This window comes from Burkholderia sp. SRS-W-2-2016 (assembly GCF_001931485.1).
GTDB lineage: Bacteria > Pseudomonadota > Gammaproteobacteria > Burkholderiales > Burkholderiaceae > Paraburkholderia.
Genome location: NZ_MSDV01000022.1, coordinates 1 through 56,797, shown reverse-complemented (window position 1 = coordinate 56,797; position 56,797 = coordinate 1). Strand labels below are relative to the sequence as shown.

General features: G+C 61.8%; 55 protein-coding genes (1 of these 55 cut by a window edge). 39 read left to right on the top strand and 16 right to left on the bottom strand.

The features are described 5' to 3' along the window. Positions 1 to 1,027: the 3' portion of an APC family permease gene (locus BTH42_RS10465; protein WP_256701941.1), read on the top strand. The gene continues 326 nt to the left of window position 1, outside the view; only the last 1,027 of its 1,353 coding nucleotides appear in the window; its start codon lies off the left edge, out of view; the stop codon is at positions 1,025 to 1,027. 101 nt (positions 1,028 to 1,128) lie between these two features. Here BTH42_RS10465 and BTH42_RS10460 read toward each other — a convergent pair whose 3' ends face one another. Next, the gene (locus BTH42_RS10460) at positions 1,129 to 1,764 is read right to left on the bottom strand and encodes a glutathione binding-like protein (RefSeq protein WP_075298821.1); all 636 of its coding nucleotides are present in this window, start codon (positions 1,762 to 1,764) and stop codon (positions 1,129 to 1,131) included. A 136-nt stretch (positions 1,765 to 1,900) separates the two neighbouring features. Here BTH42_RS10460 and BTH42_RS10455 point away from each other — a divergent pair, with 136 nt between their 5' ends. Continuing rightward, positions 1,901 to 2,239, top strand: coding sequence for a helix-turn-helix domain-containing protein (locus tag BTH42_RS10455; RefSeq protein ID WP_075298819.1), 339 nt, complete (start codon positions 1,901 to 1,903; stop codon positions 2,237 to 2,239). A gap of 87 nt (positions 2,240 to 2,326) precedes the next feature. Here the strand turns inward: BTH42_RS10455 and BTH42_RS10450 are convergent, their stop codons facing one another. After that, the gene (locus BTH42_RS10450; RefSeq protein ID WP_075298817.1) at positions 2,327 to 3,004 is read right to left on the bottom strand and encodes a FadR/GntR family transcriptional regulator; all 678 of its coding nucleotides are present in this window, start codon (positions 3,002 to 3,004) and stop codon (positions 2,327 to 2,329) included. A gap of 160 nt (positions 3,005 to 3,164) precedes the next feature. Here BTH42_RS10450 and BTH42_RS10445 point away from each other — a divergent pair, with 160 nt between their 5' ends. The 17 genes from BTH42_RS10445 (at position 3,165) to BTH42_RS10365 (ending at position 24,122) form a co-directional block, all read left to right on the top strand. Continuing rightward, positions 3,165 to 4,949 (top strand): gamma-glutamyltransferase family protein, encoded by a 1,785-nt coding sequence (locus BTH42_RS10445; RefSeq protein ID WP_075298814.1) that lies wholly within the window; start codon positions 3,165 to 3,167, stop codon positions 4,947 to 4,949. A 35-nt stretch (positions 4,950 to 4,984) separates the two neighbouring features. Next, positions 4,985 to 6,448: an MFS transporter gene (locus tag BTH42_RS10440; RefSeq protein ID WP_075298812.1), complete on the top strand. Its 1,464-nt coding sequence runs from the start codon at positions 4,985 to 4,987 to the stop codon at positions 6,446 to 6,448. Positions 6,449 to 6,475: 27 nt separating this feature from the next. After that, complete coding sequence (locus BTH42_RS10435) at positions 6,476 to 7,039, top strand: GAF domain-containing protein (protein ID WP_075298809.1); 564 nt, start codon at positions 6,476 to 6,478, stop codon at positions 7,037 to 7,039. Then, positions 7,036 to 8,307: an MFS transporter gene (locus tag BTH42_RS10430; protein ID WP_075298806.1), complete on the top strand. Its 1,272-nt coding sequence runs from the start codon at positions 7,036 to 7,038 to the stop codon at positions 8,305 to 8,307. The genes BTH42_RS10435 and BTH42_RS10430 overlap by 4 nt, the downstream gene beginning before the upstream one ends. A 366-nt stretch (positions 8,308 to 8,673) precedes the next feature. After that, positions 8,674 to 9,741 carry a TauD/TfdA family dioxygenase gene (locus BTH42_RS10425; RefSeq protein WP_075298804.1) on the top strand — a complete coding sequence of 356 codons (1,068 nt, stop codon included), beginning with the start codon at positions 8,674 to 8,676 and terminating at the stop codon, positions 9,739 to 9,741. 174 nt (positions 9,742 to 9,915) lie between these two features. After that, on the top strand, positions 9,916 to 10,719 hold the full coding sequence (locus BTH42_RS10420) for an ABC transporter substrate-binding protein (protein ID WP_256701938.1): 804 nt from the start codon (positions 9,916 to 9,918) through the stop codon (positions 10,717 to 10,719). A 37-nt stretch (positions 10,720 to 10,756) separates the two neighbouring features. Next, positions 10,757 to 11,896: an amino acid ABC transporter permease gene (locus BTH42_RS10415; RefSeq protein WP_075298799.1), complete on the top strand. Its 1,140-nt coding sequence runs from the start codon at positions 10,757 to 10,759 to the stop codon at positions 11,894 to 11,896. 10 nt (positions 11,897 to 11,906) lie between these two features. Further along, complete coding sequence (locus BTH42_RS10410) at positions 11,907 to 12,650, top strand: amino acid ABC transporter ATP-binding protein (protein WP_075298796.1); 744 nt, start codon at positions 11,907 to 11,909, stop codon at positions 12,648 to 12,650. A gap of 725 nt (positions 12,651 to 13,375) precedes the next feature. After that, positions 13,376 to 14,878: an amidase gene (locus BTH42_RS10405; RefSeq protein ID WP_075298793.1), complete on the top strand. Its 1,503-nt coding sequence runs from the start codon at positions 13,376 to 13,378 to the stop codon at positions 14,876 to 14,878. A 69-nt stretch (positions 14,879 to 14,947) separates the two neighbouring features. Then, complete coding sequence (locus BTH42_RS10400; RefSeq protein ID WP_075298790.1) at positions 14,948 to 16,270, top strand: MFS transporter; 1,323 nt, start codon at positions 14,948 to 14,950, stop codon at positions 16,268 to 16,270. 165 nt (positions 16,271 to 16,435) lie between these two features. Beyond that, a complete protein-coding gene (locus BTH42_RS10395) occupies positions 16,436 to 17,530 on the top strand; it encodes a porin (RefSeq protein WP_075298787.1) in 1,095 nt (364 codons plus the stop codon). A gap of 112 nt (positions 17,531 to 17,642) precedes the next feature. After that, positions 17,643 to 18,374, top strand: a complete 732-nt coding sequence (locus tag BTH42_RS10390) for a TenA family transcriptional regulator (RefSeq protein ID WP_075298784.1) — start codon at positions 17,643 to 17,645, stop codon at positions 18,372 to 18,374. A gap of 179 nt (positions 18,375 to 18,553) precedes the next feature. After that, entirely contained in the window at positions 18,554 to 20,008 is a 1,455-nt protein-coding gene (locus BTH42_RS10385; RefSeq protein ID WP_075298781.1) for an aldehyde dehydrogenase family protein, read from the top strand. Between the two features lie 18 nt (positions 20,009 to 20,026). Continuing rightward, positions 20,027 to 20,506, top strand: a complete 480-nt coding sequence (locus BTH42_RS10380) for a heme-binding protein (RefSeq protein WP_075298778.1) — start codon at positions 20,027 to 20,029, stop codon at positions 20,504 to 20,506. Positions 20,507 to 20,520: 14 nt separating this feature from the next. After that, a complete protein-coding gene (locus BTH42_RS10375; protein ID WP_075298927.1) occupies positions 20,521 to 21,546 on the top strand; it encodes a 2Fe-2S iron-sulfur cluster-binding protein in 1,026 nt (341 codons plus the stop codon). 179 nt (positions 21,547 to 21,725) lie between these two features. Next, positions 21,726 to 23,342, top strand: coding sequence for a hypothetical protein (locus tag BTH42_RS10370; RefSeq protein ID WP_075298776.1), 1,617 nt, complete (start codon positions 21,726 to 21,728; stop codon positions 23,340 to 23,342). Between the two features lie 12 nt (positions 23,343 to 23,354). Beyond that, positions 23,355 to 24,122 (top strand): YjbE family putative metal transport protein, encoded by a 768-nt coding sequence (locus BTH42_RS10365; RefSeq protein ID WP_075298773.1) that lies wholly within the window; start codon positions 23,355 to 23,357, stop codon positions 24,120 to 24,122. Between the two features lie 97 nt (positions 24,123 to 24,219). On the opposite strand, the gene BTH42_RS10360 is transcribed toward BTH42_RS10365, so the two are convergent. Beyond that, the gene (locus tag BTH42_RS10360) at positions 24,220 to 25,149 is read right to left on the bottom strand and encodes an ornithine cyclodeaminase family protein (RefSeq protein WP_075298770.1); all 930 of its coding nucleotides are present in this window, start codon (positions 25,147 to 25,149) and stop codon (positions 24,220 to 24,222) included. 234 nt (positions 25,150 to 25,383) lie between these two features. Here BTH42_RS10360 and BTH42_RS10355 point away from each other — a divergent pair, with 234 nt between their 5' ends. The 5 genes from BTH42_RS10355 to BTH42_RS10335 all read left to right on the top strand — a co-directional run bounded on the left by BTH42_RS10355 (position 25,384) and on the right by BTH42_RS10335 (position 28,085). Continuing rightward, positions 25,384 to 25,692, top strand: a complete 309-nt coding sequence (locus tag BTH42_RS10355; RefSeq protein WP_075298767.1) for a 2Fe-2S iron-sulfur cluster-binding protein — start codon at positions 25,384 to 25,386, stop codon at positions 25,690 to 25,692. 53 nt (positions 25,693 to 25,745) lie between these two features. After that, positions 25,746 to 26,045 (top strand): hypothetical protein, encoded by a 300-nt coding sequence (locus BTH42_RS10350; RefSeq protein ID WP_075298925.1) that lies wholly within the window; start codon positions 25,746 to 25,748, stop codon positions 26,043 to 26,045. A 16-nt stretch (positions 26,046 to 26,061) separates the two neighbouring features. Continuing rightward, the gene (locus tag BTH42_RS10345; RefSeq protein WP_075298764.1) at positions 26,062 to 26,340 is read left to right on the top strand and encodes a 2Fe-2S iron-sulfur cluster-binding protein; all 279 of its coding nucleotides are present in this window, start codon (positions 26,062 to 26,064) and stop codon (positions 26,338 to 26,340) included. Beyond that, complete coding sequence (locus BTH42_RS10340; protein WP_083654726.1) at positions 26,334 to 27,284, top strand: alpha/beta hydrolase; 951 nt, start codon at positions 26,334 to 26,336, stop codon at positions 27,282 to 27,284. The genes BTH42_RS10345 and BTH42_RS10340 overlap by 7 nt, the downstream gene beginning before the upstream one ends. A 126-nt stretch (positions 27,285 to 27,410) precedes the next feature. Further along, positions 27,411 to 28,085 carry a GntR family transcriptional regulator gene (locus BTH42_RS10335; protein ID WP_075298761.1) on the top strand — a complete coding sequence of 225 codons (675 nt, stop codon included), beginning with the start codon at positions 27,411 to 27,413 and terminating at the stop codon, positions 28,083 to 28,085. A 78-nt stretch (positions 28,086 to 28,163) separates the two neighbouring features. Here BTH42_RS10335 and BTH42_RS10330 read toward each other — a convergent pair whose 3' ends face one another. The 3 genes from BTH42_RS10330 to BTH42_RS10320 all read right to left on the bottom strand — a co-directional run bounded on the left by BTH42_RS10330 (position 28,164) and on the right by BTH42_RS10320 (position 30,232). Beyond that, positions 28,164 to 28,856, bottom strand: coding sequence for a CBS domain-containing protein (locus BTH42_RS10330; RefSeq protein WP_075298758.1), 693 nt, complete (start codon positions 28,854 to 28,856; stop codon positions 28,164 to 28,166). Positions 28,857 to 28,932: 76 nt separating this feature from the next. Further along, entirely contained in the window at positions 28,933 to 29,202 is a 270-nt protein-coding gene (locus BTH42_RS10325; RefSeq protein ID WP_075298756.1) for a hypothetical protein, read from the bottom strand. Positions 29,203 to 29,398: 196 nt separating this feature from the next. Beyond that, positions 29,399 to 30,232 (bottom strand): helix-turn-helix transcriptional regulator, encoded by an 834-nt coding sequence (locus BTH42_RS10320; RefSeq protein WP_256701933.1) that lies wholly within the window; start codon positions 30,230 to 30,232, stop codon positions 29,399 to 29,401. A gap of 514 nt (positions 30,233 to 30,746) precedes the next feature. Between BTH42_RS10320 and BTH42_RS10315 the strand changes: the two genes are divergently transcribed. The 8 genes from BTH42_RS10315 (at position 30,747) to BTH42_RS10280 (ending at position 39,437) form a co-directional block, all read left to right on the top strand. Continuing rightward, positions 30,747 to 31,055, top strand: coding sequence for an IS3 family transposase (locus tag BTH42_RS10315; protein ID WP_075298753.1), 309 nt, complete (start codon positions 30,747 to 30,749; stop codon positions 31,053 to 31,055). Next, a complete protein-coding gene (locus BTH42_RS10310; RefSeq protein ID WP_075298750.1) occupies positions 31,039 to 33,153 on the top strand; it encodes an acyltransferase family protein in 2,115 nt (704 codons plus the stop codon). Before BTH42_RS10315 ends, BTH42_RS10310 begins: the two co-directional genes overlap by 17 nt. 278 nt (positions 33,154 to 33,431) lie before the next feature. Then, positions 33,432 to 34,538, top strand: coding sequence for an ABC transporter ATP-binding protein (locus BTH42_RS10305; RefSeq protein ID WP_075298747.1), 1,107 nt, complete (start codon positions 33,432 to 33,434; stop codon positions 34,536 to 34,538). Continuing rightward, a complete protein-coding gene (locus tag BTH42_RS10300; RefSeq protein ID WP_075298744.1) occupies positions 34,525 to 35,613 on the top strand; it encodes an ABC transporter ATP-binding protein in 1,089 nt (362 codons plus the stop codon). Before BTH42_RS10305 ends, BTH42_RS10300 begins: the two co-directional genes overlap by 14 nt. Beyond that, positions 35,610 to 36,506: a carbohydrate ABC transporter permease gene (locus BTH42_RS10295; RefSeq protein WP_075298741.1), complete on the top strand. Its 897-nt coding sequence runs from the start codon at positions 35,610 to 35,612 to the stop codon at positions 36,504 to 36,506. Before BTH42_RS10300 ends, BTH42_RS10295 begins: the two co-directional genes overlap by 4 nt. After that, on the top strand, positions 36,496 to 37,305 hold the full coding sequence (locus BTH42_RS10290; RefSeq protein WP_075298738.1) for a carbohydrate ABC transporter permease: 810 nt from the start codon (positions 36,496 to 36,498) through the stop codon (positions 37,303 to 37,305). The genes BTH42_RS10295 and BTH42_RS10290 overlap by 11 nt, the downstream gene beginning before the upstream one ends. Then, positions 37,305 to 37,586: a DUF2160 domain-containing protein gene (locus BTH42_RS10285; protein ID WP_075298735.1), complete on the top strand. Its 282-nt coding sequence runs from the start codon at positions 37,305 to 37,307 to the stop codon at positions 37,584 to 37,586. Before BTH42_RS10290 ends, BTH42_RS10285 begins: the two co-directional genes overlap by 1 nt. Positions 37,587 to 37,694: 108 nt before the next feature. After that, entirely contained in the window at positions 37,695 to 39,437 is a 1,743-nt protein-coding gene (locus BTH42_RS10280; RefSeq protein ID WP_075298733.1) for an ABC transporter substrate-binding protein, read from the top strand. A 407-nt stretch (positions 39,438 to 39,844) separates the two neighbouring features. Here the strand turns inward: BTH42_RS10280 and BTH42_RS10270 are convergent, their stop codons facing one another. The 9 genes from BTH42_RS10270 to BTH42_RS10230 all read right to left on the bottom strand — a co-directional run bounded on the left by BTH42_RS10270 (position 39,845) and on the right by BTH42_RS10230 (position 49,194). After that, the gene (locus BTH42_RS10270; RefSeq protein WP_075298727.1) at positions 39,845 to 41,164 is read right to left on the bottom strand and encodes an MFS transporter; all 1,320 of its coding nucleotides are present in this window, start codon (positions 41,162 to 41,164) and stop codon (positions 39,845 to 39,847) included. A gap of 67 nt (positions 41,165 to 41,231) precedes the next feature. Continuing rightward, on the bottom strand, positions 41,232 to 42,188 hold the full coding sequence (locus tag BTH42_RS10265) for a PDR/VanB family oxidoreductase (protein ID WP_075298724.1): 957 nt from the start codon (positions 42,186 to 42,188) through the stop codon (positions 41,232 to 41,234). 1 nt (position 42,189) lies between these two features. Beyond that, entirely contained in the window at positions 42,190 to 42,963 is a 774-nt protein-coding gene (locus tag BTH42_RS10260; RefSeq protein WP_075298721.1) for an SDR family NAD(P)-dependent oxidoreductase, read from the bottom strand. A 141-nt stretch (positions 42,964 to 43,104) separates the two neighbouring features. Beyond that, positions 43,105 to 44,172: an aromatic ring-hydroxylating dioxygenase subunit alpha gene (locus tag BTH42_RS10255; RefSeq protein WP_075298718.1), complete on the bottom strand. Its 1,068-nt coding sequence runs from the start codon at positions 44,170 to 44,172 to the stop codon at positions 43,105 to 43,107. 29 nt (positions 44,173 to 44,201) lie between these two features. Continuing rightward, positions 44,202 to 45,002, bottom strand: coding sequence for an aspartate/glutamate racemase family protein (locus BTH42_RS10250; RefSeq protein WP_218642000.1), 801 nt, complete (start codon positions 45,000 to 45,002; stop codon positions 44,202 to 44,204). Between the two features lie 105 nt (positions 45,003 to 45,107). Beyond that, positions 45,108 to 46,040 carry a polysaccharide deacetylase family protein gene (locus BTH42_RS10245; RefSeq protein ID WP_075298712.1) on the bottom strand — a complete coding sequence of 311 codons (933 nt, stop codon included), beginning with the start codon at positions 46,038 to 46,040 and terminating at the stop codon, positions 45,108 to 45,110. Then, entirely contained in the window at positions 46,037 to 46,954 is a 918-nt protein-coding gene (locus BTH42_RS10240; protein ID WP_256701930.1) for a polysaccharide deacetylase family protein, read from the bottom strand. The genes BTH42_RS10245 and BTH42_RS10240 overlap by 4 nt, the downstream gene beginning before the upstream one ends. Further along, positions 46,951 to 47,544, bottom strand: a complete 594-nt coding sequence (locus BTH42_RS10235; RefSeq protein ID WP_256701929.1) for an isochorismatase family protein — start codon at positions 47,542 to 47,544, stop codon at positions 46,951 to 46,953. Before BTH42_RS10235 ends, BTH42_RS10240 begins: the two co-directional genes overlap by 4 nt. A gap of 288 nt (positions 47,545 to 47,832) precedes the next feature. Next, positions 47,833 to 49,194 (bottom strand): MmgE/PrpD family protein, encoded by a 1,362-nt coding sequence (locus tag BTH42_RS10230; protein ID WP_075298707.1) that lies wholly within the window; start codon positions 49,192 to 49,194, stop codon positions 47,833 to 47,835. Between the two features lie 232 nt (positions 49,195 to 49,426). On the opposite strand from BTH42_RS10230, the gene BTH42_RS10225 reads away from it, so the two are divergent. From BTH42_RS10225 to BTH42_RS34760, 7 genes are all read left to right on the top strand, one after another. Then, the gene (locus BTH42_RS10225) at positions 49,427 to 50,197 is read left to right on the top strand and encodes a GntR family transcriptional regulator (protein WP_075298704.1); all 771 of its coding nucleotides are present in this window, start codon (positions 49,427 to 49,429) and stop codon (positions 50,195 to 50,197) included. 84 nt (positions 50,198 to 50,281) lie between these two features. Further along, positions 50,282 to 51,547 carry a 3-isopropylmalate dehydratase large subunit gene (locus BTH42_RS10220; RefSeq protein WP_075298701.1) on the top strand — a complete coding sequence of 422 codons (1,266 nt, stop codon included), beginning with the start codon at positions 50,282 to 50,284 and terminating at the stop codon, positions 51,545 to 51,547. After that, positions 51,544 to 52,062 carry a 3-isopropylmalate dehydratase gene (locus BTH42_RS10215; protein ID WP_075298698.1) on the top strand — a complete coding sequence of 173 codons (519 nt, stop codon included), beginning with the start codon at positions 51,544 to 51,546 and terminating at the stop codon, positions 52,060 to 52,062. Before BTH42_RS10220 ends, BTH42_RS10215 begins: the two co-directional genes overlap by 4 nt. Before the next feature lies 1 nt (position 52,063). After that, positions 52,064 to 53,470 (top strand): FAD-dependent oxidoreductase, encoded by a 1,407-nt coding sequence (locus BTH42_RS10210; RefSeq protein ID WP_083654725.1) that lies wholly within the window; start codon positions 52,064 to 52,066, stop codon positions 53,468 to 53,470. A gap of 5 nt (positions 53,471 to 53,475) precedes the next feature. Next, the gene (locus BTH42_RS10205; RefSeq protein ID WP_075298692.1) at positions 53,476 to 54,348 is read left to right on the top strand and encodes an oxaloacetate decarboxylase; all 873 of its coding nucleotides are present in this window, start codon (positions 53,476 to 53,478) and stop codon (positions 54,346 to 54,348) included. 216 nt (positions 54,349 to 54,564) lie between these two features. Further along, positions 54,565 to 55,725, top strand: a complete 1,161-nt coding sequence (locus tag BTH42_RS10200; RefSeq protein ID WP_075298689.1) for a porin — start codon at positions 54,565 to 54,567, stop codon at positions 55,723 to 55,725. 276 nt (positions 55,726 to 56,001) lie between these two features. Further along, positions 56,002 to 56,331 carry a DUF4148 domain-containing protein gene (locus BTH42_RS34760; protein WP_143752005.1) on the top strand — a complete coding sequence of 110 codons (330 nt, stop codon included), beginning with the start codon at positions 56,002 to 56,004 and terminating at the stop codon, positions 56,329 to 56,331. A gap of 277 nt (positions 56,332 to 56,608) precedes the next feature. Here BTH42_RS34760 and BTH42_RS10195 read toward each other — a convergent pair. Beyond that, positions 56,609 to 56,797: electron transfer flavoprotein subunit alpha/FixB family protein (locus BTH42_RS10195; RefSeq protein ID WP_218641999.1), on the bottom strand; the 189-nt coding region annotated here is incomplete at its 5' end.

Sequence of the window (56,797 nt, the reverse complement as noted above, 5' to 3'; positions counted from 1 at the left end):
CTGGGGCTTTCTGATGGGATGGGTATTCTGGGGCTCGTACGTGTTCGTGAGCGGGTATGTGACGCTCGGGTTCGGCGGGTACCTGAATGCGCTGACGGGCGTGCCGCAAGTTTGGTCCGCGGTTGCGCTCGTGCTGGCGTGCATACTGATCAACGCACGCGGGGTCGAAATAGCGGGCAAGGTTCAGGTGCTGGTTATTGGCCTCGCGATAGTTGGCCTGCTTGGCTTTGCGATGGCCGGAGCGCATGCGATTGAACTCACCCGCTTCAGCCCGTGGGCGCCGCATGGCGTCACGGGGATCCTGTCGGGCGCTCTGATTGCTTTTCTCGCGTTTGGCGGCTTCGATATGGTTGCGGCTGCGGGAGAAGAAATCGAGCGGCCGGAGAAGAACCTGCCGCGCGCAATCCTGATCACGCTCGCGATCGTGCTCGGCATCTATCTGCTGGTTGCATTTACTGCTTTGGGAACCGTTGACTGGTACACGCTGGGCGCTTCCCCGGCGCCGCTCAGCGAGGCCGCGCAGCATTTCCTTGGGGATCGGGGCGGCCGTCTGGTTGCGGTGATTGCGGTGGTGACGACCGCCGCGACCGCAAACGCGGTGCTGGTCGTCACATCGCGGATCAGTTTCGCAATGGCGCGCGACGGTCTGTTGCCGTCTCCACTCGCGTACGTGCATCCGAAAACCGGCACGCCCCAGGTCGCCGTGCTGGTGAGCGGGGGCATGTTGATACTGATGGCGCTATTCGGCTCGTCGGCGAGTGCGACGTCGATCGGTGGCTTTCTTTATGTGCTGCATTTCGTGCCGCCGCTGCTCGTGCTGATGAAACTGCGGACAACTAAAAGCGCTTCGCCGGCATTCAGGACGCCGCTGCCCCATGTACTGTTGCCATTAGCGTTGGGTATGACAGTGTTGTTGCTGGTCGCAAGCGGTACAAAGGGAATTGTTGGGGGAGCGTTGTGGCTTGCTATTGGAGCGGCAGTTGCATGGGTCGGGCGGTGGACGGTTGAAGTTGGGGTTGGGAAATGAGGGGATGTTGATTTTGTTGGGCGGTGAACGTGTTCAATTTTCTTTGAGCATGGCTGGACGCACACGGCCGCGATACGCGCCCGAATTCGCTTCATAGTGCTTCAACTGCCTAAAGATCTTTCTTCACTCAGAACACGCTGCACCGCCGGTCTATTACAGACATGTTCGTACCATGCCTGAAGATGACGGTACGAACTGAAGTCAATATTCGCGTTGTAGACAGACTTCATCCATGCAGCCTTACCCCACCCCGTCAGCGCGAATAGATAGGCATCGGCGATGGTGAAAATGTCTCCCATCAGAAACTGCTTGCCGGATAGCTGTTGATTAATCCATTCGTATCTGCGTTCGAGCTTTGGTCTGGCAGTCTCGATCCACTTTCCGGCTGCGACGGCATAGAGAAGTGGAATGAAGCCTTTATGAATTTCAGACGTCAGAAAGTTAAGCCATTCGAGCAGTCGATAGCGTTCCATCGTGCCGTACGCGGGCGCCAATCCTGTTTCGGGGCGCTGGTCCGCAAGATATTGCGCGATGACCGGTCCTTCGCGCAGAACCGTGCCGTTCTCTAGTTGCAGGAGGGGCACGTAGCCCAACTCGGCAAGGTCGTAGTAGCTGGTTCCGTCCTCCAGCAAATGCTTGCGGGCATCGACTTTAATGATGTCCGCACTCAATCCGGCTTCCTGCAAGACGATGCAAATCGCCTGCGAGCAACTGCCGGGTGCGTGATATAGCTTCATGCATTTTTCCTCATGATCGAAACGGTATGTCGCCGCCGATATGGCGTGGCAGCTAATATCGCGCACCAAGGATAAAAAGAGAAGAAGGCAGAAGTTTGTGATATAGGTACAAAAAATATACTTACCCGGGAAAACGATGAAGAGAAGTGCAACTGGATGTTCGGTCGAAGAGGCAATGCGCTTGCTGGGTGGTCGCTGGCGCCTACTGCTCGTGTCGTACCTGCTTGACGGGCCGAAGCGGTTTAATGATCTGCGCAGGGACGTCCCGGGAATATCCCAGCGTATGTTGACGCTTGATTTGCGTGCCTTGGAGCAGGTGGGTCTGGTTCAGCGAACCGTGTTCGCCGAAGTCCCCGTCAAAGTGGAGTACCGGCTTACCGAGGATGGTCAGCGGTTGAAACCTGTCGTCGAGGTCATGCGCGATTTTGGCCTTTGGCTTAAGAGTCGCCCGGAACTGGAGCATTTCATGATTTGAGTCCGCCTCGATGAGCCGCAGTGCCGCGAAGTGTGATCGACCGCACACGATGCGGATCGAACGATCGATTTGGATGAGGTCGAAGCCTCAGATCTCGCGCACTGCCTTTTCATTCGGCTTTGCCGACGAATACCCCTGCACGCTCAGCAAATGCTCGCGTACACACCGCGCGGCAGCGTCCGCATCGCGCGCCTTGAGTGCATTGACGATGGCCTGATGCTGTTGCGCAAAAAACTGCCGCGTGTCTTGTGCGACGGTTTTTTCGCGCAGGTCGGGTTTGACACGCATGCCGTTGATCACCTCCATCAACGCGATGAGCGCCGGGTTACGCGTCGCCTGGCTGATCAACAGATGGAAACGATGATCCCATTGTTGCCATTCGTCGTCATTTTTCGCGGCTGCGTTTTTCCGCGCGCACTTCTCCAACTCCTGCAGATCGTCGCCGGTCGCCTTCGTCGCGGCAAGCGCCGCTAGCGCGGGCTCGAACAGAAGGCGCATTTCGGCGATGTCCGCCGGGCTGGTGCGCGCGCGCAAGCCCCGCAACGACGGCTCGAACTTCGTCGGCCGCGCGCCCAGATAGGTGCCGCGGCCGACGCCTCGCCACACCCGCCCAGATGCCTCGAGAGAAGCGAGCACCAGCCGCAACTCGCGGCGGCTGACGCTCAGCTCCTCGGCTAGCTTCCGTTCGGCCGGCAGCGTGTCGCCGTCCTTCAACTGATGCTCGTCAATGTAGCTGAGCAGCGCATTCAGTATCTGTGCGTTCATACCCGTCTCTGAACCATTAGAAATTGGTTCAAACAATAGCAGGTTATTTGTAATGCTGGAGCAACGGGTTAACCCCCGGTGTAATCCCATGACGTTGGCCATAGACTTTCGGTTTGAGTGAACCATTTATATATTGGTTCAATTGCAGAACGGAGTCGCAATGTCATTTACTACCCGCCCGGAACTGATCGGCACATTCGGCATGGTGGCCTCGACGCACTGGCTAGCGAGCGCGTCGGCGATGGCCGTCCTCGAAAAAGGCGGTAACGCGTTCGATGCCGCCGCTGCCGCCGGCTTCGTGCTGCAGATCGTCGAGCCGCATCTGAATGGTCCCGGCGGCGAGTTGCCTGTCGTGTTCTATAGCGCGCGCGAGGACCGGGTGCGGGTGCTGTGCGGACAAGGCGTGACGCCCGCCGCGATGACCATCGAGCGGATGCGCAAGATGGGGCTCGATGTCGTCCCGGGCACCGGTCTGCTGCCCGCGGTCGTGCCGGGCGCCTTCGGCGGCTGGATGACCTTGCTGCGCGACTACGGCCAGTTGCAACTGGAAGACGTGCTCAGCTACGCGATCGGCTACGCGGAAAACGGCTATCCGGTGCTGCCGCGCATGGCGTCGTCGATCCTCGCGATTCAGGACTTTTTCCGCACCGAATGGACGACCTCCGCTGAACAATGGCTGCGCAATGGCGAAGCGCCGAAGCCGAACCATCTGTTCGCCAATCCCGCGATCGCCGAAACCTACAAGCGCATCCTGCGCGAAGCGAATACCCGCAGCGACCGCGCCGAACAGTGCGAACGCGCGCACGCCGCGTTTTATCGCGGCTTCGTCGCCGATGCGATCGATCAGTACTTCCGCTCGACCGCGGTGCTCGATACGTCCGGCCAGCGCAATCACGGCCTGCTCGATGCGGGCGATCTGGCGCGTTGGGAGCCGACTTACGAAGACCCGGTGTCGTATGACTACGCGGGCCTGCGAGTGCACAAGACGGGGCCGTGGGGCCAGGGACCGATGTTCCTGCAACAGCTCGCACTGCTGAAGGGTTTCGATCTCGCCGCGATGGATCCGCTCGGACCCGACTTCGTCCATACGGTGATCGAATGCTCGAAGCTCGCGTTTGCCGATCGCGAAGTGTTCTACGGCGACCCGAATTTTTCTCACGTGCCGATGGATGTGCTGCTCAGCGATGCGTACAACGATGACCGCCGCCGGCTGATCGACCCGCAACGCGCGTCGCTCGAATTCCGTCCCGGTCTGCTCGGCGACAGCGCACAGCGCGCCGCGCGCATCGTCGCGAATGCCGGCCGTGAGCAGGCGGGCGGCTTCGGCCAGGGCGAACCGACGTTCGCGCCGTTGCCCGAATTGCGCGGCGATACCGTGCATCTCGACGTCGTCGATCGCTGGGGCAACATGGTGTCGGCCACGCCTTCGGGCGGCTGGCTGCAGGCATCGCCGGCGGTGCCCGGTCTTGGTTTTAACATCACCACGCGTGCGCAGATGTTCTGGATGGAGGAAGGTCTGCCGTCCTCGCTCGGCCCGGGCCGCCGTCCGCGCACCACGCTGTCGCCCACGCTCGTCACGCGCGACGGCAAGCCGTACGCGGCGTTTGGCACGCCCGGTGGCGACCAGCAGGATCAGTGGTCGCTGCAGCTGTTCCTCAAGCACGTGCATGGCGGGATGAACTTCCAGGCCGCCGCCGATGCGCCGTCGTTCCAGACCGCGCACTTCCCCGGCTCGTTCTATCCGCGCGCGATGCAGCTCGGCAAGATGTCCGCCGAAGCGCGTTTCCCGGAGAGTACTTTCGCCGAATTGCGCGCGCGCGGCCACGATCTGACCGTCGCCGAACCGTGGGCGCTGGGCCGCGTATGCGCGGTCGGCATCCGCAATGGCCTGATGCGCGGCGCGGCCACGCCGCGTCAGATGCAGGCTTATGCGATCGGACGATAGACGTCCAGCGCGTCGATCGTAGAGGAGAACAAGCCGTGTCCGCCGTTGCCGCCCGTCTTGAAAGACTGCCACTGTCGAGCTTCCATCGCAGACTCCTGCTGATCGGCGGGTTGGGATACATGTTCGACGGACTCGATTCGTCGTCGCTTGCGTTTCTATTGCCGGTGGTCAGCAAGCTGTGGCATCTGACGAGCGCCGAAACCGGCCTCGTCGCGAGCAGTACTTACATCGGCTACTTCTTCGGCGCGTTTTTGTCGGGCGTGCTTGCGGACGTGATCGGACGCCGCCGCATCATGATGAGCGCGCTCGCGATCTACTGCGTCGCATCGCTCGCGAGCGCCACCGCGCAGGACTGGCATACGTTCTTCGCGCTGCGTGTGGTGGCCGGCTTCGGCTCGGGCGCGGAGACCGTGGTGATCGCACCGTTCCTCGCCGAATTCGTGCCACGGCGTTATCGCGGGATGTTCTGCGGTGCGCTGGTCGGCTTCATGTCGTTCGGCTACCTGACTTCTTCCATTCTCGGCTTCGCGGTGGTGCGCAACTTCGCCGATGGCTGGCGCTATCTCGCGATCATTACGTCGCTGCCGGTCGTGATGCTGCTGTGGTGGCGCAGAACTTTGCCCGAATCGCCGCGTTGGCTCGAAAGCCAGGGGCGCGCGGCCGAGGCGGATAGCATCGTCAGTCAGATAGAAGCGTGGTTCGCGCGGAAGGGCATTGCGTTCGCACCCGTGAGCTCGGTTAGCGCGGTTAGCGCGGTTAGCCCGGTTAGCGCGGTTAGCCCGGTGGGCGCGGCTACCGCTGTCGCGGCGGCGAAGACCGGCGGCAGTGCGTGGCGCAATGTACTCGCGCTGTGGTCGCCGCGTCTCGCGCGCACCACCGCGGTCAGCTGGCTGATGTGGTTCTCGGTCGCCTTCGCTTATTACTCGTTCTTCTCGTGGATTCCGAGTCTGCTCGTCAAGGAAGGTCTCACGATCACGAAGAGCTTCGGCTATTCGATTGCGATTTACGGCGCGCAGATTCCCGGTTACTTCTCGGCCGCATGGCTCAATGAAAAGATCGGCCGTAAAGCGGTGGTCGCTTCGTATATGACGCTCGGCGGTATCGCGGCCATTACGCTCGCGTTTTCGCACACCGGTATGCAGATCATGGTCGCGGGCATTGCGTTGTCGTTCTTCATGAACGGCGCATTCGCGGGCGTCTATGCGTATACGCCGGAAGTGTTCCCGACTGCGGTTCGCACGACCGGCACCGGTTCGTCGTCTTCGTTCGGTCGCATCGGTTCGGTCAGCGCGCCGATTCTGGTCGGCCTCGTTTATCCGGTGCTCGGCTTCCTCGGCGTGTTCGCGATGACCACGACAGTGCTGCTGATCGGCGCGTGCGTGGTGTTTTTCCTCGGCATCGAAACACGCAACCGTTCGCTCGAAGATATCGAAGCGAGTGAAGGCGAGCCCGCTCATCACGTGTCCGGCCAATTGAATTCGACCGGTATGCATCGCTGAACCTTTCACGACTTCATCCAGACTTCATTGCAACCGATGCAACTCAATCCGACAGTACCCGCAACATCGGACACGCAGGCGATCGGCGTCGCCGATCTCGAGCGACTCGCGATGGCGATCCGGATGGACGATCAGCCGCTCGAACTGTTCCGTGCGGTTCATGCGGTGGCGGCCAGCACGATAGGCCTGAGCCTCATCACGATCATGTGCTACGACGCGCAGCGCCAGGAAGTGGAACGCGTCTATTCGAATATGCCGGACGTTTATCCGCTGGGCGGCCGCAAGAAAAAGCAGGGCACCGCGTGGGCGAAACAGATTCTGCAGGATCTCAAGCCGTTTCGCGCGACGACCTCGCAAGGCATTCGTGAAGCATTCGACGATCACGCGGTGATGAACGACCTGGGCCTCGGATCGATTCTGAACATTCCGATCGCGTACGACGGTGTCTGCATCGGCACAATGAACCTCACCCACAAGGAAGGCTGGTACAGGAGCGACCATGAACGTGTGGGACTCCTGATAGGCGCGTTCCTTGTCCCCGCACTACTCAAGCAGATTAGTGGACTTTCCGCTGGCATCGCTCTTTCATGAAAACGCAATCCGATCTGCAGCAGTACCAAACCGGGATACAACGCACCGCGACGGGAAGCCGCTGGCTGCTGGTGTTTGCGCTCGGCTATCTCGCGCTGATGGCCGATGGCGCCGACGTGATGATGTACGGTCTCACGCTGTCGCGCATCAAGGACGAGTTCGGGCTGACGAATGTCCAGGCCGGCGCGCTGGGGAGCCTGACGTTGCTCGGTATGGCGATTGGCGGGATTGTCGGCGGCTGGGCCAGCGACCGGCTCGGGCGCGTGCGGGTCGTCGCGTGGGCGCTCGGGCTGTTTTCGCTCGGCGCGGGGATGCTCGGTTTCACGCACAGCTTCGTCGAATTCGCGGCGGTCCGCTTTATCAGTTCGTTGGGCATCGGATGTATGGTGCTGGTCACGACGCTGGTGGCCGAGTATGTCCCTACCGAGCGGCGCTCGCTGATTCTCGGCATGCTGCAGACCGGCATTTCCGCCGGCTATATCGTGGTGATTGCACTCAGCAACTGGATCCTGCCGCACTACGGCTGGCGCATGTTGTACTACGTATCGGCGGTGCCGTTATTGCTGGCGTTCGTGATCAAATTCGCGGTGCCGGAGCCGGCCGCATGGCTTGCGACTCGCACCGGCCGCGCGGGCCGAACGGGCGGCGCGGGCGGCAAGCGCCTGCTCGACAATCGTTACGCGTTGATCTTCAGCGACCCCCAGGCGCGCATGATGTTTATTCTGTGGACGCTCGCGTCGGTTTTCGTGCTGTCCGGGTTCTATGGGCTGAACAACTGGCTGCCTACATACCTCGAAAAAGAACTGCACCTCAAGTTCAGCTCGCTGACCGGCTATATGATCGGCACCTATGTGGTCGCGTTCATCGGCAAGATTTTCGCGGGCTGGCTCGGTGACCGCTGGAGCCGGCGCGGCGTGTATGTGCTCGGCTGCATCGGCGCGGCGCTATTCCTGCCGGTGATCATCTTCTGGCACACCCGCGAGAACATTGCGATGCTGATGCTGTTCTTCGGCTTTTTGTACGGCGTGCCGCTCGGCACGATCGGCACGTTCATGTCGGAAAGCTTCGCGACTTCGGTGCGGGGTACGGCGGTGGGTGGGTCCTACAACCTGGGGCGATTTTTGTCGGGCGCGGCGCCGATTATTATCGGTTTTATCGCGACGCAGTTTTCTATCGGTCTCGGGTTTCTCGTGGTGGGGGCGGTTTTCTTTTTGAGCGGCGTTACTGCGCTGTTCGTTCCGGATCGACTTCACGATACCCAGCAGTAAATTCGAGGCGTCGGGATGCCGCCGCTGACGCATCGCTCGAAACAGGCTTGCGCTCGGGCACTGTTGCGGCGCGACGCATAGATCAATCCCATAGCTATAACCCGTGGTTGAAAACTGCATCGGCAAGGTTGTCGCTTCAGGCCAGGGGTAGTTGCGGCGTCAACCAAATGAGCGAACGCTCCTCGAACAAAGCGCTTCAGATAGGTGTTTGCCCGCATTCTTACGGAAGCCGCTTGAAGGAAAACTAGTCGCGACTTATCGTGCATATCCTGTGTATACATCCCTGCAGCGCGGCAGTCGCGCCGTGCTAACCACATCGAAGATCAGGGCCGATACCGCTCAGGTCTCAATCACTTCGGAGAACCCATGTCATCCGCCGAATACCTGCAAGGTGCGTGCGTGTGGAACGGTGTCGAGATGTACGAAAACCCTCGATGGGTCAGAGACTTTCCGCCGGCCGTGCTGGACGAAATTGACATCGCCGTTCGCAAGTCGGCCGATATCGACTGGACCGACGTCGACCGCGATAACTTTCCGCTGCCGGGCGCGCAGGCGTTCTTCGACAACGTGCGCGAAGAACTCGAAAACGGCTCCGGGATGGTGAAAATCCGCGGCCTCGATGTCGGCCGCTATGACCAGCAGCAGTTGCGCCGCATCTGGTATGCGCTGGGCCGTCATCTCGGCACGCCGATGTTCCAGAACCGCCGCGGCGAGTTGATGCGCGAGATCAAGGACGAAGGCGCGGGCGTCGGCGCCAAACTCTATGGTTCGACCGTGGACGCGACGGGCAAGGAGTTTCTATCGTCCGGCGCGCGCACGCTGTCGCCCGGCGAATTGCGCTTTCATACCGACCGCTGCGACGTGGTTGGTTTGCTGTGCGTGCGCCAGGCATCGGAAGGGGGCGTGAGCAAGCTCGCGAGCAGCGCGACCGTCTACAACGAAATGCTCAAACGCCGGCCGGATCTGCATGCGCTGCTGTGCCGCCCGATTCCACGCAGCCGCTTCGGCGAAGAAGCCGGCGGCCAGTACGTGACTTACGATCTGCCGGTGTTCGGCGTACGCGACGGTAAGCTCACGAGTCACTTTTCGCTGACGTACATCGAGAATGCGCAATTGCTGTCGAGCGTGCGCAAGCTGACCGATGCGGAGCACGAAGCGCTGCGGATGCTGCTGCAAATCGCGCAGGAACAGTGCTTCGAAATGCGCTTCGCCCCTGGAGATATCCAGCTTCTGAACAACCATATCGTCTATCACGGGCGCACCGCGTTCAAGGACGATGCAACGACCGGCCAGGACCGGATGCTGATGAGGCTGTGGTTGTCGGTACCCAACTCGCGCGCGTTGCCCGAAGATCATGCGGTGCTGTGGGGCGATGTGTCGGGCGGCATGCCGCATGGCGGCATCGCGCAGCCCGCGACGCCTTGCATGGCTTGAGCGCAGCGCGTGTCCCGATCTCGCTTTGCTGTCGTAGTCGGCGATCTGTAGACGTGTAGCTGGTCGTTGAAGAAGCAGTACCCCACAAATGAGGAGACTAACGTGACGCGAAGCAGCATGCCTCTCGCAGAAAAACGTACAACGTGGCTTCACCGGGCGGCGGTGTGCGTCGCTTTGAGTGCCATCACCGCCACTGCATTCGCCGCGCAGGATTTTGGCAAATGCGAAGTCAGCGGGCAGAAGGGCTCCGTCAAGCTGACGACTGTCGTTCCGGGCACGCTGTCGGTGCGGCCGGTTCTCGGTGTGCCGGGCTGGTGGAATGGCGACTCGCTCGACACGATCAAGGACGGCTTCGAGTACTGCATGGCCGCCAACATGGCGTATCGTGCGGGTCTCGACCGTGTGGTCCTGGTGAGCCGCTCGTTCCAGCAGATCCTGACCGGAAAATCGGAAGGCTTCGATATCGCGCTGAGCGAAATCACGATCACCGAGCCGCGCAAGCAGGTCGTGAATTTCACCGAGCCGTACTTCAATTCCGACCAGGGCATTCTGGTCAAAGCCGGCACCAAGGTCGACAGGAAGAATCTCGCGAGTCTTCGCTATGCGGTTGAACGGGGCACCACCGCGTACGACTACATCGTCCAGAACGTGAAGCCCACCGAGGCGCCGAAGGTGTTCAACGATCCGCCGTCGATGTACACCGCGCTCGCCGCGGGTCAGGTCGATGCAGTGATCTACGACACGCCGAACGTGCTGTTGCGCGCGAAGAATTCGAATGGCGCGCTGGAAGTGGTCGGCCGTTTCGATACCGGTGAGAAGTGGGGCGGCCTCGTCAACAAGGATTCGCCGAATCTCGCGGCCTTCAACCAGTTGATCGAGGGGATGAAGAAAGACGGCACGCTGGACAAGCTGAGCGCGAAGTACCTGACGCCGGAGCTCGGTACGGACCCGACCAAAGTGCCGGTGCTGAACCCCTAAGCGACTCGACCCGGCATTCAACCAACGAGCCTGAACCATGAGTAATGCAACGCGACAGTCGGGCGACGTGATCCCGGGCCCCGCCGGCAATGGACGTCGTTTGAAGATGGGGCGCGCGCCGAGCGTGCCCACGTCACTTCTGCTCGCATCGATCGCGGCGGTCGCGCTCGTCGTGGCGGGAAGCTGGTACACGGTCGCCGCGATGCGTGCGTCGTTCCTCGCCGCTCATTTCGATGGCGCGTGGGTCAATGCACTTGCCGTGGTTCTCGCAGTGCTGTCGATCGCGGTGGTCGTGCCGGTGGTCCGGGCGCTCAAGGCGAGCGCCCGGATTCGCGACGCGGCCGCGCGCCGCGATCTCGCGGAAGCACGCGCCGCTCGCTCCGACGCTCGTGATCAGTGCTTCATCGCGTTGGGCTATGCGTTGGCGCAATTGGTGGTAGTCGTCGTCTGTCAGTTCTTTCTGGTCAACCATCAGGCGGTCGCCAAGACGTTTTTCGCGGTGCCCCTGATGGTGAAGACATTCCCATTAGTGCTTGCCGCGTTCTGGATGAACGTCAAGATCTCGATCGTTACCGAAGTGCTGGTGTTGATCTGGGGCTTGATCGTCGCGCTCGCGATGTTCGCGCCCGGCATCGCGGGCAAGCCGGTTCGTCTGATCGCCACCGCCTATGTCGATATTTTTCGCGCGGTGCCCGCGGTGCTGGTGATCTACCTGGTCGGTTTCGGCATTCCGCTGACCGGCATTCCGGTAGTCAAAGATTTTTCGCTGACGGTGTTCGTCATTGTCGCGTTGACGTTGACCGTCGGCGCGTACGTGGCCGAAATTTATCGCGCCGGCATTCTGAGCATTCACTGGAGCCAGAACGCCGCCGCGCGTTCTCTCGGCCTGTCGCATTTTCAGACCTTGCGCTTCGTGATCGTGCCGCAGGGCATCCGGCAGATTATTCCACCGCTGCTCAATTCCTTTATCTCGTTGCAGAAAGATACCGCGCTGGTGTCGGTGGTCGGCGTAATCGATTCGTTCAATCAGTCGATGTTGATTGCGTCGAATTACTACAATCTTTCCGCGGTCAGCACCGTGGCGCTGCTTTTCATCGTCGTATCGATTCCGCAAACCCGCTTCGTCGAGCGGATGATGTGGCGCGACCGCGCGCGCATGCGTGCCGGTGAAGCCTGAGGGAGACTCCATGTCGTTTATCGACATTCGCGATATTTCGAAATCGTATGGTGAGGTGTCGGTCATCAAGCGCCTCGCGATGACGGTCGACGAGCATGACGTCGTGTGCCTGATCGGTCCGTCCGGGTCGGGAAAGTCGACGCTGCTGCGCTGTATCAACGGTCTCGAGTTGATCGACGACGGCGAAATACTGGTCCACGGTGACCGGATCACGGGCCCGGGCGTCGACGTCGATGCGTTGCGTCGCGACATCGGCATCGTGTTTCAGGGCTATAACCTGTTCCCGCATATGAGCGTGCTGGAGAACGTGACGCTCGCGCCGATTCGCGTTCTGAAGCAGAAGAAGGAAGAGGCGCAAGAGCGCGCGATGACGCTGCTCAAGCGCGTTGGTCTCGCGCACAAGGCAAAAGAATATCCGGACCGGCTCTCGGGCGGACAGCAGCAGCGCGTCGCGATCGTGCGCGCGCTAGCGATGGATCCGATGGTGCTGTTGCTCGATGAAATTACGTCCGCACTGGACCCGGAACTGGTTTCCGAGGTGCTGAACATCGTGCGCGATCTCGCGAGCGAAGGAATGACGATGTTGCTCGCGACGCACGAGATGGGCTTCGCGCGCGAAGTTTCGTCGAAGGTCTGTTTTCTGTGCGACGGCGCCGTGTATGAAGAGGGGCCGCCGGAACAGATCTTCGGCGATCCGACGCGCGACAGAACGCGCGCGTTTCTGAAGAGCATTCGCGAAGCCAAGCGCATCTAGGCAAGATCGACCGGTAGATCGGATCCGCGTGCCGGTTCTCTCGGGGCTGCCTCGGGCACATCAACCTCCTCGATACATGGGATCGATGGAGTCGCCCCCGGGAACGCGTTTGCCGGACTGCGACGGCGTCGGCACGCTACCGTTGGCGCCGCCATTGGTTTTGTGAACCACGCTGGCGTGATGCAACGGCATCGTTTTACCGCTTTGCGTTGCTGTCGCCGCGCTGCCGGAGCGACAAGGCACGGAGGCGCCCGCGAAAGCAAGCGCAGCCAGCGTTGCTGAGCATGCGACGAAAAGGTAAGCGACAGTTTTCGCAACTGGCTGGTTAGGCGAGTTCATGATGGCCCCTCACAGTGGTGTATCCGGCACTGCGGCAATACCGGTGCCCATAGACGATAGACGGCCGACGATGTCAAAAAATGAACAATGTGCGCCGCGAGGACAACCGCATCGGAGCGACGCTACAGACGAAAAATCGGATCCAGCGGGAACGGGTGCGCCGGCTTGGCATCACGCCCAACCGCACCTGCCCCCCAACGCCGCAAAGACTGCATGGCGCGCGAAGCGCCAGTAGAAACCACGCCGCCTGACCACCTCGCGCGCCTGCGCCGACGCCGTTTCCGCGGCAGCTACATGCCGGCGCGCCGCACCGCCCATCCGCGCAAACACTTGACAACGCAAATTTGTACTGAGACGGTATACAAAATACTGAACAGTGAGCGCCCATGTCAGAACTCGTAAAGAACGTCGCCCGCGCCGGAACGGCACAGACCGCTGAAGCCTGGCGCTATGCGTCGGCTGCGCGCGCGGCGGCAGCGCTGCGCCGCCGCGAAGTCAGTTCCCAGGAGCTGGTTGCCGCGTGCGAAGCGGCGTGGCGCGAGGCCAACCCGCGGGTCAACGCCGTCGTGCTGAGCGACTTCGAGCGCGCGCACGCCATCGCGAGGCAGCGCGACGAGGAACTCGCGACGGGCCGCCCGCGCGGTCCATTGCACGGCGTGCCGTTCACGATCAAGGAGTCCTTCGACGTCGCCGGCTGGCCGACCACGGTGGGCGATCCCGCGTTTCGCGACAACATCGCCGCGCGCGATGCCGCGGTCGTGCAACGTTTGAGCGATGCCGGCGCGGTGCTGCTCGGCAAGACCAACGTGCCGCTGTGGCTGCGCGACTGGCAAAGCTACAACGATATCTACGGCACCACGCGCAATCCGCATGATCTCGCGCGCACGCCGGGCGGTTCGTCGGGCGGCAGCGCGGCGGCGGTGAGTACCGGCCAGGCGTTTTTCGATGTGGGCTCCGACATCGGCTCGTCGATCCGCAACCCCGCGCACTATTGCGGCATCTACTCGCACAAGAGCACGCACGGCCTCGTGTCGCTCGACGGACATGGCTTGCCGGGCGGCGTCGCGTGTCCCGACATCAACGTTGCCGGACCGCTTGCGCGCAGTGCGAACGATCTCGCGCTGGTGCTCGAAGCGATCATGGGCCCGCCGCCCGATGCCGCGTGCGCGGTGCGGTTCGAGCTGCCGCGCTGCGATACGAAGAGTCTCGATCAGATCCGCTTCGGCGTATTGAGCAACCATCCGGTAGCGCCGGTGGATGCCGAAGTCGAGCGCTGCATCGTCGAGCTTGGCCGCGCGCTCGAGCGGCGCGGCGCGCAAGTGTTGTGGGATGCGCGTCCGCAACTGGACGCCGCGCAGTTGCTGCGCACCTACACGCTGCTGCTGCGCGCATCGACGTGCGGCTATCTCGGCGACGAAGCCTTCGCGAGCGCGCTCGCCGCCGCGGACGCCGCCAATCCCGCCGACACGACCTACGCGTCGCTGCAATACACGGGCGCGGCGATGCGTCATCGCGACTGGCTGAAATTGCAGCCGCTGCGCGAGAAATATGCGGCGGCGTGGCGCGAGCTTTTCACGCGCGTCGATGTGTTGCTATGTCCGGCAGCGGCGACGGCGGCGTTCACGCTCGACGAAGAGGGCGCTCCGTGGCAGCGCACGCTCGATGTGAATGGCGAGCCGCAGCCGCTCACCACCCAGTTGTTCTGGGCCGGGCACTCGGGTCTGTGCGGTCTGCCGTCGACGGTCGCGCCAGCGGGGCGCACTGCGAGCGGCCTGCCGGTCGGCGTGCAGATTGTCGCGCCGCTCTATCACGACCTGCGCTCGATTCAGGTGGCAAGCCTGCTCGAAGCGGAAGGTTATGCCGCCTACGCACCGCCCGTTGCACTGTGAACAAAGCCGTCAAGCGCTGATCCCACGCGCCCAACCCGACTCACTCGATCGCACAAGGAGCCCACGCTCATGTCCTGGTTCACCTCGCTGTCGAAAAACGAAAAGAAGGCGTTTGCCGGCGCGTTCGTCGGTCACGCGGTGGATGTCTACGACTTCATGATCTATTCGTTCCTCATCCCCGTGCTGATGCAGACCTGGCACATGAGCAAGGCGATGGCGGGCAGCATCGTCACGTGGACCTTGATCGCGTCGCTGGTCGGCGCGATCGGCGCCGGCCTGCTCGCCGACCGATACGGCCGCGTGCGCATCCTGCGCTGGACCATCGCGCTGTTCGCGCTGTCGTGCTTCGCGTGCGGGTTCGCGAATTCGCCGACCCAGCTCGCCGTACTGCGCGCGGTGCAGGGGCTCGGGTTCGGCGGCGAGTCGTCGCTGTGCATGGTGCTGGTCACGGAGATGATCCGCAATCCCGCGCATCGCGGGAAATTCTCGGGCTTCACGGCGAGTAGCTATTCGTTCGGCTGGGCCGGCGCCGCGCTCGCGTATAGCGTGCTGTTCAACTGGCTGCCGCCGGACTGGGCGTGGCGAGCGAGTCTGTTCGTCGGCATTCTGCCCGCGCTGCTGGTGGTGTGGCTGCGGCGCAATCTGCGCGAGCCGGAATCGTTCAACCGTACGCTCGCTGCGCGCCGCAACACCAGCGCGGGCGAGGCGTTGCGCGCGGTGTTCAGCGGCCGGCTCGCCGCGCGTACGTTGTGGTGCAGCCTGTTGTCGGGCGGCATGCTGGGCTCCTACTACGCGATCGCGACGTGGATGCCGATGTGGCTCAAGTCGGAGCGCGGCCTGTCAGTGACGGGCACGGGCGCGTGGCTCGCCGTGACGATCGGCGGCTCGCTGGCCGGTTACGCGCTGGGCGCATGGGCGACGGACCGCTTCGGACGACGCCCCACGTACATCCTGTTTGCGGCGGGCGCGTTCGCGATGAGCATCGCGTACATGATGATCGACGCGCCCACGCCGGTCATGCTGCTGATCGGTTTTCTGCTCGGCGTGCTGATGCAGGGGACGTTCGCCGGCGTGGCCGCGACCATCGCCGAGACGTATCCGGACGCGATCCGCGCGACCGGCTATGGCGTCGCGTACAACGTGGGACGCGTGATCGGCTCGGTGTTCCCGTTCGCGGCCGGCTGGCTCGCGAGCGGCCATCTCACGCTGACGCTGGCGATTCCGCTCGTGGCTGGCGTCGGCTATTGCTTCGTGGTGCTCGCCGCGCTGATGTTGCCGGAGACCAACGGCATCGCGCTCGACGCCGTCGAAGCCGATGCAGCCGCGACCGGCGCGCCCGCGCACTCCGCCGCGGCGGGTCAGGCCATCACCTCGACGGGCACGTCGCGTTGATCCGGCGTCGAGCAAGCGGAGCAATAAAACGCGAAATTTTTATTGTCCATTTGTTTTCGACATTAATGTATACAGAATACTAAAAATGAACGGTGCGGCAGGAGAGGTCATGAGCACCGTCCTGGGAGTGGCAGGTCTTTCAATGAAAAATCAAGGAACCCCTGGATGAACAAGACTTTCTGGAGCGCGGCAGGACTTGCATGCCTTTCTGTCACGGCGCACGCGCAAAGCAGCGTCACGCTGTACGGGCTGATCGACGCAGCGGTGATTTACACGAGCAATCAGGACGGTGGCCGCTCGTATGCGATGGCGAGCGGCTCGACGCGCGGCAGCCGCGTCGGCTTTCTCGGCTCGGAAGATCTGGGCGGCGGCTCGCGGGCGATTTTCCGGCTTGAAAACGGTTTCGACGTGACGGACGGCTCGCTCGGCCAGGGCGGCCTGATGTTCGGCCGCCAGGCCTACGTGGGCCTCGAAAACGATCGCTGGGGCCGCGTCACGCTCGGCCGCCAGTACGAGTCGATGGTCGATTACGTCGCGCAACTCACCGCGGCGGACTGGGCGGTCTACATGGAGCACCCCGGCGACATGGACTTGACCAACCGCGGCGTGCGTGTGAACAACGCGGTGCGCTACGCCAACAGTTTCGGCGGCTTCACCGGCAGCGCGATGTACAGCTTCGGCGGCCAGCCCGGCAGCTTCGGCCGCCGGAGCATGTGGAGCCTGGGCGGCAGCTACGAGAACGGCCCGCTCTATACCGGCTTCGGCATGACTTACGCGCGCCAGCCGGGCGAACTGTCGCCGGGCACATTCTGGAAGGACACCAATTCGGCGGTAGGCGAATATGCGCTCGCCGCGCATTCGTTCCTCACCGTGGGCGGCGGCGCGTCGTACAGGCTCGGCAAGGCCAAAATCAGCGCCGACGTCACGCACGTCGAGTACCAGCAGGGCTTCGAAGGGCAGGACGTCAATTTCATGAATTATGAAGTGAACGGCATGTACTACTTCACGCCGGCGCTGTCGGCGGGCCTGGGCGTCACGTACACGGACGGCTCCGTCGACGCCAACAATTCCGATCCGCGCTACATCCAGTACAACGCGGTGGTGAACTACTCGCTGTCCAAGCGCACCCAGCTTTACGCGTTCGCGACGCTGCAACGCGCGCTTGGCGATGCCCAGGTTGCGCAGGTCTCGCAGTTCATCTCGGCGTCGAGCAGCAATACGCAATCGGCGGCGGGCATCGGTTTGCGTCATTCGTTCTAGGCGCACACCAGGATTTATGCGGAGTTGGATTCTCCGCAGTTAATGTATACAGTGTACTAAGTTCGTGAACGTCAAAAGTTGACGGGCAACTCATCCAAAGAAGGAGTACGACATGGCAGAACTGATGGACCGCGAAACTTTCCGCGCGGCACTCGAAGAAGCGATCAAGGGAAAGAGCGCGAACAAGGCGCCGTTCAGTATCGCGTGGGCGAGCGGCAAGCTGACGCGCGCGCATCTCGCGCGCTGGGCCGAGAACCACTACCACTACGTCGGGCCGTTCGCCGACTACCTCGGCTATCTGTACGCGCGCACGCCGGATCACATGACCGAGGCGAAAGACTTCCTGCTCGCGAACATGTACGAAGAGGAAATCGGCGGCGACCGTCATACGGACCTGCTGATCCGCTTCGCCCAGGCGTGCGGTACGACGCGCGAACGCGTGGTCGATCCCGACAACATGTCGCCGACCACGCGCGGTCTGCAAGGCTGGTGCTATTCGGTGGCGATGCGCGAAGAGCCGGTGGTGGCGGTCGCGGCGCTGGTGGTCGGGCTGGAGTCGCAGGTGCCATCGATTTACCGCAAGCAGACGCCGACGCTGCGCGATCTCTACAAGTTCACGGATGAGGAAGTCGAGTTCTTCGACCTGCACATCGTGTCCGACGAGATTCACGGCGAGCGCGGCTATCAGATCGTGCTCGAACACGCGAACACGCCGGAGCTGCAACAGCGTTGCCTGAAGATTTGCGAAGTGGGCGCGCAGATGCGTCTGCTGTACACCACGGCGCTCTATTACGACTACGTCGAAAAAGAGATCCCGCTGCCCGAACTGGGCCTCGCGGCCTGAAGCAAGCGGCGCCTTTCCGGGGCCGATCCAGGGCCGATCCAGGGCCGATCCAGGGCCGATCCAGGGCCGATCCAGGGCCGATCCAGGGCCGATGCGCGGCCGGCGCGCGTTTTTTGATGCCCGCCGCGCGTCGGCCCGTCATGGGCAAACCAGATCACTTTTGCAGGGCCGTTGCAGACATGACAAACGTACCGACGTTTCAGAACTACATCGACGGCGAATGGTGTGCGAGCCTCACCGGCGCCACCTTCGATAACCTCAACCCGGCCGATACGCGCGACGTGGTCGGCCGCTTTCAGGCTTCGTCGCAAGACGATGCGCACGCGGCCGTGCGCGCCGCGGCGGCCGCGTTCGGCGCGTGGAAGCGCCGCACGCCGGGCGCGCGCGCGAAGATCCTGCTCGACGCCGCCGCGTATCTGGAGCAGAACGCCGCGCGTTTCGGCGAAGAACTGACGCGCGAAGAGGGCAAGCAGAAAGCGCTCGCGAAGGACGAGTTCATGCGCGCGGCGCAGACGCTGCGCTACTACGCGATCGAAGCGCAGTCGTATGGCGGCGAAACATTCCCGAGCGACGACGCCGCGTCGATGGTCTACACCGTGCGCGAGCCGCTTGGTGTGGTAACCGTGATTTCGCCGTGGAACTTCCCGGTGTCGATTCCCGCGCGCAAGATCGCGCCCGCCCTGATCTGCGGCAACACGGTCGTGTTCAAGCCCGCATCGGATGCGCCGTTGAGCGGTTTGCGGCTGGCCGAAGCGTTCGTCGAAGCGGGCATCCCGAAGGGCGTGCTCAATTTCGTCACGGGCAGTGCGAGCGCGGTCGGGCCCGTGCTGGTCGGCGCGCGTGAAGTGCGGGCCGTTTCGTTTACCGGTTCCACCTCGGCGGGCGAACAGATTCACCGCGCCGCGTCGCTCTCGACGCGCACGCAGATGGAGTTGGGCGGCAAGAACCCGCTGATCGTGCTCGATGCGGGCGACCTCGATCTCGCCGTCGAGCTCACGATCAAAGGCGGCTTCTCGCTAACAGGCCAGGCCTGCACCGGCACGAGCCGGGTGCTGGTGGCGCGTGAGATTCGCGCGGCGTTCGTCGAGCGGCTGGCGGCAAAGACCGCCGCGTTGAAGGTTGGCAGCGGCATGCAGCCGGGCATCGACATCGGCCCGCTTGCGACCGCGGGGCAACTGCGCACGGTGCTCGACTACATCGAAACCGGCAAGCGTGAAGCGACGCTCGTATGCGGCGGCGAGCAACTGAGCGACGGCGATTTCGCGCACGGCTATTTCGTCATGCCGACGATCTTCACCGACGTGCCACGCGATGCGCGCATCGCACGTGAAGAAATCTTCGGGCCGGTGATCGCGGTGATCGACGTCGACGATTACGACGACGCCATCGCGGTGGCGAACGACAGCGAATACGGCCTTGCCGCCGCGCTCGTCACACGCGACGCGACGCTGATGCACCGCTTCGCCAGCGACATCGAAGCGGGCACCGTGAAGATCAACCGCACGACGACGGGCAATCTCGTCAACGCGCCGTTCGGCGGACTCAAGCGTTCCAGTACGGCGACCTTCCGCGAATCTGGCCGCGACGGGCTCGAATTTTATCTGCAGACCAAGACCGTTTATCGCGGCATCTAACCGGCAAATTTTCTGACCATGAAATCATTCTTCAAACTCGAACTGGCCGAAGCGCGCCTGATGGTCGCGGCGGCGCTCGCCCGTTCGCAGGCGATCGGCGTGTGCGAATCCATCTGCGTGTGCGACGAAGGCGGCTTTCCGCTCGCGCTCGAACGCATGGACGGCGGCCGCGTGACGGGTCCGCAGATCGCGTGGAACAAGGCCTTCACCGCGGCGGGCCACAAGCGCTCGACGCATCTGTTCACGACGCCGCCCAACGGTCCGGCGCTGCCGGGCAACGAAGCGTTCGGCATTCAATGGAGCTTCGAGGGACGCTTCGCGGCGTTCGTCGGCGGCTTTCCGATCGTGGTCGATCAGCAGGTGGTCGGCGGCATCGGGTTGTCGGGCGGCAACGGCGAGCAGGACACCCAGGCGGGCCTCGCCGGTCTCGCCGCACTGCGCGACGCGTTGCGCGAAAGCGGCCACGAAGTGCTCGTGCAAGCCGACCTCAAGCTGTGAATGCGAGGGCCATCGTGAGCTATCGGATTACCTGGATCGAAGCGCAGCGTAGTTTCGACGCGACCAGCGACGAAACAGTACTCGAAGCCGCGCAGCGCGCAGGCGTGACGCTGCCGTCCGAATGCGCGTTCGGCGGTTGCGGCACGTGTCGCGTGAAGCTGGTGGCGGGCAGCGTGAATTACGTGGAGCCGCCGCTCGCGTTGTCGCCGGAAGAAGCCGCCGAGGGTTATGCGCTGATGTGCCAGGCGCATGCGCTCGCGGACCTCGAAATCAGCACCGAGCGCGTGCTTGCCGCGCCGGTGCCGCCGCAAAGGCACAGGGCGACGGTGCTGGGCGTGCAGGCAATGAGTGGCGACGTCACGCGTCTCGTGCTCGCGCTCGATCACGCGGCGCCGCTCGCGTTCAGGCCGGGCCAGTATCTGAACGTGCTGCTCGGTGAAGCGGGAGCGCGCAGCTTCTCGATGGCCTCGCGTCCGGACGATGGGCACATCGAACTGCACATCCGGCGCATCGACGGCGGCTACTTCACGCAGGACCTGCTGGGTCGAATGCGTGCCGGCGACACGCTCGACATCGACGCGCCGCTCGGTGGCTTCGGCTATCACGAGGAGGACTACCGGCCAATCGCGATGGTCGCGACGGGCACCGGCATCGCGCCGTTGCGCAGCATGCTCGCGTCGATGCTCGACACTGGACAGTCGCCGCCGATCGATCTCTACTGGGGCGCGCGTACGCAGCACGAGCTGTATCTGCACGACGAACTCGCGCAACTCGCCGCGATGCACGAAGACTTCCGCTACGTGCCGGTGCTCTCGCGCGCGAACGATAGCTGGTCCGGCGCGCGCGGCTACGTGCAGCACGCGGTGCTCGACGATCACCCCGATCTGTCCGGGCACGCGCTGTATCTGTGCGGATCGCCCGCGATGATCGCGGACGCGCGCAGCGCGTTCGTCGCCCATGGCGCGAGCGTGCGCTACCTCTACGCGGACAGCTTCACGTTCCAGCACCCGCAATGTGTGGACGCTGACGCAACAGACTGAAGCCGCAAAAAGGGCGCATGAGAGGGCGCGTGAGCAAGGGCCAGATGCCAACCGCTCCCGTTTCCGTTGCAGCGCCGACAAAAATCATCGCGGCTTTTTTGGCCGCGAGCCGCAGCAAATAGTATTGACACAACATAACGCTCTTTCGTCCCCGACCTCCTATTGAGCTGAGGCTTCCCATGCACTCAATCGCTGTTCTAACGCCAGCACACTTCTGGTATCTGGCTGGCGTTGTCGCGATCATCGCGACGATGATCTTCCGTGCAAATGTGGTCGTGCCCGCGATTCTCGCGACTTTCGCGGTGGCGTTCGCGTGGTCCGGCAAGCTGCTGGTCGGCTTCCAGGCCATCTTCATGGGCAGCCTGACGGCAGCGCATGAGCTGTTCAATATCTTCCTCGTGATCGCGCTGATGACGGCGCTGCTGAACGGCCTGCGCGAACTCGGCGCGGATGTGCGGATGGTGCGGCCGTTCAAACGCATCATGTTCAACGGGCACGCGGCGTTTTTCATTCTCGCGCTGATTACGTATCTGATCTCGCTGTTTTTCTGGCCGACCCCCGCGGTGCCGCTCGTCGGGGCGATCCTGATTCCGGCTGCCGTCTATGCGGGCTTGCCGCCGCTCGGCGCCGCCGCCGCAATTGCCATCGCGGGGCAGGGGATGGCGCTGTCGTCGGACTATGTGATCAAGGTCGCGCCGGGCATCAGCGCGCGGGCCGCTGGCGCGGACATGCTCGCGGTCGCGAATACCGCGTTCGGGTTGTCGTTGATCGTCGGCTTCGTTGCGCTCGGGATGACGTGGTTCTTCGTCGTGCGTGGTCGTGTGAAGGCGCCGTCGGCGGCAAATCTCAGCGTGTGGGAAACGCAGGGCCGGGTCACCGCCGACGGTGAACCGGAGCATCAAGGCAGCTTCGCGAAGGTCGAACTGGCGCGCGGCACGAGCGGCAATCTCGCGGCTGAACATGAAGGCGCTTGTTCGGCGCACAGGGAAGGCGAGGGCGCGCTCGCGGCGATGTCGATCGCGCCGATGGCGCAAGGCGGCGCGGCATTGCAGATGTCGCCGCTCGCCGCCGACGTGCTGCTCGATCGCCGCGAACTGTGGTCGAAGGTATTCGCGCTCGCCACGCCGCTCGCGTTCCTCGCGGTGGTGGTCGTGATGATGCGGCCGGACATGGTCGGCTCGGGCGCGATTCGCGGCGGCGACGCGGCCGCGCTGATCGGCGGGATGGCGGCCGTGCTGATGATGCTCGCGACCCTGTCGCACGGACGCAAAGGCTTTCTGGACCGCACGGCCGAGCACATCATCGAAGGCTTCGTGTTCGCGTTCAAGGCGATGGGCGCGGTGCTGCCGATCGCGGGCTTCTTCTTCGTCGGCGATGCGAGCACGGCGGGACCGATCCTCGGCGCGGCGGCGGGCGCGCATGTGCCGTCGTTCCTGTTCGAACTCGTGCAGGCGTGCAGCCAGGTTATTCCGCAGAACCCGCTGTTCGTGTCGTTCGGCGTTCTGCTGATGGGGATGATTACCGGGATCGACGGTTCGGGCTTCGCGGGTTTGCCGCTGACGGGTTCGCTCTCCGGTGCACTTGCGCCGATGGTCCACCTGCCCGCTGCAACGCTCGCGGCGATCGGCCAGATGGGCGCGGTGTGGACGGGCGGCGGCACGCTGGTCGCGTGGTCGTCGCTGATCGCGGTCACGGGCTTCGCGCGGGTGCCGGTGCTCGACGCGGTGCGGGCTCTGTTTCTGCCCGTCGTGTGCGGTCTCGTGATCGCCACGCTCGCGGCCGTGATGTTCGCTTGAGGAAGGCTGCCCATGTCATTGCTCGGGTTTTCGCAGGACTTCGCGGCGGGCTTCCTGCACTATGCGCCCGCCGTGTTGCAGATCGTTTTCATCAATGTTCTTCTCGGCGGCGACAACGCGATTGCGATCGCTCTCGCGTGCCGCTCGCTGCCGTCGCACCAGCGGCGCGCGGGCGTCTGGATCGGCACGAGCATCGGCATTGTGCTGCGCTTCGCGATGGTCTACGCGATCGGCTTCCTGCTCGCGATTCCGTACATGCATGTGGTCGCGGGCTTACTGCTCGCGTGGATCGGCATGCAGTTGCTGCGCGAGGACGGCGTGGCGCAGGCCGAAGCCGGCGACGCGCCCGCGGCGAAGGCGCTCTGGCGCGTGGTCGCGCTGATCCTGTTCGCCGACTTCGCGATGAGCCTCGATAACGGACTCGCGACGGCAGCGGTGGCTGAGACGTTGCCGGCCGGATCGCGAGTCGCGGTCGTGCTCGCGGGGCTGACGGTGGGCGCGCCGGCTATCGCGTTGGGCAGTGCTGTGATGCTGCGCGTGATCGAGCGGTTTCCGCTGGTGATCTGGCTGGGTTCCGCGCTGCTCGGCTGGATCGCCGCCGATATGCTGCTCGCGGATTCGCACGTTGCTCGGGTGTTGCGCGATGTAGCGGACGCGCTGGGCGACGGTGCGGGCAACGAGTGGCTGGTCCGCGTGCTGGTGTGCGTTGCGGTCGCGGCGTTCGTGCTGTTCGTGCCGTTCATGCAGCGGGTCGGATTGAGGCGCTGGCGCGCGGGGTGAGGTTGCCGGTGAGTTGCCGGTCACGCCGAAGATGCAGTGAAGCAAATCACGTTGGAAACATGGCCCGGCTCACCCGCCGGGCCATTTCACGCCGGCCTCAGCGGTTGAGCTCCATAAACCGCCGATACGCCAGCGCCGCGAGCGCGACATCCTGAAGCCCGATCCCCACCGCCTTGTACACGATGATCTCGTCGTCACGCTGACGGGCGAGCGCATCGTGTTCGAGCACGTCGCCCAGTTCAACCACCTTCGACCAGTCCACCACGCCGAGCGCGGCCAGCACGAGATCGCCCGCTTCGTCGCGCGACTGATCGCGCAACTCCACGACGATGCGGCTCGCGCGTGACAGCGCGGTATCGTCCACCTCGCGCGCGTGCGGCAGGCTCGAGCCGATCGCGGCGACGAGCGCGCCCGGCATCAGCGCGTTGCCATCGAACAGCGGTGCGGTCGCGCGCGTTGCCGTGACGATCACTTCGGCGCCGTCGAGGGCCCGTGCGCTGTCCATTGCGCTCGCCGTCACGCCGCGCGCGCGATGCGTTTCGTTGAGCGCGTGCGCAAGCTGTGCGTCGCCTTCCAATCCGACGATCCGAAGCGCCTTCAACTCCGTGAACGTCGCCAGCGCGTGCGCATGCGCGCGGCCTTGCACGCCGGTGCCGAAGATCGCGGCAGTGCGCGCGCCGCGGCGCGCGAGACGCCGCACTGCGAGCACGGTGGTCGCGGCGGTGCGCAGGCGCGTGATCGCGTTCGCGTCGAGCGTGGCAAGGCATTGGCCATCGGACGCGCGGAACAGGATGATCGCGAAATTGAACTGGCCGCGAATCGTCGTGTAGACCTTTGCGCCGGCGACATCGGCGTCGGGCAGCACCGCGCCGAGTGTAGAGAGCTTGGTCCCGCCCGCTTCGGTTCGCACGCGCCGCTGAACGGCGGCGGCCCCGCGCGCGTGTTGGCGAAAGGCGCTTTCCAGTGCGGGGATCGCGTGTGCGAAGTCGATCAGTTCGTCTATTTGCGCGTCGGTCAGATGAATCATGGGTTGGTGTCCGTTGTTAAATGGTGAATTGGAAGTATACGGTATACGTTAATGCCAACGAGGGCTAGGGGAAAATCCGCTAGCCCCATCAGCGCAAGGCATTCGTGCGCACATTGAGTGACCGGCCATGCTCAGTGTTTTTATAACGGTATACAATGTTCAAAAAAGCTGTACACTAAGCCCATCGCCTTCGCACTCGAGCGAAGGGTCCGTAGTTTGGTCGCAGGAGGAGGCATGCCAGTCGTCGTGTTCCACAGGAACGCAGAGGTTCATCAGGCAGAGGTGAAGGAAAACACCAATCTTGTCGTGCGCGCGGGCATCAGGCAGTTTCCGTTTCCGCATTTGCGCTACGAGTGCGGGATGGGCAAATGCGCGCGCTGCGCGTGTCGCGTGCTGGCGGGCGGCGAGCATTTGCCGCCGCCGAACTGGAAGGAGAAAAAGCAGTTGGGCGCGCGGCTCGACGAGGGCTACCGGCTCGCGTGCCAGCTGTGGATCGAGCACGACATCGAACTGGCGCAGGACGACCTGCCCGTCGAGCCGTGAACTTCAACCTTCACGCGGAGCGCGCGGGCATGCGTCCGCAACGGGGACATCGCATGTACATCGTACTCACGAGCCGGCCGGGCCAATACCGCAGCGAGCCGGCGCCGGACATCACCCCGGTCGAAACGCACGACTACTTCTACGGCGCGCGGCACATCGCCGAATTCGTCGTCGCGCAACTTGAAGGAGACTCGCGCGTGCGCATCGTCGAGGAAACGGTGCCGCAGACGGTGAATCTCGTGCCGACGAAATTCTTCGAAAAGTTCGCGACGCTCGGCGACGCGCTCCAATCAATCCAGGACCTGACCGGTCACGGCCACGAAGAGGCGCGTGTGAGCCGGCGCAATAACTGAGGATTCCGGAATCGCAATGGTGCAGATCACTTTCATGAGCAATGGCGGCAAGACCGTCGAGGCGCCCGCCAATAGCAACCTGTTGCGCGTGTCGCTGCGCGAGCAGGGCGGCATTCCGTTCAAATGCGGCGGCGGGCTGTGCGGCACCTGCAAATGCAAGGTCGAAGCGGGCCGCGAACATACCGACGACGTCAAGCAGAAGGAGCGCCGTCACCTGAGCCCCGAGGAACTGGCGAGCGGTTACCGGATGGCGTGCCAGACGTTCGTCAACGGCAACGTGAGCGTGTCATGGTGAGCCGCGCCGACGACGATCCCGCGTTCACGCCGTTCGGCCCGTTTGCTCCGGAGCAACGTCAGCGCATGCTCGCGCTGGGGCCGAGCTGGAACGACGACATCATCGCCAATCGCAAGGCGGTGATCGATTGCTACACGCCGCTCGTGATGGCCGCGCCGATGGATGGAACGCGCGTCGAGCGTGACCTTGCGTATGGCGCGCATTCGCGCCAGGTGCTCGACGTGTTCGAGCCGCTTGACGCACCCGCCGATACGCCGCGCGAAGCCGTACTGTTCGTGCATGGCGGCGCGTTCGTGCGCGGCAGCAAAAGCGTGAACGGCGCGATCTACGACAACGTGTGCCACTGGTTCGCGCGCCAGGGCTTCGTCGCGGTGAACGTCGAATACCGTCTCGCCGATGAAGCGCCGTGGCCGGGCGGCGCGCAGGACGTGGCCAGCGCGCTCGGCTGGCTGCGCGAGCATGCGGCGCGCTGGCGCATCGACCCCGCACGCATCTTCGTGATCGGCCATTCGGCGGGCGGCGCGCACGCCGCGAGTTGCCTGTTCGATCCCGCTCTCGCGGACAGCGCCGGGCCGCGAGATGTGGCCGGTCTCGTGCTGATCAGCGCGCGTCTCGTTGCCGACGTCGATCCGCGCAATCCGAACGCGGGCCCGGTGCGCGCGTATTTCGGCGCCGACGAATCGCGCTACGCGGAGCGCTCGCCGCTCACGCACGCGGCATGTTGCGCGGTGCCGGTGATGATCGCGGTGGCCGAATACGAAAACCGCTTCCTCGATGACTACGGTGCCGCGTTCTTTCGTGAATTGCTGCGCCATCGCGGCGTGCCGCCGCGCTTCGTGCAGATGCGCGGCCACAACCACACGTCGATCGTCGCGCATTTCAATTCCGGCGAGGAATATCTGGGACGCGAGATTCTCGCGTTCATGGCGTCGGTGCCGCGTTGAGCGGGCGCGATGGTTGACGGCGCGCAGCGGATTCGCGTTTCGTATCATGTCTACAGTCTACGAAAACACCGGCGCTGCTAGAATTGCGCCAATAGTTGGAGCAACGGTCAGACGTGGAGAGTCAACATGGTACGGGGAGCCATCAGCGCAAACGGGCGTGAGCCGATCATGCACAAGCAGCTTTCGGAGCTGGTGATCGCCCGCTTGCGTGAGTCGATTACAACCGGTGAGTACGCGCCCGGCGACAGGCTGGTCGAAGGCCGGATCGCGGAGGAGCTCGAAGTGTCGCGCGTGCCCGTGCGCGAAGCGCTGCGCGCGCTGGCGGCGGAAGGGCTCGTCGAAGTGCGCCCGCGGCATGGCGCGGTGGTTGCGTCGCTCGATCCTTCGGCGGCGCGCGAGATGGTGCAGATCCGCGCGACCCTCGAAGGACTCAACGCGCGCCTCGCCGCCGAGCATTGCACGCCGGAACTCGTCGCTCAGATCGAGGCGGTGCTCCAGGAGGGCAGCGCGAAGGTGGCGGCAGGCGAGACCACGGGTCTGCTCGAACTGAACGCGCGCTTTCACGACCTGCTGTACGCGGCCGGCGCCAATTCGATGCTGTCGGACCTGATGCGCTCGCTGCGCGACCGTACGCGCATGCTGTTCGTGAATGCGAACGACGAAGAGGTGCGCGTCACCTGGCACGAACACGTGGCGATCCTGCACGCGGTGCAATCTGGCGATGCGGCGCTCGCGGCGTTGCTTGCCGAGCGCCATGTGACGCGCGCGGCGCAGCATTATCTCGAGCGTGTTGCGCGCTGACGGATTGCAGGATCCCGTGTATCCAATGGCATCACTGCCGACACGTTGCCGCTCGCCCGAAAACCCACCGCAAGCGGCCTACAACGCCGGAATCACCTCCGGAAACTCAAGGTGATACTCCACACGCTTGACGCCCGGCACGCTCTCGGCGGCAGTGCGGATGGCCCGCTTTTCCTCGACGGATTCGACCACCCCGCGTAGATGCACGACACCATCCTTCACGCGTACGCCGTGTTTGGGCAGCCGCCAGCTCTGCCCTTGCATGGTCCGGACTATCGCTTCGCGCAGGCTGGCATCGTCGCGCGAAGCTAATTCCACGACCGGCGCAACGCGCGCGAGTGCGCGGATCAGGTTCGAGCGACTCACATTTCCGATCAGCGTGCCGCTCTTCAGCACCGGCACGCTGTCGAGACATCGACGTTCCATCAGGTCCGCGATCTGCTGGAGCGGCATCTCCCCCGAAATCGAAACCACCTCTTCGCACATCACGTCGCCCACGACGCGCCCGTGCTCTTTCAGATACCTCGCGGCCTGAGCGCGAGGGGACGACAACAGCAGTTCGAGCCACCACTGGCGCTTGCCGTGGCAGGTGCCGTTCTCCACCCGATGCAGAAGATCGCGTTCGCCGACGGTACCGACAACCTGTCCGTTCTCGTCGACGACCGGCATGCTCCCGAGATGGTTTTCGACCAGCAGTGTTGCCGCTTCGTGGACCGTCATGTCCGCTGTGGCGGTGATGACGGATGCGGTCATGATGTCTTGCGCGCGCATAGTCGCTCTCCCTGCGTGTTTGCGACGGGGCCTCGTCTGGTGCTCAGACCGCCCCGGCCCGATCGCCCCGGCTGTGCTATCGGGCCGCGAGTGAACAATAAAGATCCGGCATGCAAAGGGCAATCGAGTCGTCCACGGCAGGCTGCTGAGAAAACGGAATCCGCGCTGAGTCGAAGCGCGGAAACGGCGTGTTTCCCGACGTGCGGAGCACCACGGCGGAGTCGTCCAGCCCGGAATCGAAATCGGCGTTAGCGGTCGCGGCAATACAGCACTGGAACCCCGCGGCGGCCGTCGCCGTGAGCACGCAGGAGGTTAGAACGGTTGTGACCCGGCTCGGGTAGCTCATGTCGAGACTCCTCAAAAGGTCATTGCAAAAAGAGCCCGTAACAAATCGCGACGCAGGCGATACCCCTCGCGAGCGCAGCACGTTCAAGGCGGGCGCGCTGCAGTGCGATGAAGGCATGGGACTAATCGTAGATTGTTCGCCGATACCCGAACATAACCTGAACAGGTGATCCGGCAACGCCAGCGCCCGCAGTTCGCTATCTCAGCTTGCCGAGCCACAGCGCGGTGAGCGTCGAGCGACTTCCGACGTTGAATTTGGTGTAGATCGACTTGATATGCACATGCGTCGTGTTCGGACTCTGGTCGAGCAGCTGCGCGATCTGCTTTTCCGAGCGTCCGTCGAGTAGTCCCAGCAGCACCCGGCGCTCGGTCGACGTAAGGGGAGCGTCCGCGATCAGCAGGCCGTGGCTCAGCAGTTGCTGCCGGCAATACCATCTCAGCCCATGCATCACGAAGCACAGAAGCTCGAGATCCGGCGCGCAGAAGCGGGGTGCCTGCACATCGCGAAACACGAAGATGTGAATCCGTACATCGTCGTTGAGCGAGCAGCGCATCTGGATGCTGTCGCCGTGACCCACTTCGAGGTAGTGGCGGCGATAGTGCTCACCTTCGAACCATTCCGCGGGCATGGCCTCGAAGAGCAGGTTGGCGCGGAACGGCTCGTTCCCCGCCGCGGCCACCACATGTGACGAGTCGACCTTGCCGGTCCAGAGCGTGTCGAACTGCTCCTGCACGGAAGCGACCATCGCGGGTACCGGATGCAGGAGTCGAACCAGGCGTGGACGCCAGCCGAACAAAGGATCGTTCGGCGAGGGCGAAGGCAATCGCACGACTACGGCCCAAAGCGCATTGCGTGCCGCGACCATCGCACAGAGCGTGGTGAGCAGATGGGTCAGCGCGGCATCGCCATCGGCTGCGGAGAACTCGGCCAGCCGGTCCCACAGTGCGAAGACGTCATCGTGGACTGCTGGCCTGGCTGAATTCGCGAATGGGTGCATGTCGTCCCCACGCAGAACGGGCGGATCATGCATCTTCGGCGATCTTTGCCTCGCCTGACAAGGTCATTCGTGCGGCGACATGATTCGCCGGGCGCGATGTTCGTTCGCTGCATGCTGAACCGCATTGCTGGTTTGAGTGCTTGAATGTTTGAGTGATGGATCCGTACCACAATCGCGAACACCATAATTTTTCAGTCGTCGCAGAATCGACATCTCATGTATTAACCGTGCATAAAAAGAGAACCACGGGAACCCGGTTATCAATCCGTCTGTGCGATACAGGACATGCGGAACGCGGTGAAAGTCAGGACAACACCTTAGCCGTAATCTTCTGCACTTGTTCTATTCTCGATTACGGCTCCGAACACAGTCATCACCCGGCATCGTTTATTCCTTACGCGAAGAGCGTATGACCAGGCATCCGGTGATGCAGTCGGTGTTTCGGGCGGTCGCGTTTTACTGACCGCTGGCTGGTCTGATTCACTACACAGACTGCGCCCGCCGATATTGCGCACATGCTTACCACAATCTTGTCAGCCAGTTCGGCATGCAAGCCTCGCTGAGCGGACGAGGAAACTGCTTCGACTACGCATCGATCAAATCATGTTGGGGCACGCTGAAGAGCGAGTCGTCCCGGCGTCGGTGGTTCGCAAGTCGGCAGCGGGCGCAGCAAGAGATCACGGAATACATCGAGATCTTTTATAACCGGCAGCGGACACAAGGGCAGCTTGACCATCTGTCTGCCGCGGTTTTCATGCAGCGTTTCTACCTGAGCAGGATCGCTGCTACAACCCGCAGGCGTCCGCGGATTGCGATCGACCTAATCGACTCTTCGTGCCATGAATCCACGCGATAAATCTACTACTGCGCCGCAACTCACCCGTCCTGCGCACGCGGCATACATCGACGGTTTGCGTGCGATCGCAGTGTTGTCGGTCATTGTTTATCACCTGTACTCGCGGTGGTTACCCGGCGGGCTTACCGGGGTCGACATCTTCTTCGTCGTTTCCGGGTTTGTTGTAAGCGCATCCGTTGGAAACCTCGAATCGATGCGGTTTTCGCGCTTTGTGTTTTATTTCTATGCGCGTCGAGTGCAGCGGATCGTGCCGGCGCTCGTGGTGTGCCTGCTGGTGACCGGTCTGTTTTCAGCGCTATTCATTCCAAATGCGTGGCTGAGCGATACCAACAAATACACCGGCTTCTTCGCTTTCTTTGGATTGAGCAATGTGGTGCTCGCGTTTATCGGTGACGACTATTTTTCGCCACGCGCCGAATTCAACCCGTACTTGCATACGTGGTCGCTTGGCGTGGAAGAACAGTTTTATCTGATCTTCCCGTTGCTTTTCTTCATGTGGGTGAGCAAACGTCCGAGAAAGACACTTTGCGTTGTTCTGTTCGCCGGCGGATTCGCTCTTTCCCTGTTGTGCGCATGGTGGCTTTCGAGGCGAAATGAAGGGCTCAATTTTTACCTGATTCCAGGGCGTTTCTGGGAATTGGCCGCCGGGATCGTGCTTTACCAGTTGCTCGCGCTCGCGAAGCGCCCGGTGGGAGTGATCGACCGCAATGGGACGCTGGGTTCGACGGCTCTGCTCGCTGGTTCGCTGCTGCTGCTGGCAGCCGGTTTCGAGCTCGTGCGCCCTGAGCAGCTTCCTTTTCCGGGAGCGCTGCTGCCGGTTGCCGGCACACTCGGCGTACTGTACGCGCTGCACGGAAGAGCGCCGGGGGATTGGCTGCACAAGCTGCTCATTTCGCGAGCGGTGACGTTCGTCGGCAAGATCTCATATTCGCTTTATCTCTGGCACTGGCCTGTAATCGTGCTGCTGCGCTGGACGACCGGGATCGACAGGCCGGTCTGGCGCGCGCTCGCGGCCGTACTGACTTTCGCGCTGGCGACCGCGTCCTGGTACTACGTCGAGAATCCCGCGCGGCGTTCGGCGCTCCTGAAAGGCATGCGGCGTCCCGCTGTCGTCGGGGTGGGCCTGGCTACGTTGACGGGCGGAGCGCTGCTCTGGGGCGGCATCCAGGTCGCCCAACTGAAACTGGATATGTCGCTCAGCGTGGTGTCGCAACGTGCCGACGACTGGTATCCGAGCCGCCCCCTCGAAGCCCGCGATGACGGATGTCTGGACACGTGGAACAGGACGAAGCTCAACGGGGGGCCCGTATGGACCTATTCACGTGCCGGATGTTCGCTTCCGGCGGCCTATCGCGGGCGCCTGTACGTGATCGGCGATTCGCACGCGATGGCCTACAACAGGATGTTGCGCGAATTCGCCCGGGATACTGGCGTGAAGGTCTTCGCGTACAACAATGGAGGCTGTCCGTTCATGGCGTTGCTGCCGCGCAAACAGGATGAGGTGGCGAGCTGTGCGCCGGGGATGGATGCGGCGCTCGCTCAGATCGAGGCGCAGGTCGGGCCCGGTGACGTGGTCTTCCTGCCTTCGCTGCGGCTGCCGCGTTTCTCCGACGAGTGGGCCCGCTTCGACGACTCGAGCGCGTGGGACTACATGTTCGGTCCAGAGGCCGTGCAAAGCCGGGTAGACGGCGTGCGAGAGGCCATTCCGATCTTGCGGAAACTGGCGGCCAAAGGGGCGAAGGTCGTCCTGGAGGGGCCGACACCCGAGTTTCGGAGTCAGCCGTTCCGATGCTCGGACTGGTTCAATCGCGACAATCCCATCTGTTCCGGCGGCGATCGCATCGCCCGCGCGGATCTGGAATCCTTGCGGGCGCCGGTGCTCGAATCCTACGCGCACATCGTGCGGGCGGTTCCCGAAGCTCAGGTATGGGACCCGTTGCCACTTCTGTGCCCGGATTCGGACTGCTTGACGCACACCGCCGACGGCCGGCCGCTCGTCTTCGATGGCGATCACCTCAGCGGCTATGCGAACAGGCTTCTGTTGCCGAGCTTCAAGCAACTTGTCAGCAAGCTGATGGAAGCGGGGCCCGCGAGCTGAGGCGGGCAAGCGTTCCCGCTCCGTTCCGCGGTCGGCCGCCGCAGCGGCTCCGTTCAGGCGCCGCGTCCGGCAATCCTTACACGACCGAAAAATCCAGCCGGCATCGGTAATCTGGTAGAAACCTTGTCGTCTATCGAATGTATGGTTAACACCAATTTAATCGTAAACGAACAAAAAGGAACATCTATCGGCATCGCGCCTCGCAACGCCTCATCCCGCCTGATTGCCTCGCCAGGCATCCGCAGCACCGGAGACGCATCAAAAGAACGGAGGGCGATTTGGTCTTGGAACTGGAGCGGGTGACAGTCGTTTCGGGCGCCCAGACCCATCTGTACGGCGTCGATCTGCGGCTCGTGCCCGGCGCGGTCAACGTGCTGCTGGGCCCGACGCAGGCGGGCAAAACCACATTGATGCGGGTGATGGCGGGGCTCGACCGTCCCGCTTCGGGCCGCGTGCTCGCCGACGAGCGCGACGTGACCGGTGTCAGCGTCCGCCAGCGCAATCTCGCGATGGTCTATCAGCAGTTCATCAACTATCCGGCGATGACGGTGTTCGACAACATCGCGTCGCCGCTCCAGCTTCAGAAGCTGCCCGCCGACGAAATCAAACGGCGCGTGCACGAAGTCGCCGCCAAGCTGCATATCGGTCATCTGCTCGAACGGCGTCCGGCGGAACTGTCCGGCGGCCAGCAGCAGCGCTGCGCGCTGGCGCGGGCGCTGGTCAAGCGCTCGTCGCTGGTGCTGCTCGACGAACCGCTCGTCAATCTCGACTACAAGCTGCGCGAGGAATTGCGCGTCGAACTGTCGACGCTGTTTGCGGACGGCAAAACCACGGTCGTCTATGCGACCACCGAACCGCTCGAAGCGCTGCTGCTCGGCGGCTACACGGCGATCGTCGACAAAGGGCGCGTGCTCCAATATGGGCCGACGCTCGACGTGTACAACGCGCCCGCCAATGTCGGCGTCGCCGCGGTGTTCAACGACCCGCCGATGAACATGCTGGCGAGCGAGCTGACCGCGAACGGCACCGCGCGCCTGCCGATCGGCATCGACGTGCCGCTCGAACGCGCCGGCAAGCAGGCCGCGTCCGGCGACGGCACGGTTCACATCGGCATCCGTCCGGGCCATCTGCGGCTCGCGCCGCGCACGCCGCACTCGGTCGCGGTGCCCTGCCGGCTTGAACTGGCCGAGCTGAGCGGCTCCGAAACCTACCTGCACCTGCGCACGCTGCAAGGCGGCGTCGCACTGGTCGCGCAACTGCAGGGCGTGCATCAGATCGAGCTGGGCACGCAACTCGACGTCTACATCGACCCCGACGAGCTGTTCGTATTCGACGCGGACACCAGGCTGCTGTACGGCCCGGAGGCGGCTCATGGCGCGCATTGAGTTCCAGAATCTCGCGCACGCGTACGCTCCGAACCCCGCCACGCTCGATGACTACGCGTTGCAGCCGATGAGCATGACGTGGGAAGACGGCGGTGCATATGCACTGCTCGGGCCGTCCGGCTGCGGCAAGACCACGCTGCTCAACATCGTTTCCGGACTCGTGCGGCCGTCGGAAGGCAAGGTGCTGTTCGACGGTCGCGACATCACCGCGCTCAGTCCGCGCGAACGCAACATCGCGCAGGTGTTCCAGTTCCCGGTGATCTACGACACGATGAGCGTGTTCGACAATCTCGCGTTTCCGCTGCGCAACCGGAAGATGCCGGAGCGCGACGTAAAGGTGCGCGTCCACGAGGTGGCGGAGCTGCTCGACATGACGCGCGAATTGACGCGCAAGGCGAACAATCTGTCGGCGGATGCGAAGCAGAAGATTTCCCTCGGACGGGGACTCGTGCGCAAGGACGTCGCCGCGATCCTGTTCGACGAACCCTTGACCGTGATCGACCCGCATATGAAGTGGGTGCTGCGCCGTCAACTGAAAAAGATCCACCATCAACTGAAGCTGACGCTGATCTACGTGACGCACGATCAGGTCGAGGCGCTGACGTTCGCCGACGAAGTGGTCGTGATGACGAACGGCCGCGTCGTGCAGAAGGGCGGTCCCGACGCGCTGTTTCTGCGGCCCGATCATACGTTTGTCGGCTATTTCATCGGCAGCCCGGGAATGAATCTGTGCCCGGTCGATCTGGACGCGGACGGTATCAGGCTCGGCACGCAGCGTCTGCAACTCGATCCCCACACACTCGATTTACTGAAGCACGCGAACGGCACGCTGACGCTCGGCATTCGCCCGGAGTTCGTGCGGGTCGTCAATCACGGCGAGCCGGGCGCGGTGCAGGCGGCGGTGGTGCGCGTGCAGCAACTCGGCAACTATCAACTGCTCACGGTGCAATGCGATAGCCAGACTCTGCGGGCCAAGATCGAACCGCATGTGCGGATCGACGAAGGTTCCGTCTGGCTGAAGCTGGCCACGCCGGACACCGTTTTCTTCAGCAACGACGAAAGGATCGCGCGATGAACAAGCCGGTCAACCAGAAGGCGTGGCTGCTGGTGATACCGGTGTTCATCTGCGTCGCGTTTTCCGCGATTTTGCCGCTGATGACGGTGGTGAACTACGCGGTGCAGGACATCATCAGTCCGACGCAGCATGTGTTCGTCGGCACCGAGTGGTTCCGCGCGATCATCAACGACGCCGACCTGCGCGGCGCGCTCGGGCGGCAGATCATTTTCTCCGCGTGCGTGCTGCTGCTGGAAATTCCGCTCGGCGTCGGCCTCGCACTGGCGATGCCCGCGTCGGGCTGGCGCGCGTCGGTCACGCTGGTCGTGCTTGCGATGCCGCTGCTGATTCCGTGGAATGTCGTCGGCACGATCTGGCAGATTTTCGGGCGTCCCGATATCGGTCTGCTCGGTTATACGCTGAACCGCATGGGCATCGACTACAACTACACGGCGAGCCCCGCCGCCGCGTGGATCACGGTGCTGGTGATGGACGTCTGGCATTGGACACCGCTCGTCGCGCTGCTCTGCTATGCCGGCTTGCGCGCGATTCCCGATGCGTTCTATCGCGCGGCGGAGATAGACGGCGCGAGCCGCTTCGCGGTTTTCCGCTATATCGAGTTGCCGAGAATGCGCGGCGTGCTGATGATCGCGGTGCTGCTGCGCTTCATGGACAGCTTCATGATCTATACCGAGCCGTTCGTGCTGACGGGCGGAGGGCCGGGCGATTCGACCACATTCCTGTCGCAGTACCTGACGCAAAAAGCGGTCGGGCAATTCGACCTCGGGCCGGCGGCGGCATTCTCGCTGATCTACTTCCTGATCATCCTGCTGCTGTGTTTCGTCCTTTACAACTGGATGGAGCGCGTCGGCAAAGGCGGCCCCGCAACGACGGGAGAAGAGCATGGGCAATAACCGCTGGATGCGAATCGTCGTGATGACGGTGTATATCGTGTTCTCGCTGTTCCCGCTCTACTGGATGCTGTCCATCTCGCTGCGGATGAACGAGGAGACCATGTCGGCGTTCGCGGTCTGGCCGCATCACGTGACGCTCGAGAATTACCGCGTGATCTTCACCGACCCGTCGTGGTACTGGGGCTATATCAACTCGATCATCTACGTGCTGATGAACACGGTGATGTCCGTGCTGGTCGCGCTGCCTGCCGCGTATGCGTTCTCGCGCTACCGGTTTCTCGGCGACAAGCACATGTTCTTCTGGCTGCTGACCAACCGGATGACGCCGCCCGCCGTGTTCCTGCTGCCGTTCTTTCAGCTTTATTCGAGCGTCGGTCTGATGGACACGTATATCGCGGTCGCGCTCGCGCACATGCTGTTCAACGTGCCGCTCGCGGTGTGGATACTCGAAGGTTTCATGTCGGGCGTGCCGAGCGAAATCGACGAAACCGCGTACATCGACGGCTATACGTTTCCCGCGTTCTTCGTGAAGATCTTTTTGCCGCTGATCCGTTCGGGCGTCGGCGTGACGGCGTTCTTCTGCTTCATGTTCAGCTGGGTCGAGCTATTGCTCGCGCGCACGCTGACCACGGTCAACGCGAAGCCGATCGCCGCGGTGATGACGCGCACGGTTTCGGCCGCGGGAATGGATTGGGGCGTGCTGTCGGCGGCGGGCGTGCTGACCGTCGTGCCGGGCGCGCTCGTCATCTACTTCGTGCGCAACTACATCGCGAAGGGCTTTGCGATGGGGAGAGTGTGATGCTGACGTGGATGTACTGGACGCCCGAAGTGGCGGTCTTTTTCGCGTGCATCGTGGTGATGCTCGCGGGGATGACCGTGTGGGAAATCCGCTCGCCGACCATCGAACGCAAAGGCTTCCTGCCGATCAGCACCACGCGCGGCGACCGGCTCTTTATCGGGCTGCTGATCGCCGCGTACATCAACCTCGCGTGGATCGGCATCAGCGCGGAAAACGCGAGCGCGTGGCCCGGTTTCGTGGTCTCGATGCTCGTCCTGCTCATCGTCATGTGGAAGGGTTGAACGGTTTTGCGATTCGAAGACTTGCGTATCTGGACAGACCGGTTCCGTTGATGCCCCTTGCGGACTCCGGCAGTTGGCCCAAGGGGTTCGGAGACACTGGAGGCAGCCATGCATCTGAGGAGACGGAGGCTCACGCTCGCCGTGGCAGGAATCGTCGCGGCGGGCTTTGTGAGCCACAGCGCGATCGCCGGCACGGCCGAAGCGCAGAAGTGGGTGGACAGCGAGTTCCAGCCGAGCACGCTGTCGAAGCAGCAGCAGATGGACGAGATGAAGTGGTTCATCGACACGGGCGCCAAACTGAAGGCGGCGGGCGTCAAGGAAGTGCACGTGGTGTCCGAAACGCTCGACACGCACATGTACGAATCGAAAACGCTGGCCAAGGCGTTCACCGAGATCACCGGCATTCCGGTCAAGCACGACATCATCCAGGAAGGCGACGTCGTCGAGAAACTGCAAACGTCGATGCAATCGGGCCAGAGCATTTACGACGGCTGGATTTCCGACTCGGATCTGATCGGCACGCACTATCGCTACGGCGTGATCATGCCGCTGTCCGACTATATGGCCGGCGAAGGCAAGCAGTACACGAACCCGGGGCTCGACGTGAAGGACTTCATCGGCACGAGTTTCACCACCGCGCCGGACAAGAAGCTCTATCAGTTGCCCGACCAGCAGTTCGCGAACCTCTACTGGTTCCGCGCCGACTGGTTCGCGCGCAAGGATCTTCAGGACAAGTTCAAGGCGAAGTACGGCTACGAGCTCGGCGTGCCGGTGAACTGGTCCGCGTATGAAGATATCGCGGAGTTCTTCACCAACGACGTGAAGACGATCGACGGCGAAAAGGTCTACGGCCATATGGATTACGGCAAGAAAGACCCGTCGCTGGGATGGCGCTTTACCGATGCGTGGCTGTCGATGGCGGGCGAAGCCGACAAGGGCATCCCGAACGGCCTGCCGGTCGACGAGTGGGGCATTCGCGTTACGCCGGACGGCTGTCACGCGGTGGGTGCGTCAGTCTCGCGCGGCGGCGGCACCAACAGTCCGGCGGCCGTTTTCGCGACCACGAAGTACATCGACTGGTTGAAGAAATATGCGCCGCCCGAAGCGTCCGGCATGACCTTCAACGAAGCGGGGCCGGTGCCCGCGCAAGGCCGGATTGCGCAACAGGTGTTCTGGTATAGCGCGTTCACCGCGTCGATGCTGCGGCCCGGCACCGTGACCAACGCGGACGGCACGCCGAAATGGCGGATGGCGCCGTCGCCGCACGGCCCGTACTGGAAGGAAGGCATGCAGAACGGCTACCAGGACGTCGGCTCGTGGACCTTCTTCAAGTCGACGCCGCCGAACCAGCGGGCTGCCGCGTGGCTGTACGCGCAGTTCGTCACGTCGAAGACGGTGTCGCTGAAGAAGTCGATTGTCGGGCTCACGTTCATTCGCGATTCCGACATTCACAGCGAGTTCTTCACGAAGAACGCGGACAAATACGGCGGGCTGATCGAGTTCTATCGCAGCCCGGCGCGCGTGGCGTGGACACCGACCGGCAACAACGTGCCCGACTATCCGAAGATGGCGCAACTCTGGTGGAAGAATGTCGCCACTGCCGTGGCCGGAGAGAAGACGCCGCAAGCCGCGATGGACAATCTCGCGAAGGAAATGGACCAGGTGTTGGCGCGTTTGCAGCGCGCGGGCATGAAAGTCTGCGCGCCCGAGTTGAACGCGGAAAGCGATCCGGCCAAATGGTTGTCGGATCAGCATGCGCCGTGGAAGAAGCTCGCCAACGAGAAGCCGAAGGGCGAAACGGTCAAGTACGAGGAGTTGCTCAGCGCGTGGAAACAGGGGAGGGTGCGGTAGCCGTAGACACGCCGGATCGTGCGGGAGGGATCGGCCAACATTGCACGCTGGCTTGATCCCAACCCTCAGGAACAGGAAATTCTGTCAGCCATACCTTTGATCATCTCCAGATAGAAAAAGTACCTCTTCCGATCGTCGGCAAATCTCATCCTCAAATGACGAACCAGTTGGTCTACCGTACCGGTAAAGTTGCGATACCGGCACATTACGCCGTCGTTGTGAGCATAGACGCTAACCAGTTCGCTATCGGGACCGACATCCGTTATCGACGTCACACCGCGATCCACGCTGTGAATAAGCCGACCTGCCATTAGCGCTTCTCCAGGATAGTGGTCGAATTTAAAAAAAGCCCCGTGGCCGAAAAGCATCACGGGGCTTTTTCTTATGCCTGCGCTGTCGACCGGCGATCAGTCTTCGGTCGGGATACTGCGGCCAAAGTGAGAGGCGAGAGCCGCGAACCCGCCCGAGATAACGAGCGGAATCGCGAAGCAGAGGAACGTGATCGGCAGCGACGTATTTGCCGCCAGAAGTGCGCCGCCGGCCAGCGGCCCGATGATTGCGCCACCACGGCCAATGCCCGCCATCCAGCCGATACCCGAGCTACGCAGGCGTGCCGGGTACAGTTGAGCCGCCAGCGAGTAGAACGCGCTGAAACCGCCGTACAGCGTAAAGCCGAGGCCGAACGCACTGATCAGGATGGCGGTCAGCGGCAAGGGCTGCGCGAAGATCATCATCAGCACCGCGCAGAAGACGAAGAAGATGGCGATCAGGTTACCGACCGGGCGACGAACAGCGAGCGCACCGATGATGATGTCGCCGCACACACCGCCCATGTTGACGAGCGAACCCGCCCAGATTGCATTCGTATGGCTCAGACCCGCGGCAACCGCGATCTTCGGAACCCAGCTGGCGACGAAATACAGAACGCCATAGCTGAGAAACGTTGCGATCCAGATCGCGAGCGTGGCATTGCGCAGCTTGGCACTCAGCACTTCCGCCGGCTTCGGCAGGTTACCGATCGTGCGTTGCGGCAGCACCGTAATCGCCGGCCAGTCCAGACGCTTACGCAGTGCATTGCTGCGTTCGAGCGCGCCCTTCGGTTGACGTACTTCGAGGAATGCCACCGATTCCGGCAGACAGAACGCAACGATCGGCACCGTGACAGCGGTGATCAAACCAGCACCGATGAACGTGGCTTGCCAGCCGAAAGCAGGGATCGCATAAATACAGACGATACCGGTCAGCACTGCGCCAATCGGATAACCCGCCTGGAAAATGCCGACCGCGACGGTGCGACGACCTTCCGGTGCGTACTCGCTAACGAGTGCCGCAACCGACGCGAGCAGCGTACCCAGACCGAGGCCCGCGATAAAGCGCGCGACGATGAACAGGTTCAGATCGTGCGTCAAGCCTGAGCCGAACGAGCCGAGCGCCATTGCGATGAGCGAGAACAGAACGATCGGACGACGACCCATCGTATCCGCGAACGGCGCGATACAGAGACAGCCGACGAGCATGCCGGCCATGCCCGCACTGAAGACCACGCCAAGCGTTGCGAAGCCGATGTGCCAATCCGCGGCCATTGCCGGTGCGGCGTAGGACATGACAAGCAGGTCCATCCCGTCGAGGCCGTTGATGAAGCTACAGATCGCGACCACGACTACCTGGAGGGTTGTCCAGTGCACCCGGTTGGTTCCCTGCTGGTTTTGTATGGAGACGGCACTCATAATTTTGACTCTGGAAAAGTTGTTTCAATACCCACCAGTAGTGGGCGCAAAATTCGGGGATAACGATTCAAAGATCCAAAACGAGTTTTGGGCTCGATGCACGCGAGCAGCAAGGCATGAATTGATCGTTGGCCGCCTTTTCTTCGTCCGTCAGATAGCTGTCACGGTGATCGGGGATCCCGTCGATTACCTTCGTGACACAGGTCCCGCAAATGCCCTGCTCGCACGAAACGGGAATCTCGATCCCTTCTTTGGCCAACGCTTCGGTTACGGTCTCCCCGTCGGGAATCACGAAGCTCTTACCGCTACGATTGAGGACGACCGTGAACTCTTCGCCGGCAGGCGCCGCTTCGGATCTGGAGAAGAATTCCTGGTGGAGCTGAGCGGGTGCGATATCCGCTGCCTGCGCCTCCTTGATCACCCAATCGATAAAGCCCGCGGGACCGCACACGTAGATATGGGTGTCCTTCGGCTGATTGGAGAACAGCTGCTTCGGATCGAACGCCGGGCCTTCACTGTCGAGATAGAGATTTGAGTTTCCGGACAATGCGCCGTCTTTCAACAGCTCGTGAAAAGCCATTCGCTCGGGAGACCGGCCGCAATAGTGCAGTTGAAAATTCCGGCCCAGCCCGGCAAGGCGGTGAGCCATCGACAACAGCGGCGTAATACCAATGCCGCCCGCGATCAGCAGCGTCGATCCGGCCTCCTCGACGAGCTTGAAGTTGTTCCGCGGACGGCTGATAGTCAGCACATCGCCAACCTGAAGGAGCTCGTGCACCGCCTCGGAACCACCGCGAGACTGCGGCTCTTTCAGAACCGCCAGTCGATAGGCGGAGTTGTCGGCGGGATTGCCATACAGGGAGTACTGTCGCACCAGGCCATTAGGCAGATGCACGTCTATGTGCGACCCCGCCTCGAATGCGGGCAGTTCATCGCCCTCGCGAGCCGACAGGTCGAACGAGACAATGGCTTCGGCCTCTGCGTGTTTGCGCATGAGCGTAACTTGCAGCGTTTGCTCGCCCACGTTACGCTCCCTGCGGAACAAAGTTAGCCGCGCTCCAGCCGCCATCGATCGTCAGCACGTGGCCATTCACATACCCGGATTCATCCGAGCAGAGGAACGCGATCACGTTGGCGACGTCTTCAGCCGTGCCCAGACGCGTGTACGGCGTCGTTTCGACCATCAGCTTGCGGAAGTATTCGCTGGTTTCCAGCCGGCCTTTCACCATGTCCGTCACGATGACGCCGGGGGCGACCGCATTGACACGGATACCCGTGGGACCATAGTCGGCAACCATCTGGCGCGTGAGGCCCATTAAAGCGGCCTTGGTCGCCGCATACGACGAGGCGTTCGGATTGCCCATCAGACCGAACGTCGAGGCGACGTTCACAATCGTGGCGCCAGCCTTCATGACACCGAGCGCTGCGCGCGTAAAACGGAACACGCTGCGCAGGTTGATGTTCATGAAGCGGTCGAATTCTTCGTCGGTCGTCAGGTGAACTGGTTTGGCGATCCCGATTCCCGCATTGTTGACCAACGCATCCACACGGCCAAACTTGTCCATTGCGGTGGCTATCGTCGTGTCAGGCGCGTCCGCCGAAGTCACGTCGAGTTCAAGAATTTCGACCTGATCGGGCGCTTCGCTCCTGAGCGTGGCCAACCCATCGGCCTGACGATCAACCGCCACCACCTTCACGCCATTACGCATCAAGCGCAGTGCAGTCGCACGTCCAATTCCCTGGGCCGCACCCGTAACGATTGCTACCTTGTCTTTCTCGCTATTCAACACTGCATTCATGTCTCCACCTGATATCAGAAAAACAGATTTAGATGTGTTCGGGCGAAGTTGATTGGAATTTTATGGCGCGCCCAAATAGACGGATTACTCATGAGCATGACTAATGAGTACCGTCGTAGATCTTATCCAGACACTTCTCTCTTATGCCTTTTCAGCCTCGAGCATTTTCTCGAGCATCCGGTGAAGCTGAATGTAGCCGCGGTCAATGCCGATCACGCTCTGCGGCGGCAGGTTCCCTTGCTCAACGCGCGCCTGGATACCTTCGACCACCTCGATATCCTCCGCGAAAGCGGCGATGCCTTGCTGTCGCAGCTTTTCCTTCACTTGCTCATCGCCGACGCCGACGTTGGTGACGAGGAACCAGAAGTAGTGCGTGGTACTTTCGGTTTCCGGGGTCATGAAATCGAAACCACGAATGCTGTAGACCTTGCGTTCGTCGCCTTCCGGGACAGCCGGCGCCTCAGTGAGCGTATCTTCTTTCATCACGACACTCTTCCAGTCGCCGGTCTCGACCACGCCGGTTTCAATGACGCACAGCGACGGCGGCGACACGCGATAGACCTGATAGCGGTCCATCTTTTCCGGCAGATCGGCCTTTATCGTGCGGAAGATCGGCGGCACGTTCGCCTTCGGAACCATGCGGCTCACGGTCACGAAGCCGTTATGGCTTGCCGTATCGACCGGGTATTCCGCTTCGTTACCCGAAGAAAAAATGGTCGGGTGAACGAACGGCACGTGCGACGGGTCGAGCAGGTTGTCGAGCATCAGCTTGTAGCTGCCCTTGTAATAGATACGCTCGCCTTTGATCTGGTGCCACTGATCGGTGCGCAACTGCGGGATGTCGATAATCTTTTCCGGATCCGCAAGTTCCGGATCGCCCATCCAGATCCACAGCCAGCCCCAGCGCTCGACCATCGGAAAGGAGCGGACCTTGGCCGATTTCGGAATCTGTTCCTGACCCGGGATGCGTTCGCATTTTCCGGAACAGCCGAACACCATCCCGTGATAGCCGCACTGGATGGAGTCGCCCTTGAGCACCCCTTTCGACAGCGGGTAGTAGCGGTGGGGACACGCGTCTTCCAGCGCAACCGGCTCGCCTTTCTCGGTCCGGTACATGACGACCGGCGTGTTCAGGAATTTGCGGGACATCAGTTCCCGGGTGACTTCCTCAGCCCATGCGGCGACATACCATGTATTTTTGACAAACATTTCGTTATACCCGGGGATCGTGAATCAGATTAGAGATTGCTGGTCGACAGACTCTCTTGCCCCGCGTCCAGCATATGCGAGAGCATGTCCAGGCGCGGATGCATGGGCTTCGCATAGGCCGTGCGGCTTTGCGTGAGGCGCAGGGCGAGCATTGATTCCGCGATCTTGTAGCTCAGCGGGCCCGGGTTGATGATCGGAACCGGCAGACGCGATTGCAGCCATCCGTGCGACTGATGCATCGTGGTCGAGCCGAGAATGAGCACGTCCGCGCCATCCTCTTCGACAGCGCGAAGAGCCGCCTTCTCCAGAAGCGGGAAGACGTCCTCTTCCTTGCCGGAAAGCAGATTCTGGTTATCGGGCGTCACTTCGATCGCGCGGACGGAAGCGCATTTGTGATGCAGGCCGAGTTCATCCAGCGCTTTCTTGTAGAGCGGCTTCCAGCGGCTGGCCATTGTGAGGACCGAGAATTTATCCCCGAGCATGAGTGCGGTGAGCATCGACACTTTTCCCGGCCCGAACACCGGAATGTCGAGCACCGAACGCAGGGCCGCAACGCCCGAATCGCTCATGGTGTCGATACACACGGCATCGAATCCTTCTTCCTGTGCGCGGCAACCGGCCTCGAAGTTCGCGACATCGGCGAGCGCGAAATCGTGGTGGCTGGAGTAGTTCATCGGGCCGGCTTTGACCGCCCGGTACTCGAAACGAATGTCGTCGCCGAATTGCAGGCCCTGCAACTGCGACTCACGAAGAAGCAGGTTGTCGGCGGACATGGCGAAAGGCACGACCACGAGAACGCGGCGCACACGCTTTTCGGAAGAGGGCGTCATGGAAGAGTGGGAAATGAAGTATTCGATATGGAGAGGATCAGGGGCGACCCCGTACTGGTCTATCCGGCCAATACGGGGCGCCAACCCTGTCCGCAATTCAGGGACTCAGGCGGGCTGCTGGCCCTTCCACGCATCGAGAATCTCGCTGCCGGTCGCGGACCAGACGCCGCGATGGCGCATGATGTGCTCCAGCGCTTCTTCGAGTGCGCGGATGCGATACGGCTGACCGATCACCCACGGATGGAGCGAAATCGCCATCACGCGACCATTGTCCGGGCGCGCTTCGCGATACAACACGTCGAACTGGTCGATCAGCTGATCGCGGAAGTCGTCCTCGGTGTGATGGTTCTGCACCAGAATGGTCGTGTCGTCGATGTCGATCGGGTGCGGCATCGCATGCAACGTTCCCGCGCGCGTGTTCATCGCATACGGCATATCGTCGTTAACCCAGTCGCAAACATAATCGACGCCTGCCTCACGCAACAGATCAGGCGTGTTCCACGATTCCGACTTGGCCGGCGACAGCCAACCGCGTACTTTCTGACCACTTGCTTTGCGCAGAATCTCCAGCGATTGCTGAATGAGCGCGCGTTCGTCTTCTTCGGCAAGGCCGCCGTGGTGGAGATGGTCCATGTCCAGCCCGTTGGCGATGATTTCCCAGCCGCGCTCGACGCACGCCTTGACCAGCGCGGGGTAACGCACGGCCACAGCCGCATTCATGGCCGCGCTCGCGCGAATCCCATGTTGCTCCAGCGCCTTCATGATGCGGAAAATACCGACTCGATTGCCGTAGTCGCGCAGCGTGTAATGGCGCAGGTCGGGGTAAGCCGTCTGCATCGCACCGGGCGGCTTGAACGGCTGTCCCTTCATGTCGAGCGGAAACCACTCCAGAGCGGGAATCACCCACAGCGCGACGCGGGCATCATTGGGCCACGCGACGCCCGGACGATCGGGCAACATGGACCAGTCATAGCGCTGGTGGTCCATGCCGTACTTGCGCAGCGGATATTCGAGATGTTCCTGCGGCAGTGAGCTCATGGGGCTTCTCCGACTGCGTGAGCGGCCTTTGCGAAGGCGTCGTAATAGTGTTCGTTGTAGTACTGCGCGATTTCGCGACCGGTGGCGAGCCACACCTTGTCGTGGCTCGTGATGTACTGCAGCGCTTCTTCGAAGGCCGCGAGACGATACGGCTGGCCGATCAGATAGGGGTGCAGAGGAATGCACATCACCGTGCCCGATTCCTCACCCTCGCGATAGAGGCGATCGAACTGTCGCTTGATGATGTCGCCATAGCGGCGCGGAGAGACCTGATTGACGTTGTAGACAATCGTGTCGTTCATCTCCAGCGAATACGGAATGCTCGCGAGTCGGCCCTTGCTCGTTTTCACCGGCCCCGGTTGATCGTCGTGAAACAGGTCGCACACATAGGTGAGACCCATTTCCGCGACCAGATCGAGCGTGCGATCCGTGTAGGTCAGCGCGGGCGAGAGCCAGCCGTCGAGTTTTTGCCCCGTGTGCTTGCGGATGGTGTCGATCGAGTCCTGGATGACAGCGCGTTCCTGTTCCTCGCTCATACCCATCATGTAGCGCGTGTTGTACGTGCCGTGCGAATAGAACTCCCAGCCGTTCTCGGCGCAAGCGGCGATCACTTCCGGGTGGTGTTCACACATGGCGACGTTCAGAGAGACGCTGCCTCGCATGTTGCAGCGCTTCATCACGTCCAGCATGCGCCAGAAGCCCACGCGGTTGCCATAGTCGCGGTAGGAGTAGTTCTGAATATCCGGCGCCGGACGCGACCAGGCGCCACGGGACGGATTACGCGGTGGATTGAGTTCGTAGAACTCGACATTGGGCGCGACCCAGAAAGCGACACGCGCACCGCCAGGCCAGCGGATCTGCGGTCGGTTCTCATAGGGCAGGTAATCGTAGAAAGCGGGATCGCGCTTCATCATTCACCCTTTGCCGGAATTTTGGCAATCTGCTCCAGCACTTCGGCCACGGGCAGAACATCGGCGTATTTCACGGCCATGTCGTACAGGTTGGCGAAGTGCGGGCTTTCATGCTTGTCGGCCACGCACTCTTCGGGAACGATGGTGCGGAAGCTGCGTTGCAAGCTGTCGATCACCGTGGCGCGCACGCAACCAGAGGTCGAGCCGCCCGTGACGATCACGGTGTCCACGCCGTGGAACGTGAAAATCGAAGACAGATTGGTTTCGAAGAACGCCGAGGCCATGCGCTTGTTGACGATGATGTCCCGCTTACGATCGATCACCAGGCGGTCATCGAATTCGGAGCGGCGGCTATCGACCTTGATGTTCTGCAGCGAGTCGGGCGTGTTGCTGCGCGTGCCCCAGATCCCGCAGTCTTCGCCCGATTCCATATAAGCGACATAAGTCCACACGACCGGAAAGCCTTTCGCGCGGAATGCCGCGGCGAGTTGATTCGTGTATTCCATCTGCTTCGGATCGGTCTCGTAGGCCGTCGCGAATTCACCGACGCTGGTATAGGCCTTCTGCGGATCCACGTTAATCAGCGCGGGCATGCGGCCAAAGCCGAAACGCTTGCGCGTGGGGTTTGCCTTGAACTCGGCGAACAGTTGACGGGCGGTCTTATCGGAAGATTGCATGCGTAGGTTCTCGAAGGTTTGTACAGGACGCCTGATAGACAGAGCGCATGAAGATCACATTGCCGCATGTTGTGCGTGCATTATTATTCTGTCAATAGAACATTTACCTGAGGCGCATCACGTTGGCGTTGTGCGGTCATCTAATGTTGCGGGATTTCAAGCTGCATTTCGTGCCCGGATATTTCCTGAAGGGCAGCCGATGCATCATCGATCAGCCGGGCGGCGCAGCATCTCCAGCCAGCTCGCGAAGCTGGCTTCATCGCCGCACTTTGCATCGCCCAGGGTCAGCGTGCTGTTGAGCAGCGCATCGGCATGCGAACGCGGCCAGACTCGTTCGCACAAGTCGAGGAACTTGTTTTCCAGTTCGCGGGTGGTGTAGGGCGACGTGTCATCGCCGCGATTGACGCCGACTTCGGCTTCGTGAATCTGGCCGTTGCTGTCGAATACGCGAACCCGCGCAGGGCGTTCCTGCGGCAGTCGTGCCGTCATCGACGGATCTTCGACGACGGATACCCTGGAAGCCAGGGCGAGCACATCCGGATTGCGAATCGCGTCCTGCGTGAAACTGGACAGACCGCTGCTGCCGTTGACGATGCGTGTGGCTACTGCGAACGGCACCGAGAACTTGGCGCCGAGTGTGTTACGAGGTGCGGGATCGGTGAGTTCGGCCGCGTACTTGTAGGTCGTTACTTCGATCGACGAAATATCGGCTGCCGCCGGGAGGGTGCCGCGTTCGGCAAGAATGTCGAGTGCATCCAGCGTGCCATGGTTGTACCGGCAGCACGAATGCAGCTTGAAGTAGTTCTGCATGAGGTGCCATTCTTCGCGTATGCCGCGAAGCAGCTTGACCCGGTCGTAATGCTCCGAAACGATCTCGCCGAACAGGGACGCGGGGCCATCTGCTTCACCCTGAAAACCGCACAGCACGAGTTGTGCGGCCAGCAGCCCGTTGCTATTCGAGAGGCCGGCATAGAGGTTGCGGACCAGTCCACCTTGCAGCATCGTTTTCTTTGACGTGGCGATGGTCATCGACGACGCCACGTTCAGGCTCTCGCGCACAGTGCCGGCATCGGCGCCGAGCGCACGCGCGCTACCCGCCGCGGCGCCGAGCGTGCCCCACGTTCCGTGCACATGCATAGCGTCACGCAACCGCACCGCGGCACCAAAACGTGAGCCGATTTCGTAGCCGACGGCCAGAGCCGCGAGAAAGCGATGTGCGTCAGCGCCCTGGGTTTCGCTTGTTGCGAGCACGGCGGGAAGCACATGGATGGACGGATGACCACGCGAAAACCGATTGCCCTCATCCATTTCCAGGAAGGTTCCGGCGGTTCCGTTAATCAATGCGGCTTCCATCGGACTGGCCTTTGCGCCCAGGCCCACCAGCGTCGCCCCGTTTCCGCGGGAAACGCGTTGCGCCATCGCGCGCAGTTCGGGCTCGGCCGAGCCGCCGACGATCGCGCCTAAAGTGTCCGCAAGTACCCAGCCCAGTTGTTGGCGCACATCTTGAGGGAGGTTTGCGTATTGCAGATCGGCACCGAACGTGCCGAGTTGATCGAGATACTCCATGTCGTCTCCTCGCTGATATAGATGAATCCAGGCGGTTGTTGCTTGACAGTCTAGCAACAATGTCCTATCGTTGGAACAATAAACTTTTATTCAGCGGTTCATGAAATCACGCGACCCGAACGAACTCGGGCGCGACCCGAAACTGCACAAGAATTACTTGGGACTCAGAGTGAAACGCACCACACAAGCGCGCTCTTCGCAGGCCGTAACGGCAAAATCAGCAGCGGGCTCAATGCCGCTCCCGAAATACCACCAGATCTACCTTGTCCTGCGTCAGCAACTGGACGAGGGTCTGTATGTCGATGGCGTTCCGCCTGAAGTCGAACTGGCGCAACGGTTTGGCGTCGGTCGCGTAACCGTGCGACGCGCGTTGGAGCAACTGGTCAACGAAGGCCTGATTATTCGCGAGGCGGGGCGCGGCACGTGGCCGGCTCCGCGTAGCGAACAGCAGGAGGCGGCGGCACAAGGCGATCACCCGAATCTGAGGCTGGGCGGCCTGCTGAACAACATCGTCCAGGCGAGCCGGAAGACCTCCATCAAGGTGCTGGAATGGAGCGTGATTCACGCTTCGCCCGCACTTGCTCAGGCGTTACAGATTGCCGAAGGCGCCAGCGTGCGAAAGATCGTGCGCGTCCGTAGCACGAATGCCGGCCCTGTATCGTTTATCACCAGCTATTTGCCTGTCGAGCGTGCAACGGGTTTCACACGTGCCGACGTAGCGCGCCGGCCGGTTCTCGAGCTGCTGGAGGAATCTGGCGTGGAATGGGGGCGTGCGCGTCAGACGATCTCCGCGAGTCAAGCCGATGCAACGGTTGCGACCGAGCTGGACGTCTCAATCGGCGCGGCGCTGCTATCGGTGCGTCGACTGGTGTACGACAGCAACGATCAGCCCGTGCAGTTGCTTCACGGTCTGTATAGGCCGGACCGTTACGAGTATCAAATGGAATTGACCCGATTGGGTGACATCGATGCCCGCGTCGTAGAGAGCGAAATATCGCCATAAAGCAGTTAATGTAAATCAGGATCGGGCATCTATCAGGATGCCCGCGAGAAGCACTACCGACCACATCGAACGCTTTTGATTCATATGACTCTTCCTGCCACGTTGGCCCAGAAGTTAATCGCCCGGGCCAGCGGCCGTTCCCATGTGACACCGGGCGAAATCGTAAACTGCAAAGTTGATCTCGCGATGTTCCATGATTCATCAGGGCCGCGTCGCCTGAAACCCATGCTGGAAGAATTGGGCGCCCAGGTATGGGACAAATCGCGGATCGTCCTCGTCATGGATCATTACGTGCCTGCTCGCGACGAAGATTCCCTCCGTATCGTGCGTATTGCGCGGGACTGGGCCGCTGAGCAAAAACTGCCTAATGTCTACGATAGTGAAGGCATCTGCCACGTGGTGCTTCCGCAGAAGGGGCACATTCGGCCTTCCATGTTCTGTGTCGGTGGCGATTCGCATTCGCCTACGGGCGGCGCATTCGGTGCATATATGTTCGGTGTCGGAAGTACCGAAATGCTCGGCGTCGTGGTCACCGGAGAAATCTGGGTGCGTGTTCCGCAGACCATTCGCATGCAGTGGGATGGACGCTTGCCGGCCGGTGTGACCGCCAAGGACATGGCGTTACATATGATTGCCCGCTTCGGGATGAATGGCGGGAAGTATCAAGCAATTGAGTTCTGCGGCGAGGCGGTGCGTGCGCTGTCGATGCAGGAGCGCATGACGTTATCGAATATGAGTGCGGAGATGGGCTCTCAGGTGGGACTCATCGCACCTGATGAGACCACGCGCGAGTGGCTGCGCGGTGTCGGTGTGGATCAGGTCGAAATCGATCAGTGGCAAACCGACGAGGGCGCCGACGCGACGACGCACCGTTTCAATGCCGCCGAACTGACGCCTCAGGTGGCGGCTCCTCATAGCCCGGCCAACACCCGTCCGGTCGATGCTTATCAGGATGTGGCCGTGCAAGCGGCCTATATCGGTGCTTGTACCGGTGCCAAACTCGACGATCTGCGCGCCGCGGCAAAAGTTCTGGCTGGTCAGCGCGCAGCGGCCGGCGTACGGCTACTCGTTGCGCCGGCCAGCATTCAGGATCAGCAACAGGCCGAGGCAGAAGGCGTGATGGAAGTACTGCGGCAGGCAGGCGCCGAAGTGCTGCCCACCGCGTGTGGGGCGTGTTCAGGTTATGGCGGCAGCATCCCCGACAACGCAAACGTGATTGCGACGACGGCCCGCAATTTCAAGGGGCGTATGGGATCGGCAAGCGCTCAGGTGTACCTGGCATCTCCCTATACCGTTGCCGCATCGGCCTTGCGAGGCCGCATCACTGACCCGCGGGAGTTGCTGGCATGAGTACGAACAATATTCAGAATGCGCGGGTTTGGGCGGTGGGCCCGGACATCGATACCGACCAGCTGGCTCCCGGCGCATACATGAAGTTAGGCCTGGAAGGCATTGCGCCTCATTGTCTGGAAGTGGTTCGCCCGGAATTCGCCGCGCAGGTGCGTCCGGGAGACGTCATCGCGGCGGGTCCGAACTTCGGTATCGGTTCTTCCCGTGAACAGGCGGCGGGTGCGCTCGTGCGACTCGGCGTGCGAGCGGTTATCGCGCCATCGTTTAACGGCCTGTACTTCCGCAACGCATTCAACTTGGGACTCCTGCTGATTACGTGTGCGGATGCCGGTCTGTTGCGCGATGGTGAAACCGTGGACCTGAGTCTCGACGGGACGAGTCCCGTGGTGCATCGCGCAGATGGCCAAACCCTGGACTGCGAGCCCATCCCCGCATTTCTGCTTGAAATGGTGGCTGCTGGCGGTCTGCTCAATCAACTGCGGGCGCGCTTTGGCAAAGCCCCGAGTGAACTCTGAAATGACATTCAATTTTTCTGAACATCCCGCACGTATTGTCCGCGCTTCCCAGATGCCAGAGGAGACGCCTGTCGTTCCCGCAGTCATTGTCGGCTCAGGTGCCTGTGGTCTGACTTCAGCCATTCGACTTCGCGAAGCCGGCATTGATTGTCTGCTGCTGGAACGCGATTCCGTGCCCAGCGGCTCGACCGCACTGTCTTCGGGGTTCATTCCGGCGGCGGAGACGCGGCTTCAGCGGGAGTTGGGCATCGAGGACTCGCAAGTCCTGTTCGCGGAGGACGTGACGGAGAAGGCCCATGGACAAGCTGCGCCTCATCTGGTTCAGGCCTATACGCGCGGCGTAACCGAAGCGATTGACACGTTCGAGCGTCTCGGCGTCAAGCTTGAAATTCTCGACGGTTTTCTCTATCCGGGCCACCGCGCACGGCGTATGCATACGACGCCCGAGCGCACGGGCGCGGCGTTGATGGCGTGTCTGGAACGTACCGCTACAACCGCCGGCGCAGACGTGTTGGTGGAATCGGTCGTGCGTGAACTCTGGCTCGATGAGAACGATCGGGTCCTGGGTGTCGGCTACGCATCGCCGGACGGCACGATCGCCTATGTCGCGTGCGAACTTCTGATCCTGGCCTGCAACGGCTTCGGCGGTAATACCGCGATGGTGCGAGAACTTCTTCCGGCCATGGGTGAGGCCACGTTCGCCGGTCATACCGGCAATGACGGCTCAGCGATCGCATGGGGCAAAGCTCTCGATGCGCGACTTGCAGACCTTGGAGGCTACCAGGGGCACGGTTCCTGGATCACGCCCCAAGGCGCGCTGATGACGTGGGCCGTGATGATGGAAGGCGGCGTGCAGATCAATGCACGTGGCGAGCGCTTCCACAACGAGAACAATGGCTATTCCGAAGCCGCGACCGGCGTGCTCGCTCAGCCCGGTACCGTCGCCTGGAATGTCTTCGATGAACCGGTGCTGGCACTCGCTCGCACATTCCCCGACTACGTTGAAGCAGAGAAGGCCGGCGCACTGCGCACCGCAAAGGATGTTCCGGAACTGGCGGCGCTGATCGGTTGCGACGTGGAAACGCTGCAGAAAACGCTCGATGGAATCGCGAACGGTGTTACGGACTCCTTCGGTCGCACTTTCAAGCGTCCGCTGCAAGGCCCGTACTACGCCGTGAAGGTGACGGGCGCGCTGTTCCATACACAAGGTGGCCTCGACGTCGATGCGCAATGTCGTGTGCTCCGTGAGGACGGCTCGCCGTTCCCGAATCTGCTGGCTGCCGGTGGTGCTGCGCGCGGCGTATCGGGCAATGAGGTATGGGGTTACCTGTCCGGCAACGGTCTGCTCAGCGCCGTTGGTGGCGGCTGGGTGGCTGGCGCGACGGCTGCGGCACAAATCGAGGGCTGAACATCATGACAAACAAAAACTTGAAAGAGCAACTGCGTGGGAATGAGGCGGTGCTCGCCCCCGGTGTCTATGACGCGTTCACTGCGCTGATTGCCGAGCAGGCGGGCTTCGGTGCGCTTTATCTGTCGGGCGCATCGATCGCTTATACGCGTTTGGGCCGCTCGGATATAGGCCTGACGACCGCGACTGAAGTGGCCGACACCTTGGCGCGTATCACCGAGCGCGTTACCACACCCGTTATCGTGGACGGCGATACGGGCTTTGGAAACGCACTCAACACTCAGCGCACCGTACGGGCGTTCGAGCGTGCAGGTGCCGCGATGATCCAGCTTGAAGATCAGACCTTCCCGAAGCGCTGCGGTCATCTGAATGGCAAGGGGGTTATTCCGGCAGCCGAGATGTGCGGCAAGCTGCGCGCGGCTCTCGATGCCCGTCATTCGGAGCAGACCCTGATCCTCGCTCGCACCGATGCATTGGCTGTCGAAGGCTTCGAGGCAGCATTGGAGCGTGCCGAGGCCTATCTGGCCTGCGGTGTGGACGCACTTTTCATCGAGGCACTACGTACTCCCGAGCAGATGAAGGCGGCTTGCGAACGGTTTGCACACCGCGTTCCTCTGCTGGCGAATATGGTCGAAGGCGGAAAGACGCCGGTGAAGAGTGCGGACGAATTGAGTTCAATCGGCTTTCGGATCGTGATTTTCCCAGGAGGCACCGCGCGTGCGGCGGCTTTTATGTTGCGCGACTACTATGGCAGCCTGCGTCAGGAACGTACTACTCTGCCCTGGCGCGATCGTATGCTCGATTTCGATTCACTCAACGAAATGATTGGAACTCCGGAATTGATGGCGCTCGGACAAAAATACGAGAACGGGCTCTGACATAGATTTGAATTGCGAGATGGTGCTGTTCGGGTGCCATCTCCTTGCCTATCTCCCGGCCTGGACGCATCGAAGCCGGTGAGGATCGAAAAAATATCTCGTTGAAATGATACGTTTCAATATGGCGTAATCCTGATAGATAGGATAACGAATGTTGCTTTAATCACATTTATTTGCAGTACTAAAACTAACTAAACGATACTCTGGAGACGCAGGATGAAGAAGTTGGCTTTGGCGGTGTTGGGCGTAGTACCCTTGTTGGCGAATGCTCAATCGTCGGTGACACTCTACGGTATTCTGGATGAGGGGATCCATTTCCAGAATAACGTAGCAGGCGGAAAAAAAGTTTCGATGGACTCGCTGTCGGGTCCGTTCGGCAGCCGTTGGGGTCTCACGGGCGCGGAGGATCTCGGCGGCGGTATTCAAGCCATTTTCACCCTCGAATCCGGTATCAATATACCCACCGGGCAGTCGGCGCAGGGCGGAACCCTGTTCGGTCGTCAGGCGTTCGTCGGGGTTAAGAGTGCGCAGTACGGTAGCGTGACCTTGGGTCGTCAATACGACATGGTTTTCTATTTTCCGGAGTTTCTCGCCGGATATGCGCTGATGGGTGGCCCGACTTCAGTGCACCCGGGGGATCTGGATAACGCGGCAAACACGGTTCGCTGGAACAATACTGTTCGCTACATGAGCCCGTCATTTGGCGGTTTCACGTTCGGCGGCTTGTACAGCCTCGGCGGTGTCCCGGGTGACTTCACGTCGCAAAGTGGTTATTCGGTAGGCGCAGGCTATGCGAACGGCGGATTCAAGGTCGCCGCGGCATACCAGTTCTTCAAGAATCCGACGGCTACCGCCGGAAAAGGTTTGTTTACCGATAACCAGAGCGGTGTGTCGAATCTGACGGGTTCGCTGAACTCGGGGTATCAGGTCGCTCAGTCGTACCAGGTAGCGATGATCGCGGCCAACTACGCGATCACCGACAAGTGGACGGTTGCCGGCTCATATTCGAACACTGAATATGGAAATCTCGGTGCCAGTTTTCTCAAAAACGCGGCGAAATTCCATAATTTCGATATCGCAATCTCGTACAAGTTCACGCCGTTTCTTTCGTCCGGACTTGCATACGACTACCTGAAGGGTACGGCTGTCGGGAAAACAGGCAATAGCAACTTGGGCAACCAGCATTACAATCAAATCTCGTGGGCGACGAACTATGTTCTGTCGAAGCGTACCGAGGTTTACGGCGCTATTGGTTACCAGATCGGCTCGGGGACAAACTCGCTCGGGCAGAGCGCGGTGGCTAATATCAGCAGTCTCGGCGACTCCTCCACGAACAAGCAGGTGCTCGTTCGACTCGCTATGCGTCATCGCTTCTAAATTGAAAGCCGCTTAATGCGAATTTTCATTTGGAGCGGCGAGGTGATGTAACAGTCAGCATAATCTGTCGCCCCTGACGGCCCAGTCTGGAGTTAATCGGATCTGGGCTGTTTTATTTTATTCATTTTAGTTAATTGAAATGAATTATGGAATTTGAGAAAAATATAAATATCATTGTCCCATCATATTATTAATATAACAATATTGAAGTTTTTTTGGCCGCGGCTATACTGGGATGCCTGACCCTATGTTGCTGTTCTCATCGGCGGAGGGGATGTGGATATCAAACGTTATGGGTATATCGCGGGCTTACTGATGCTTCTCACCGGCCCCGTCTTCGGTCAGACGAATGAGCCGAACGTGCCGCAAACGGCCTTACAGCAGCAACCGCTTTCCCGGTCAGAAGTTAGACAACAGTTCGTGGATCTATGGTCAGTGGGATATCGGCCAGCAGAGCCCGCTCCGTGGTACCCACACGATATTCAGGAGGCCCAACGACGCGTGGCCTGCAAACGCGGAGAGCAACAGGCGGGAGCCGCTGAAGCTGAATGGATACGTCGCTGCAATATCAACGTTCCGATTAACAACATCACCATCGGCCGCTAATGGCTGTGTAAATCAATCGCGTGTAGAGTTATTGGAGAAAGTAGCGTACGCGCCGAACACTCGGAAAGCGTTGGCTGAGCTGATTGAAGCGGCTGGGCAGAAGCGAAGGAAGATGTGCGGTGCCGAGAGAATTGATCGGCGATCGACGCTGCGAGGGCGAAAAATCCGCAGATCGTGAGCGATGGCGGCGGGGTGCTCTGCAAGACGCTTGGGTTTTCGGCGAGCAAGGGCAGGGCCGAAATCTCGTCTTGCAGAATCGACCCTCGCTCTACAGAAGTCAGCCGAGTTCCTTGGCGAGTTCCGGCACGACGGTGAACAGATCGCCGACGAGGCTGTAATCCGCGACGCTGAAAATCGGCGCTTCTTCGTCCTTGTTGATCGCGACGATGACCTTCGAGTCCTTCATCCCGGCCAGATGCTGGATCGCACCCGAGATGCCGACCGCGACATACAACTGCGGTGCGAC

Excerpts from the sequence above, each read along its gene's own strand:
- BTH42_RS10460 (WP_075298821.1), bottom strand. The coding sequence starts at position 1,764 with ATGAAGCTATATCACGCACCCGGCAGTTGCTCGCAGGCGATTTGCATC.
- BTH42_RS10455 (WP_075298819.1), top strand. The coding sequence starts at position 1,901 with ATGAAGAGAAGTGCAACTGGATGTTCGGTCGAAGAGGCAATGCGCTTG.
- BTH42_RS10450 (WP_075298817.1), bottom strand. The coding sequence starts at position 3,004 with ATGAACGCACAGATACTGAATGCGCTGCTCAGCTACATTGACGAGCAT.
- BTH42_RS10445 (WP_075298814.1), top strand. The coding sequence starts at position 3,165 with ATGTCATTTACTACCCGCCCGGAACTGATCGGCACATTCGGCATGGTG.
- BTH42_RS10430 (WP_075298806.1), top strand. The coding sequence starts at position 7,036 with ATGAAAACGCAATCCGATCTGCAGCAGTACCAAACCGGGATACAACGC.
- BTH42_RS10425 (WP_075298804.1), top strand. The coding sequence starts at position 8,674 with ATGTCATCCGCCGAATACCTGCAAGGTGCGTGCGTGTGGAACGGTGTC.
- BTH42_RS10415 (WP_075298799.1), top strand. The coding sequence starts at position 10,757 with ATGAGTAATGCAACGCGACAGTCGGGCGACGTGATCCCGGGCCCCGCC.
- BTH42_RS10410 (WP_075298796.1), top strand. The coding sequence starts at position 11,907 with ATGTCGTTTATCGACATTCGCGATATTTCGAAATCGTATGGTGAGGTG.
- BTH42_RS10405 (WP_075298793.1), top strand. The coding sequence starts at position 13,376 with ATGTCAGAACTCGTAAAGAACGTCGCCCGCGCCGGAACGGCACAGACC.
- BTH42_RS10400 (WP_075298790.1), top strand. The coding sequence starts at position 14,948 with ATGTCCTGGTTCACCTCGCTGTCGAAAAACGAAAAGAAGGCGTTTGCC.
- BTH42_RS10395 (WP_075298787.1), top strand. The coding sequence starts at position 16,436 with ATGAACAAGACTTTCTGGAGCGCGGCAGGACTTGCATGCCTTTCTGTC.
- BTH42_RS10390 (WP_075298784.1), top strand. The coding sequence starts at position 17,643 with ATGGCAGAACTGATGGACCGCGAAACTTTCCGCGCGGCACTCGAAGAA.
- BTH42_RS10385 (WP_075298781.1), top strand. The coding sequence starts at position 18,554 with ATGACAAACGTACCGACGTTTCAGAACTACATCGACGGCGAATGGTGT.
- BTH42_RS10380 (WP_075298778.1), top strand. The coding sequence starts at position 20,027 with ATGAAATCATTCTTCAAACTCGAACTGGCCGAAGCGCGCCTGATGGTC.
- BTH42_RS10370 (WP_075298776.1), top strand. The coding sequence starts at position 21,726 with ATGCACTCAATCGCTGTTCTAACGCCAGCACACTTCTGGTATCTGGCT.
- BTH42_RS10365 (WP_075298773.1), top strand. The coding sequence starts at position 23,355 with ATGTCATTGCTCGGGTTTTCGCAGGACTTCGCGGCGGGCTTCCTGCAC.
- BTH42_RS10360 (WP_075298770.1), bottom strand. The coding sequence starts at position 25,149 with ATGATTCATCTGACCGACGCGCAAATAGACGAACTGATCGACTTCGCA.
- BTH42_RS10355 (WP_075298767.1), top strand. The coding sequence starts at position 25,384 with ATGCCAGTCGTCGTGTTCCACAGGAACGCAGAGGTTCATCAGGCAGAG.
- BTH42_RS10350 (WP_075298925.1), top strand. The coding sequence starts at position 25,746 with ATGTACATCGTACTCACGAGCCGGCCGGGCCAATACCGCAGCGAGCCG.
- BTH42_RS10345 (WP_075298764.1), top strand. The coding sequence starts at position 26,062 with ATGGTGCAGATCACTTTCATGAGCAATGGCGGCAAGACCGTCGAGGCG.
- BTH42_RS10340 (WP_083654726.1), top strand. The coding sequence starts at position 26,334 with ATGGTGAGCCGCGCCGACGACGATCCCGCGTTCACGCCGTTCGGCCCG.
- BTH42_RS10335 (WP_075298761.1), top strand. The coding sequence starts at position 27,411 with ATGGTACGGGGAGCCATCAGCGCAAACGGGCGTGAGCCGATCATGCAC.
- BTH42_RS10330 (WP_075298758.1), bottom strand. The coding sequence starts at position 28,856 with ATGCGCGCGCAAGACATCATGACCGCATCCGTCATCACCGCCACAGCG.
- BTH42_RS10325 (WP_075298756.1), bottom strand. The coding sequence starts at position 29,202 with ATGAGCTACCCGAGCCGGGTCACAACCGTTCTAACCTCCTGCGTGCTC.
- BTH42_RS10320 (WP_256701933.1), bottom strand. The coding sequence starts at position 30,232 with ATGCATGATCCGCCCGTTCTGCGTGGGGACGACATGCACCCATTCGCG.
- BTH42_RS10315 (WP_075298753.1), top strand. The coding sequence starts at position 30,747 with ATGCAAGCCTCGCTGAGCGGACGAGGAAACTGCTTCGACTACGCATCG.
- BTH42_RS10310 (WP_075298750.1), top strand. The coding sequence starts at position 31,039 with ATGAATCCACGCGATAAATCTACTACTGCGCCGCAACTCACCCGTCCT.
- BTH42_RS10300 (WP_075298744.1), top strand. The coding sequence starts at position 34,525 with ATGGCGCGCATTGAGTTCCAGAATCTCGCGCACGCGTACGCTCCGAAC.
- BTH42_RS10295 (WP_075298741.1), top strand. The coding sequence starts at position 35,610 with ATGAACAAGCCGGTCAACCAGAAGGCGTGGCTGCTGGTGATACCGGTG.
- BTH42_RS10290 (WP_075298738.1), top strand. The coding sequence starts at position 36,496 with ATGGGCAATAACCGCTGGATGCGAATCGTCGTGATGACGGTGTATATC.
- BTH42_RS10285 (WP_075298735.1), top strand. The coding sequence starts at position 37,305 with ATGCTGACGTGGATGTACTGGACGCCCGAAGTGGCGGTCTTTTTCGCG.
- BTH42_RS10280 (WP_075298733.1), top strand. The coding sequence starts at position 37,695 with ATGCATCTGAGGAGACGGAGGCTCACGCTCGCCGTGGCAGGAATCGTC.
- BTH42_RS10270 (WP_075298727.1), bottom strand. The coding sequence starts at position 41,164 with ATGAGTGCCGTCTCCATACAAAACCAGCAGGGAACCAACCGGGTGCAC.
- BTH42_RS10260 (WP_075298721.1), bottom strand. The coding sequence starts at position 42,963 with ATGAATGCAGTGTTGAATAGCGAGAAAGACAAGGTAGCAATCGTTACG.
- BTH42_RS10255 (WP_075298718.1), bottom strand. The coding sequence starts at position 44,172 with ATGTTTGTCAAAAATACATGGTATGTCGCCGCATGGGCTGAGGAAGTC.
- BTH42_RS10250 (WP_218642000.1), bottom strand. The coding sequence starts at position 45,002 with ATGACGCCCTCTTCCGAAAAGCGTGTGCGCCGCGTTCTCGTGGTCGTG.
- BTH42_RS10245 (WP_075298712.1), bottom strand. The coding sequence starts at position 46,040 with ATGAGCTCACTGCCGCAGGAACATCTCGAATATCCGCTGCGCAAGTAC.
- BTH42_RS10240 (WP_256701930.1), bottom strand. The coding sequence starts at position 46,954 with ATGATGAAGCGCGATCCCGCTTTCTACGATTACCTGCCCTATGAGAAC.
- BTH42_RS10235 (WP_256701929.1), bottom strand. The coding sequence starts at position 47,544 with ATGCCCGCGCTGATTAACGTGGATCCGCAGAAGGCCTATACCAGCGTC.
- BTH42_RS10230 (WP_075298707.1), bottom strand. The coding sequence starts at position 49,194 with ATGGAGTATCTCGATCAACTCGGCACGTTCGGTGCCGATCTGCAATAC.
- BTH42_RS10225 (WP_075298704.1), top strand. The coding sequence starts at position 49,427 with ATGCCGCTCCCGAAATACCACCAGATCTACCTTGTCCTGCGTCAGCAA.
- BTH42_RS10220 (WP_075298701.1), top strand. The coding sequence starts at position 50,282 with ATGACTCTTCCTGCCACGTTGGCCCAGAAGTTAATCGCCCGGGCCAGC.
- BTH42_RS10215 (WP_075298698.1), top strand. The coding sequence starts at position 51,544 with ATGAGTACGAACAATATTCAGAATGCGCGGGTTTGGGCGGTGGGCCCG.
- BTH42_RS10210 (WP_083654725.1), top strand. The coding sequence starts at position 52,064 with ATGACATTCAATTTTTCTGAACATCCCGCACGTATTGTCCGCGCTTCC.
- BTH42_RS10205 (WP_075298692.1), top strand. The coding sequence starts at position 53,476 with ATGACAAACAAAAACTTGAAAGAGCAACTGCGTGGGAATGAGGCGGTG.
- BTH42_RS10200 (WP_075298689.1), top strand. The coding sequence starts at position 54,565 with ATGAAGAAGTTGGCTTTGGCGGTGTTGGGCGTAGTACCCTTGTTGGCG.